This is a genomic window from Diaphorobacter sp. J5-51, from assembly GCF_001023515.1.
Lineage (GTDB): Bacteria > Pseudomonadota > Gammaproteobacteria > Burkholderiales > Burkholderiaceae_C > Diaphorobacter > Diaphorobacter nitroreducens.
In genome coordinates this window covers 1-55244 of record NZ_JSYI01000026.1, presented here as the reverse complement: position 1 = coordinate 55244, position 55244 = coordinate 1, and the positions used below count along the sequence as shown (strand labels likewise).

At 68.0% G+C, this 55244-nt stretch carries 53 protein-coding genes and 7 pseudogenes (1 of these 60 running past the window's edge); 36 read left to right on the top strand and 24 right to left on the bottom strand.

Annotated elements, in window-relative coordinates; translation table 11 throughout:
* The 3 genes from dxs to xseB form a co-directional block, all read right to left on the bottom strand.
* Window positions 1-282 carry the start of a 1-deoxy-D-xylulose-5-phosphate synthase gene (dxs, locus tag OX89_RS03755; protein WP_047349610.1) on the bottom strand. It extends 1608 nt beyond the left edge of the window, so only the first 282 of its 1890 coding nucleotides appear in the window; it begins with the start codon at window positions 280-282; the stop codon falls past the left edge of the window.
* Window positions 283-385: 103 nt separating this feature from the next.
* Window positions 386-1282 carry a polyprenyl synthetase family protein gene (locus tag OX89_RS03750; RefSeq protein ID WP_047349634.1) on the bottom strand — a complete coding sequence of 299 codons (897 nt, stop codon included), beginning with the start codon at window positions 1280-1282 and terminating at the stop codon, window positions 386-388.
* A gap of 8 nt (window positions 1283-1290) precedes the next feature.
* The gene (xseB, locus tag OX89_RS03745; protein ID WP_015912683.1) at window positions 1291-1536 is read right to left on the bottom strand and encodes an exodeoxyribonuclease VII small subunit; all 246 of its coding nucleotides are present in this window, start codon (window positions 1534-1536) and stop codon (window positions 1291-1293) included.
* A gap of 306 nt (window positions 1537-1842) precedes the next feature.
* Here xseB and OX89_RS03740 point away from each other — a divergent pair, with 306 nt between their 5' ends.
* The 10 genes and pseudogenes from OX89_RS03740 to OX89_RS03700 all read left to right on the top strand — a co-directional run bounded on the left by OX89_RS03740 (window position 1843) and on the right by OX89_RS03700 (window position 13009).
* Window positions 1843-2982: an aromatic ring-hydroxylating dioxygenase subunit alpha gene (locus OX89_RS03740; protein ID WP_047349609.1), complete on the top strand. Its 1140-nt coding sequence runs from the start codon at window positions 1843-1845 to the stop codon at window positions 2980-2982.
* Between the two features lie 97 nt (window positions 2983-3079).
* Entirely contained in the window at window positions 3080-3991 is a 912-nt protein-coding gene (locus OX89_RS03735) for a DMT family transporter (RefSeq protein WP_015912681.1), read from the top strand.
* 60 nt (window positions 3992-4051) lie between these two features.
* Window positions 4052-4951 (top strand): sulfurtransferase, encoded by a 900-nt coding sequence (locus tag OX89_RS03730; RefSeq protein ID WP_047349608.1) that lies wholly within the window; start codon window positions 4052-4054, stop codon window positions 4949-4951.
* Between the two features lie 323 nt (window positions 4952-5274).
* On the top strand, window positions 5275-5583 hold the full coding sequence (locus OX89_RS03725; RefSeq protein WP_047349607.1) for a DUF3649 domain-containing protein: 309 nt from the start codon (window positions 5275-5277) through the stop codon (window positions 5581-5583).
* Window positions 5580-6807 (top strand): annotated as a pseudogene (locus OX89_RS03720) (PepSY-associated TM helix domain-containing protein); the annotation flags it as partial. The gene OX89_RS03725 and the pseudogene OX89_RS03720, both read left to right, overlap by 4 nt.
* A 1-nt stretch (window position 6808) precedes the next feature.
* Window positions 6809-7262, top strand: a pseudogene (locus tag OX89_RS18995) (PepSY domain-containing protein); the annotation flags it as partial.
* 1 nt (window position 7263) lies between these two features.
* Window positions 7264-7617 (top strand): DUF3325 domain-containing protein, encoded by a 354-nt coding sequence (locus OX89_RS03715; protein ID WP_047349605.1) that lies wholly within the window; start codon window positions 7264-7266, stop codon window positions 7615-7617.
* A gap of 264 nt (window positions 7618-7881) precedes the next feature.
* Window positions 7882-8607 carry a DUF4198 domain-containing protein gene (locus OX89_RS03710; RefSeq protein ID WP_015912676.1) on the top strand — a complete coding sequence of 242 codons (726 nt, stop codon included), beginning with the start codon at window positions 7882-7884 and terminating at the stop codon, window positions 8605-8607.
* A gap of 32 nt (window positions 8608-8639) precedes the next feature.
* Entirely contained in the window at window positions 8640-10781 is a 2142-nt protein-coding gene (locus tag OX89_RS03705) for a TonB-dependent siderophore receptor (protein WP_047349604.1), read from the top strand.
* Between the two features lie 74 nt (window positions 10782-10855).
* The gene (locus tag OX89_RS03700) at window positions 10856-13009 is read left to right on the top strand and encodes a TonB-dependent siderophore receptor (protein WP_047349603.1); all 2154 of its coding nucleotides are present in this window, start codon (window positions 10856-10858) and stop codon (window positions 13007-13009) included.
* 55 nt (window positions 13010-13064) lie between these two features.
* Here OX89_RS03700 and OX89_RS03695 read toward each other — a convergent pair whose 3' ends face one another.
* Window positions 13065-14501, bottom strand: coding sequence for an NAD-dependent succinate-semialdehyde dehydrogenase (locus tag OX89_RS03695; protein WP_047349602.1), 1437 nt, complete (start codon window positions 14499-14501; stop codon window positions 13065-13067).
* Between the two features lie 135 nt (window positions 14502-14636).
* Window positions 14637-15393 (bottom strand): annotated as a pseudogene (locus tag OX89_RS03690) (TolC family protein); the annotation flags it as partial.
* A gap of 16 nt (window positions 15394-15409) precedes the next feature.
* Between OX89_RS03690 and OX89_RS03685 the strand changes: the two are divergent.
* From OX89_RS03685 to OX89_RS03675, 3 genes are all read left to right on the top strand, one after another.
* Window positions 15410-16345, top strand: coding sequence for a LysR family transcriptional regulator (locus OX89_RS03685; RefSeq protein WP_047349601.1), 936 nt, complete (start codon window positions 15410-15412; stop codon window positions 16343-16345).
* A gap of 88 nt (window positions 16346-16433) precedes the next feature.
* Window positions 16434-16706 (top strand): VF530 family DNA-binding protein, encoded by a 273-nt coding sequence (locus OX89_RS03680; RefSeq protein ID WP_047349633.1) that lies wholly within the window; start codon window positions 16434-16436, stop codon window positions 16704-16706.
* Window positions 16707-16858: 152 nt separating this feature from the next.
* Window positions 16859-17236, top strand: a complete 378-nt coding sequence (locus tag OX89_RS03675; RefSeq protein WP_047349600.1) for a hypothetical protein — start codon at window positions 16859-16861, stop codon at window positions 17234-17236.
* 33 nt (window positions 17237-17269) lie between these two features.
* Here OX89_RS03675 and OX89_RS03670 read toward each other — a convergent pair whose 3' ends face one another.
* The 4 genes from OX89_RS03670 to OX89_RS03655 are packed head-to-tail and all read right to left on the bottom strand — an operon-like array spanning window position 17270 to window position 22610.
* Entirely contained in the window at window positions 17270-18238 is a 969-nt protein-coding gene (locus OX89_RS03670) for an alpha-E domain-containing protein (protein ID WP_047349599.1), read from the bottom strand.
* Window position 18239: 1 nt separating this feature from the next.
* Window positions 18240-19703 carry a circularly permuted type 2 ATP-grasp protein gene (locus OX89_RS03665; RefSeq protein ID WP_047349598.1) on the bottom strand — a complete coding sequence of 488 codons (1464 nt, stop codon included), beginning with the start codon at window positions 19701-19703 and terminating at the stop codon, window positions 18240-18242.
* Window positions 19704-19751: 48 nt separating this feature from the next.
* Window positions 19752-22250 carry a DNA internalization-related competence protein ComEC/Rec2 gene (locus OX89_RS03660; RefSeq protein WP_047349597.1) on the bottom strand — a complete coding sequence of 833 codons (2499 nt, stop codon included), beginning with the start codon at window positions 22248-22250 and terminating at the stop codon, window positions 19752-19754.
* A gap of 33 nt (window positions 22251-22283) precedes the next feature.
* Window positions 22284-22610 carry a helix-turn-helix transcriptional regulator gene (locus OX89_RS03655; RefSeq protein WP_172206470.1) on the bottom strand — a complete coding sequence of 109 codons (327 nt, stop codon included), beginning with the start codon at window positions 22608-22610 and terminating at the stop codon, window positions 22284-22286.
* An 80-nt stretch (window positions 22611-22690) separates the two neighbouring features.
* On the opposite strand from OX89_RS03655, the gene OX89_RS03650 reads away from it, so the two are divergent.
* The 4 genes from OX89_RS03650 (at window position 22691) to OX89_RS03635 (ending at window position 25500) form a co-directional block, all read left to right on the top strand.
* Window positions 22691-24067: an FAD/NAD(P)-binding oxidoreductase gene (locus OX89_RS03650; protein ID WP_047349596.1), complete on the top strand. Its 1377-nt coding sequence runs from the start codon at window positions 22691-22693 to the stop codon at window positions 24065-24067.
* 75 nt (window positions 24068-24142) lie between these two features.
* Window positions 24143-24502: a DUF5368 domain-containing protein gene (locus OX89_RS03645; RefSeq protein WP_047349595.1), complete on the top strand. Its 360-nt coding sequence runs from the start codon at window positions 24143-24145 to the stop codon at window positions 24500-24502.
* Between the two features lie 48 nt (window positions 24503-24550).
* Window positions 24551-24925 (top strand): DsrE family protein, encoded by a 375-nt coding sequence (locus OX89_RS03640; protein ID WP_047349594.1) that lies wholly within the window; start codon window positions 24551-24553, stop codon window positions 24923-24925.
* Between the two features lie 116 nt (window positions 24926-25041).
* On the top strand, window positions 25042-25500 hold the full coding sequence (locus OX89_RS03635) for a RidA family protein (RefSeq protein ID WP_047349593.1): 459 nt from the start codon (window positions 25042-25044) through the stop codon (window positions 25498-25500).
* Window positions 25501-25601: 101 nt separating this feature from the next.
* Here the strand turns inward: OX89_RS03635 and parC are convergent, their stop codons facing one another.
* From parC to OX89_RS18990, 4 genes and pseudogenes are all read right to left on the bottom strand, one after another.
* On the bottom strand, window positions 25602-27956 hold the full coding sequence (parC, locus tag OX89_RS03630) for a DNA topoisomerase IV subunit A (protein WP_047349592.1): 2355 nt from the start codon (window positions 27954-27956) through the stop codon (window positions 25602-25604).
* A complete protein-coding gene (locus OX89_RS03625; protein WP_047349591.1) occupies window positions 27953-28831 on the bottom strand; it encodes a lytic transglycosylase domain-containing protein in 879 nt (292 codons plus the stop codon). Before OX89_RS03625 ends, parC begins: the two co-directional genes overlap by 4 nt.
* 40 nt (window positions 28832-28871) lie before the next feature.
* Window positions 28872-30336: pseudogene (locus OX89_RS03620) on the bottom strand (DNA topoisomerase IV subunit B); the annotation flags it as partial.
* Window position 30337: 1 nt separating this feature from the next.
* Window positions 30338-30833 (bottom strand): ATP-binding protein (locus tag OX89_RS18990; RefSeq protein ID WP_234305495.1); only part of this gene is annotated, 496 nt, incomplete at its 3' end.
* Between the two features lie 116 nt (window positions 30834-30949).
* On the opposite strand from OX89_RS18990, the gene OX89_RS03615 reads away from it, so the two are divergent.
* The 6 genes from OX89_RS03615 to OX89_RS03595 all read left to right on the top strand — a co-directional run bounded on the left by OX89_RS03615 (window position 30950) and on the right by OX89_RS03595 (window position 35804).
* Window positions 30950-32167 (top strand): MFS transporter, encoded by a 1218-nt coding sequence (locus OX89_RS03615; protein WP_011804452.1) that lies wholly within the window; start codon window positions 30950-30952, stop codon window positions 32165-32167.
* A 2-nt stretch (window positions 32168-32169) separates the two neighbouring features.
* Window positions 32170-32298 carry a hypothetical protein gene (locus OX89_RS19265; protein ID WP_255352793.1) on the top strand — a complete coding sequence of 43 codons (129 nt, stop codon included), beginning with the start codon at window positions 32170-32172 and terminating at the stop codon, window positions 32296-32298.
* A gap of 2 nt (window positions 32299-32300) precedes the next feature.
* Complete coding sequence (locus tag OX89_RS03610) at window positions 32301-32885, top strand: bifunctional 2-polyprenyl-6-hydroxyphenol methylase/3-demethylubiquinol 3-O-methyltransferase UbiG (protein WP_047349589.1); 585 nt, start codon at window positions 32301-32303, stop codon at window positions 32883-32885.
* Window positions 32886-32919: 34 nt separating this feature from the next.
* On the top strand, window positions 32920-33816 hold the full coding sequence (dapA, locus tag OX89_RS03605; RefSeq protein ID WP_011804449.1) for a 4-hydroxy-tetrahydrodipicolinate synthase: 897 nt from the start codon (window positions 32920-32922) through the stop codon (window positions 33814-33816).
* A gap of 83 nt (window positions 33817-33899) precedes the next feature.
* A complete protein-coding gene (bamC, locus tag OX89_RS03600) occupies window positions 33900-34988 on the top strand; it encodes an outer membrane protein assembly factor BamC (RefSeq protein ID WP_015912654.1) in 1089 nt (362 codons plus the stop codon).
* A 33-nt stretch (window positions 34989-35021) separates the two neighbouring features.
* Window positions 35022-35804 carry an MBL fold metallo-hydrolase gene (locus tag OX89_RS03595; protein ID WP_047349588.1) on the top strand — a complete coding sequence of 261 codons (783 nt, stop codon included), beginning with the start codon at window positions 35022-35024 and terminating at the stop codon, window positions 35802-35804.
* Window positions 35805-35892: 88 nt separating this feature from the next.
* Here OX89_RS03595 and OX89_RS17950 read toward each other — a convergent pair whose 3' ends face one another.
* The 3 genes from OX89_RS17950 to OX89_RS03580 all read right to left on the bottom strand — a co-directional run bounded on the left by OX89_RS17950 (window position 35893) and on the right by OX89_RS03580 (window position 38012).
* Window positions 35893-36159, bottom strand: coding sequence for a hypothetical protein (locus tag OX89_RS17950; RefSeq protein ID WP_047349587.1), 267 nt, complete (start codon window positions 36157-36159; stop codon window positions 35893-35895).
* A 195-nt stretch (window positions 36160-36354) separates the two neighbouring features.
* Window positions 36355-36867, bottom strand: a complete 513-nt coding sequence (locus OX89_RS03585; protein ID WP_011804445.1) for a hypothetical protein — start codon at window positions 36865-36867, stop codon at window positions 36355-36357.
* Window positions 36868-36890: 23 nt separating this feature from the next.
* Window positions 36891-38012, bottom strand: coding sequence for a cupin domain-containing protein (locus OX89_RS03580; protein ID WP_015912651.1), 1122 nt, complete (start codon window positions 38010-38012; stop codon window positions 36891-36893).
* A 53-nt stretch (window positions 38013-38065) separates the two neighbouring features.
* Between OX89_RS03580 and OX89_RS03575 the strand changes: the two genes are divergently transcribed.
* Window positions 38066-38590, top strand: a complete 525-nt coding sequence (locus tag OX89_RS03575; RefSeq protein WP_015912650.1) for a peptidylprolyl isomerase — start codon at window positions 38066-38068, stop codon at window positions 38588-38590.
* 94 nt (window positions 38591-38684) lie between these two features.
* Here OX89_RS03575 and OX89_RS03570 read toward each other — a convergent pair whose 3' ends face one another.
* From OX89_RS03570 to coaBC, 3 genes are all read right to left on the bottom strand, one after another.
* Window positions 38685-39182 carry a glycine zipper 2TM domain-containing protein gene (locus tag OX89_RS03570; protein WP_015912649.1) on the bottom strand — a complete coding sequence of 166 codons (498 nt, stop codon included), beginning with the start codon at window positions 39180-39182 and terminating at the stop codon, window positions 38685-38687.
* Window positions 39183-39347: 165 nt separating this feature from the next.
* Window positions 39348-39794: a dUTP diphosphatase gene (gene dut / locus OX89_RS03565; protein ID WP_015912648.1), complete on the bottom strand. Its 447-nt coding sequence runs from the start codon at window positions 39792-39794 to the stop codon at window positions 39348-39350.
* A 97-nt stretch (window positions 39795-39891) separates the two neighbouring features.
* Window positions 39892-41112: a bifunctional phosphopantothenoylcysteine decarboxylase/phosphopantothenate--cysteine ligase CoaBC gene (gene coaBC / locus OX89_RS03560; RefSeq protein WP_047349586.1), complete on the bottom strand. Its 1221-nt coding sequence runs from the start codon at window positions 41110-41112 to the stop codon at window positions 39892-39894.
* A 91-nt stretch (window positions 41113-41203) separates the two neighbouring features.
* Between coaBC and OX89_RS03555 the strand changes: the two genes are divergently transcribed.
* The 6 genes from OX89_RS03555 to OX89_RS03530 all read left to right on the top strand — a co-directional run bounded on the left by OX89_RS03555 (window position 41204) and on the right by OX89_RS03530 (window position 46172).
* Window positions 41204-42862, top strand: a complete 1659-nt coding sequence (locus tag OX89_RS03555; protein WP_047349585.1) for a CTP synthase — start codon at window positions 41204-41206, stop codon at window positions 42860-42862.
* A 15-nt stretch (window positions 42863-42877) separates the two neighbouring features.
* Window positions 42878-43735, top strand: coding sequence for a 3-deoxy-8-phosphooctulonate synthase (kdsA, locus tag OX89_RS03550; protein WP_011804438.1), 858 nt, complete (start codon window positions 42878-42880; stop codon window positions 43733-43735).
* 4 nt (window positions 43736-43739) lie between these two features.
* Complete coding sequence (locus tag OX89_RS03545) at window positions 43740-44030, top strand: DUF1330 domain-containing protein (RefSeq protein WP_047349584.1); 291 nt, start codon at window positions 43740-43742, stop codon at window positions 44028-44030.
* Window positions 44031-44113: 83 nt separating this feature from the next.
* Entirely contained in the window at window positions 44114-45400 is a 1287-nt protein-coding gene (gene eno / locus OX89_RS03540; protein ID WP_015912643.1) for a phosphopyruvate hydratase, read from the top strand.
* Window positions 45401-45426: 26 nt separating this feature from the next.
* Window positions 45427-45711, top strand: a complete 285-nt coding sequence (locus tag OX89_RS03535; RefSeq protein ID WP_011804436.1) for a septum formation initiator family protein — start codon at window positions 45427-45429, stop codon at window positions 45709-45711.
* Complete coding sequence (locus tag OX89_RS03530) at window positions 45708-46172, top strand: hypothetical protein (protein ID WP_047349583.1); 465 nt, start codon at window positions 45708-45710, stop codon at window positions 46170-46172. The genes OX89_RS03535 and OX89_RS03530 overlap by 4 nt, the downstream gene beginning before the upstream one ends.
* Window positions 46173-46264: 92 nt before the next feature.
* Here the strand turns inward: OX89_RS03530 and OX89_RS03525 are convergent, their stop codons facing one another.
* On the bottom strand, window positions 46265-47251 hold the full coding sequence (locus OX89_RS03525) for an Hsp33 family molecular chaperone HslO (RefSeq protein ID WP_047349582.1): 987 nt from the start codon (window positions 47249-47251) through the stop codon (window positions 46265-46267).
* Between the two features lie 32 nt (window positions 47252-47283).
* Window positions 47284-47808 (bottom strand): gamma carbonic anhydrase family protein, encoded by a 525-nt coding sequence (locus OX89_RS03520; RefSeq protein ID WP_011804433.1) that lies wholly within the window; start codon window positions 47806-47808, stop codon window positions 47284-47286.
* Window positions 47809-47857: 49 nt separating this feature from the next.
* Here OX89_RS03520 and OX89_RS03515 point away from each other — a divergent pair, with 49 nt between their 5' ends.
* The 5 genes and pseudogenes from OX89_RS03515 to OX89_RS18975 all read left to right on the top strand — a co-directional run.
* Window positions 47858-48664, top strand: coding sequence for a ferritin-like domain-containing protein (locus tag OX89_RS03515; protein WP_047349581.1), 807 nt, complete (start codon window positions 47858-47860; stop codon window positions 48662-48664).
* Between the two features lie 147 nt (window positions 48665-48811).
* Window positions 48812-49267 (top strand): annotated as a pseudogene (locus OX89_RS18985) (EAL domain-containing protein); the annotation flags it as partial.
* Window position 49268: 1 nt separating this feature from the next.
* Window positions 49269-49767, top strand: a 499-nt coding sequence (locus OX89_RS18980; protein ID WP_369799241.1) for an EAL and HDOD domain-containing protein, incomplete at its 5' end; no start/stop codon positions are given.
* A gap of 50 nt (window positions 49768-49817) precedes the next feature.
* A pseudogene (locus OX89_RS03505) lies at window positions 49818-50703 on the top strand (EAL and HDOD domain-containing protein); the annotation flags it as partial.
* 1 nt (window position 50704) lies between these two features.
* A pseudogene (locus OX89_RS18975) lies at window positions 50705-51080 on the top strand (EAL domain-containing protein); the annotation flags it as partial.
* 47 nt (window positions 51081-51127) lie between these two features.
* Here OX89_RS18975 and OX89_RS03500 read toward each other — a convergent pair.
* The 3 genes from OX89_RS03500 to OX89_RS03490 form a co-directional block, all read right to left on the bottom strand.
* Window positions 51128-52105: a tripartite tricarboxylate transporter substrate binding protein gene (locus OX89_RS03500; protein WP_011804429.1), complete on the bottom strand. Its 978-nt coding sequence runs from the start codon at window positions 52103-52105 to the stop codon at window positions 51128-51130.
* Between the two features lie 79 nt (window positions 52106-52184).
* The gene (gene xerD, locus OX89_RS03495) at window positions 52185-53084 is read right to left on the bottom strand and encodes a site-specific tyrosine recombinase XerD (protein WP_047349631.1); all 900 of its coding nucleotides are present in this window, start codon (window positions 53082-53084) and stop codon (window positions 52185-52187) included.
* 68 nt (window positions 53085-53152) lie between these two features.
* The gene (locus OX89_RS03490) at window positions 53153-54115 is read right to left on the bottom strand and encodes a tripartite tricarboxylate transporter substrate binding protein BugE (RefSeq protein ID WP_047349579.1); all 963 of its coding nucleotides are present in this window, start codon (window positions 54113-54115) and stop codon (window positions 53153-53155) included.
* A gap of 152 nt (window positions 54116-54267) precedes the next feature.
* On the opposite strand from OX89_RS03490, the gene OX89_RS03485 reads away from it, so the two are divergent.
* The gene (locus OX89_RS03485; protein ID WP_011804426.1) at window positions 54268-55185 is read left to right on the top strand and encodes an AEC family transporter; all 918 of its coding nucleotides are present in this window, start codon (window positions 54268-54270) and stop codon (window positions 55183-55185) included.
* The last annotated feature ends 59 nt before the right edge of the window (window positions 55186-55244 follow it).

The following is a 55244-nucleotide window of genomic DNA, read 5'->3' as shown; positions in this document are numbered from 1 at the left end:
GGGCATGCGGTCGCGCCGCCCGGTCAGGATCTTGTGCGGGTAGGTCTGGTGGCCCACGTCCCACACCAGCCGGTCGCGCGGCGTGTCGAACACGGCGTGCAGCGCCACGGTCAGCTCCACCGTGCCCAGGTTGGACGACAGATGCCCGCCGGTCTTGGACACGCTCTCCAGCACGAAGGCGCGCAGCTCCGTAGCCAGTGCCTTGAGCTCGGCACGGGGCAGCCGGCGCAGGTCGGCGGGATCGTTCACGCGCTCAAGCAGCGGATAGTTCGTCGTGGACATATGCTATGTTTTTAGTAGCTGTTAGCGCTTGATGAATAAGCGCTAGAGGCCAATTTGATTCATAAAAAGACACCAGCCCCGCCATGCGCAGCCTTGCCCATCATCAATGCGAACGGCGCACCACCATGTCGGCCAACGCCGCCAACGCCCGCGTGTCGGTCAGGCCGCTGGCGGCCAACGCCGCCAGTGCCTGCGCGCGCAGGGCTTCGGCATGCGCGCGCGCGGCCTCCAGCCCCATCAGCGAGACATAGGTCGGCTTGTCGCACGCGGCGTCCTTGCCGGCGGTCTTGCCCAGTGTGGCGGAGTCCTGGGTCACGTCCAGCACGTCGTCCACCACCTGGAAGGCCAGCCCCATGGCTGCGCCGTAGTCGCTCAGCGCGCGCAGCGTGCCCTCCGGGGTCTGGCCGCAGACCGCGCCCATCACCACGCTGGCCTGCAGCAGCGCGCCCGTCTTCAGGCGGTGCATCTGACGCAACTGGTCTTCAGACAACTGCAGGCCCACGCTGGCCAGGTCGATGGCCTGCCCGCCGGCCATGCCGTCGGCGCCTGCGGCGCGGGCCAGCTCACGGCACAGCCGCGCCTGCATGGCCGGCGGTACCCCATCCTCGGGCGTGAGCAGCTCAAATGCCAGCGCCTGCAGTGCGTCGCCCGCCAGCAGTGCACGCGCTTCGCCAAAGCGCACATGCACCGTGGGCTTGCCGCGGCGCATCACATCGTTGTCCATGCAGGGCATGTCGTCATGCACCAGCGAATAGGCGTGGATCAGCTCCACCGCGCAGGCGGCGCGCAGGGCGGCCTGCGCGTTTCCACCGACGGCCTCGCAAGCGGCCAGCACCAGCAGCGGGCGCAGGCGCTTGCCGCCATCCAGCACGGCATAGCGCATGGCCTCGCCCAGGCCTGCGGGCGCATCGGGGCACACCCAGTGGGACAGGGCGTCCTCGACCCGCGCAAGCTGCGCGCGCATCCAGCCATCGAAATCGAACACAGGTACGGCGGACATGGCGGGCGTCACTCCTGCGTCCATGGCTGCAGCGTGCCTTCGTCCAGCACCTTGATCTGGTCCTGCACCGCGTCCAGGCGCGCGCGGCAGAAGTTCAGCAACACCGCGCCCCGCTGGTAGCCCGCCAGCATCTGGTCCAGCGGCAGCTGGCCCGACTCGATGCGGCCCACGAGCTGCTCAAGCTCTTCCAGTGCGGCTTCGTAGCTGACGGGATCGGGCTGGGTGGATGAAGGGGCGGCGGGGGCCTTGGCCATGGAGACGGAGCGCCAAGGGCGCAAGTGGAAACGGCCAATTTTAGGCGCAGGGCCCCGCGCCTACCCGGCGAAGGCCGCGGGGATGCCCCCGCGGCCGGCGGGAGATCGCCGCCCCGGACGCCGCACGCGGCTTGCTAGGCGCGCGCAATACACGTACACCCGCCGCGGAAATAACCCCACCACCTATAATCCCATTCCTTCACCACGAACCGGCTATGGAGTACTTCCCTGGGCCGGTTTCGTTTTTTCTATAGCCCCGTGCGCACGCGCACCCTCCCTGTGGGGAGTCTTTAGGTCAGGTCACCCATGTCTGATTTAAGTCTTCAACTGCAGCAGGCCGCAAGCCAACTACCAGTTTCCAGCTATTTCGACGAAGCGCTGCTGCAGCGCGAACTGGAGACGATCTTCCAGCGAGGGCCCCGCTACGTGGGGCACCAACTCGCCGTCCCCGAGGTGGGCGACTACTTCGCGCTGCCCCAGGAAAAGGAGGGCCGCGCCCTCGTGCGCAATGCCCAGGGGCGGGTGGAGCTGATCTCCAACGTCTGCCGGCACCGCCAGGCAGTGATGCTCAAGGGCCGCGGCAACCTGCAGGCCCAAGGCAAGGGCCATGCGGGCGGCAACATCGTCTGCCCGATTCACCGCTGGACGTATTCCACCAGCGGCGAGCTGTTGGGCGCGCCGCATTTCGCGCACGACCCCTGCCTGAATCTCAACAACTACAAGCTGCGCGAATGGAACGGCCTGCTGTTCGAGGACAACGGTCGCGACATCGCCGCCGACCTGGCCGGCATGGGCACGCAGCGTGAGCTGTCGTTCGAGGGCTATGCGCTCGACCATGTGGAACTGCACGAGTGCAACTACAACTGGAAGACCTTCATCGAGGTCTACCTGGAGGACTACCACGTGGGTCCGTTCCATCCGGGCCTGGGCAACTTCGTCACCTGTGACGATCTGAAGTGGGAGTTCCAGAAGGAATACTCCGTGCAAACCGTGGGGGTGGCTTCCACGTTCGGCAAGCCGGGCTCCGACGTGTACAAGAAGTGGCACGAGGTGCTGCTGAAGTATCGCGAAGGCAAGATGCCCGAGCGCGGCGCGATCTGGCTGACCTACTACCCGCACATCATGGTGGAGTGGTATCCGCACGTGCTCACCGTCAGCACGCTGCACCCGATCGGTGTGGACAAGACGCTGAACATGGTGGAGTTCTACTACCCCGAGGAAATCGTCGCCTTCGAGCGCGAGTTCGTCGAGGCGCAGCGTGCGGCCTACATGGAAACCTGCATCGAGGATGACGAGATCGCCGAGCGCATGGACGCGGGCCGCAAGGCCCTGATGGAACGCGGCGACAACGAGGTCGGCCCCTACCAGAGCCCCATGGAGGACGGCATGCAGCACTTCCACGAGTGGTACCGCGGTCGCATGGGTGCCGCCGTGTCCCGCGGCTAAGGCCCCACACCGCCGCCCCACGCTACCATTACAATAGCTGCCAGCGCTTGATACACAAGCGCTGGCAGCTATTTTTATTCATACCCATAGGTTTTCCATGCAAGCGCTCTGGATGGTGTTGGCGGCGTTCCTGTTCGCAAGCATGGGGGTCTGCGTGAAGATGGCCTCCGCCTACTTCAACGCGGCCGAACTGGTCTGCTACCGCGGCTTCATCGGCATGGCCATCCTCTGGGCGCTGGCACGCTCGCAAAAGGTGGCGCTGGCCACACGCTACCCCGGCATGCACGCCTGGCGCAGCCTGATTGGCGTGACATCGCTGGGCGCGTGGTTCTACGCGATCGCCTACCTGCCCCTGCCCACGGCGATGACGCTCAACTACATGAGCAGCGTGTGGATCGCCGCCTTCCTGATCGGCGGCGCGTTGCTCGCCTGGCGCCCCTCCAGCGCGCAGCCGCGCCCGCCGTTGCAAGTGACCTTGGTGCTGACCGTGCTGGTCGGGTTCGCGGGCGTGGTCATGATGCTGCGCCCCAGCATCGACGACAACCAGGCCTTCGCGGGCCTGGTGGGCCTGTGCTCGGGCCTGACCGCCGCGTTCGCCTACATGCAGGTGGTGGCGCTGTCGCGCCTGGGCGAGCCCGAGACGCGCACCGTGTTCTATTTCGCCGTGGGCTCGGCCGTAGCCGGCGGCGCGGCTATGCTGGTCACGGGTATGTCCGACTGGCCCGGGTGGCCCGCGCTGTGGCTGCTGCCGCTGGGCCTGCTGGCCGCGGGCGGGCAGTTGTGCATGACGCGTGCCTACTCGCGCGCCCTCACCGCCCGCGGCACGCTGGTGGTGGCCAACCTGCAGTACTCGGGCATCGTCTTCGCCAGCATCTACGGCGTGGCGCTGTTCGGCGACCAGTTGCCACTCATCGGCTGGGCGGGCATGGCGCTCATCGTGGGCAGCGGCATCACGGCCACCGTACTGCGCGCCCGGGCCGCGCCGGACACGCCTGCCGAAGAACACTGACGCGCTGGCGCGCCCAACGCCGCGACAATGGGGCCTGATCGATACGCACAGAGCCCGACCATGCCCTACACCACGCTGATCTCCGTTCCTGAACTGCAGTCCCTCCTGCACAGCGGCCAGCCGCTGATGGTTTTCGACTGCAGCTTCGACCTCACCCAACCCACCCTGGGCGCCAGCCAATACCGCGAGGCGCACATCCCCGGCGCCTTCCACGCCGACCTGGACAAGCACCTGAGCGCCCGCCATGGCGCCCCCGGCGCGGGCGGCACGGTCGTGGCCTCGGCGGCGGACGATCCCGCATCGGGCGGGCGCCACCCGCTGCCCAACCGCGAGCGATTTGCGACCTGGCTCTCGGACATCGGCTTTGCCAATGACATGCAGGCCGTGGTGTACGACCGCAACGGCGCCAACTACTGCGGCCGCCTGTGGTGGATGCTCAAGTGGGCGGGACATGATGCCGTGGCCGTGCTCGACGGCGGGCTGCAGGCCTGGCAGGCCGCCGGCGGCGCGCTGGCCAGCGGGGATGAAGCCACGCATTTCGCGTCCCACTTCGTCTTGCGCGAGCCGCTGCGCCGCTTGGTCAGCGTGCAGCAGGTGCATGACGCCCTGGGCCACAGCGCGCAGACTCTCATCGACGCACGCGGCGCACCGCGCTACCGCGGCGAGGTGGAGCCGCTGGATCCCGTGGCGGGCCACATCCCCGGCGCACTCAACCGCCCCTTCGGCCTGAACCTGGGAACGGACGGCCACTTCAAGAGCCCGGAGCAGCTGCGTGCCGAGTTCACCACCCTGCTGGAGGGCCGCGACCCCGCCACCGTCGTCCATCAATGCGGCAGCGGCGTGAGCGCCCTGCCCAACCTGCTGGCCATGGAAATCGCGGGCCTGGGTCCCACGGCCCTGTTTGCCGGCAGCTGGAGCGAGTGGTGCAGCGACCCCGGCCGGCCGGTTGAGCGCGGCTGACGCTCACGCGGACGCTTTCGCAACGTTACAGCCCGTTTTGCGGTGCACGACCAAGCCGGCGCCGTGCATGGGCCTGCCTGTGGTGCCGGCGCAGCGGCACCTGTCGCGCGCACGCATCGCAACGGCGGACGGCCTTCACGTACGCAGGCATTCCTCACCTATACTTAAATGCGAATCGTTCTCATGACATATCTTAAGTAACCCGTGGCCCGCGCCTGCTCCGCCTTGACGTTGCGCCTCGACGCCGCCCCGCCCCTGTTCAACGGCGAGGCCTCGACCGCCGTGCGGCCGTCCCGCTCCCTCGCGGCACAGGAGGGAGTCCGATGAGGCCCACGCAACCGTTGTGGCGCTACCGGCTCGCCGTGGCCTCGCGCACACTGGCCGCGGTGGCGGGAGGCTATGCGCTCACGGCGGCCTTCACGGCTGCGGCCGCGCTGGCCCTGGCACAACGCAGCACCCGCGTGGACGCCGTGCTGGCCGCCACCTTGCTGGCGTGGCTGGTCTATGCGTTGGCCATCGCCTGGGTTTTCTTTGCGCGCACGGCCTGGCAGGCCTGGTGCGGCGTGCTGGGCCCTGCGATGCTGCTGGGGCTGGCCGCCCAGGTGCCGCAATGGCTGGCGGGTGCCGCATGAGCCCGCCCGCCGACGCATCCCGCGCTCCCGCACGCGAGGGCTTTCGCCAGGCCATGGCCTGGCTGCACACCTGGGCGGGGCTGCTGCTGGGCTGGCTGCTGTTTGCCATCTTCGTGACGGGCACGCTGTCGTATTTCAAGCCCGAGTTCAACCACTGGATGCGCCCCGAACTCCAGGCCCTGCCGCCCGCCAAGGCAGATGACGCGGCAGCCGTCGCCGAGCGCGCCCTGGCCGCCCTGCGGCAGCACGCACCGCATGCCACCCAGTGGATCATGCGCCTGCCCGACGAGCGCCAGCCCGAGTTGTCGCTGCTGTGGCACGCAGGGCCGCGCGAGCGCTTCCAGACCCTGCTGGTGCACCCCGCCACCGGCGACATCCTCACGCCACGGGCCACGGCAGGAGGAGACTTCTTCTACCGCTTCCATTTCGAGTTGCGCACCGCGCACCAGGGCCGATGGGTGCTGCAAGGGCGCTGGATCGTGGGCGTGGCCACGCTGCTGATGTTCGTGGCGCTGCTCACCGGCGTGGTCACGCACCGGCGCATCTTCAAGGACTTCTTCACCTTTCGCCCCGCCAAGGGCGGCCAGCGTGCATGGCTGGATGCGCACAACGTCAGCGGCGTGCTGGCGCTGCCGTTCTACCTGGTGATCACCTTCAGCGGACTCATGATCTTTCACTCGCTGTACCTGCCGGCGGGCATTGCCGCCGTGTATCCCGGCGCACGCGGCACCGACACGGCCAGCTACTTCGCAGAACTGCAGGGGGACGCCCCGCGCAGCGCGGGCACCGCCCAGGCCGGTCCGCCCGCGCCCCTGCCACCGCTGGCCGTGGCCGCTGCCATGCAGCAGGCCCAGGCCCACTGGCAGGGAGGGCGCGTGCAGCGCCTGCGCGCGCAGCGCGACCCCGGCGGCGATGTGCGCCTGGAGGTCACGCGCCATGACGGCGACCGCCTGCAGTACGGTCCCGAACGCCTGTGGTTCGATGGCGCCAGTGGCCAGTTGCTGCACGAAGCCGCCCCCGCCGGCGCGGCACGGCAGACCTATGGCGTGCTCTACGGCCTGCACCTTGCACGGTTCGCAGGTCCCGGCCTGCGCTGGGCCCTGTTCGGCTTCGGCGTGCTGGGCAGCCTGATGATCGCCACCGGCCTGGTGCTGTGGACTGTCAAGCGCCAAGCGCAGGCACGGCGTCCCCATGCCGGGCAGCCCCAGCGCCTGCCCTTCGGCGNGCGGCTGGTGGCCAGCCTCAACCTGGCGGCGCTGGCCGGCCTGCCGCTGGCTTTGGCGGTCTACCTCGCTGCCAACCGGCTGCTGCCGCTGCACTGGGCGGCGCGGGCCGATGCGGAGCTGGCCTGTTTCTTCAGCGCATGGGCGCTAGCGCTGCTGCTCGCGGCCGCCTCGCCGGGCCGGCGCGGCTGGTGCGCCCTGCTGGCACTGGCCGGGGCGCTCTGGGCGCTGATGCCGCTGTTGAACGCAGCCACCACGCACGCGCACCTGGGCGTCAGCCTGCCAGCCCGCGACTGGGTTTTGGCAGGCATGGACCTGGCATTCCTCGCCACCGGCGCGTTGCTGCTGGCGCTGGCCTACCGGCTGCGGCCGCTGCGGGCGCCCGCCAGCGCAAGGCCCCCAGCGGCCGTGCCGGCACACCTAACGGCCGCGCGCGGCCACCGCGCGGGAGCCTGAGATGACAGAACTGTTGTTGTGCCTGGCCGGCTGGTGCGCCATGGCCCTGGGCATGGATCGGCACCACGAGGACGCGCTGCGCCGATCCGCCACCGCCCCCACGCTGCAGCGCCTGCGTGGCGTGGGCTGGGTACTGCTGGCAGCGGCCCTGGCCCATGCCGTGGGACGGCCGGCCCCGACCGTGCCCATGGGCCTGGTGTGGTGGAGCGTAGCCCTCTCGCTGGCAGCGCTGGCCGCCACGGCGCTGGCCACCTGGCGGCCACGCTGGCTGCCCACCGCCGGCGTGGCGGCCTTGCTGGCCGCGCTGTTCGTAGGGGCCGCGGCCACGGGCTGCGCCGGCGCCGGGCCGGGCTGAGCCCGCATGGCCCGCATCGCGGGCCGGTGTGCCGACGCACACGCACTTCTTTCAGAGCCACCCACGCCAGCCGCCCGGCTGGCGCAGGCAGCCAGCGTTATCCACAAGGCGCCCTGGAGCGCCCTTGCGAGAGCCTTCATGCGCCTGCCTGATCTTCGCATCAAAACCGGCCACAGCGCTTATCTGTAAAGCGCTGACAGCTATTCATTCAATAGCAAACGCCATTCCTCGCATACATCCATCCATTCACAGGAGAACACGCCCATGTCCCTCATCCCTCGACACCCCCTCGCGCGGCTGGCCGGTGCGCTGCTGCTGGCCGGCGGCGCTGCGCAGGCCCACCAGGTCTGGCTGGAGCAGGCACCGAACGAGACGCGCCTGCACTTCGGTGAATACGCCGATAACCTGCGCGAGACCTCGCCGGGCCTGTTGGATAAATTCACCGCAGTGCCTGTGCTACGCCAGGCCGGAGCGCGGTCGACCGAAGGCCGCCGCACGCCCACGGCCTTCGTCTATGCGCCGCAAAGCGCTGCGGACACGCTCTGGGCGGAAGCCCCGTACCCGCTCATCGACCGCAGCAAGACGCAGCGTCCGCCGCTGCTGTGGCGCCCCGCGGCGCGCTGGGTGTCCAGCCTGGCGCAGCCGGTGGACGCCGCCGCGCCCCTGGACCTCGTGCCCACGGGGCAGGACGGCACGCTGCGCGTGGTGTTCCAGGGCGCCCCGCTGCCCAAGGCCAAGGTGACGCTGGTGGCGCCCTCCGGCTGGTCGCGCGAGGCCACCACCGGCGAAGACGGCACGGTGCGCTTTGCCCTGCCATGGCAGGGCCAGTACGTGGCCGAGGTCCAGCACACCGACAAGACCCCCGGCGAGCACCTGGGCCAGCCCTATGGCGAAGCGAGCTACGTGACCACGCTGAGCTTCGTGCAGACGCACGGCGCCATATCGCCCGCCCTGCCCGCCCTGCCCGCACCGACCGCCAAGGCGCGCTGAGCGGTGTCCCGCCCCTTGCATCCCCTACCGCCATGAAACCTCCCCTTGTTCCCCGGCCGCGGCGCACGGCCGTGGCCCTGGCCGCGCAAGCCGCGCTGTGGCTGCTGTGCGGCAGCGCGATCGCGCAGACCGCCGAGGCCCCGCAAGGCGCGCCGGCGGCAACCGCCACCCTGCGCCAGGTAGACGTGGTCGACTCCACGGCGGGCGCCGCCGCCACGCCCGCGCGCCGCGCGCAAAGCAGCTCGCGCCTGGGCCTGCCAGTGCTGGAGACGCCGCGCGCCGTGAGCGTGATCGACAGCGCGCTGCTGGAGCAGCAGTTGGCCACCACGGAGCGCGACGTGCTGCGCAACGCGGCCGGCGTGTCCTCGCGCAGCGAGTACGCAGGCTCGTACTCGCAGTTCGCGATCCGCGGGTTGTGGGCCAACAACACCTACAACTACCTGCGCGACGGTGCCAAGTTCGTGCACCTGCTCGACCCACCGCTGTTCAACATCGAACGCGTCGAGGTCATCAAGGGCCCGGCCGCGCTGGAGTTCGGCCAGGTGGCGCCGGGCGGCCTCGTCAACTACGTGAGCAAGCGGCCCCAGGCCGATCCGCTGCGCAGCGTGAAGATCGGCGCGGGCAGCCACGGCTGGCGCAATGCCGAATTCGACCTCACCGGCCCCCTGAATGCCGACGGCACGCTGCGCTACCGGCTGGACGGCGGCGCGAGCCGCGGCGGCAGCTTCGTGGACGGCAACACGCCGCGCAAGCAGGGCCTGGCCGGCAGCCTGGAATGGCAGCTCACGCCGGACACGCGCTGGCGCGCACAGGCCGAGTACCAAAGCCTGGAAGGCGTATCCACCGTGGGGCTGGCGGTGCCCGACCCGCAGAACCCGCGCAGCGCGGACGTGCTCCCGGTGGGCACCTTCTATGACGAGCCCTGGCTGCGCACCGACGGGCACCTGCGCTTTTATTCCACCGAGCTGCAGCACCGCTTCACCGACAGCCTTGAAGGGCGGGTGCACCTGTCGCGCAACGAGACCTTTCGCAACGTGAACATGGTCTATCCCATCGGCCCGGTGACGGGCGGCCAGGTGGCGCGCAGCTACTGGCTGGCACCGGGGCAGAACTACACGTCGGACACCGCGCTGGCCGAACTGCGCGCACAAGTGCGGACGGGTCCCATGCGCCACACGCTGCTCGCCGGGCTGGATTGGCGTGCCATCGAGGGCGTGTACGGTGCGCGTGGCACGGGCAACCTGGGTGCGGTGGACCTGTACCAGCCCGTGACGGGCCTGGTGCCGCCCGCGGCTTCCGGCGGCAGGGCCGCCGTGGCCTCGGACACGCGCAACACGGGCCTGTTCGTGCAGGACCGGCTCGCCCTGGGCGACTTCAGCCTGCTGCTGGGCCTGCGCCGCGACCGGCTCAAGGACGCTTACACCAAGCCCGCCACGGATCTGAGCAAGACCCAACCCAGCGCCGCGCTGAGCTGGCAGCCCCTGCCCGCCAGCATGTTCTATGTGAGCCATGCGCGCTCGTTCCAGGCGAACTCGGGCACGCTGCTGTGGGGCGACCGCGCGGCACCGCCTTCCGAGGGCAAGCAGCTGGAGGTGGGCTGGAAGCAGGAATGGCTGGGCCAGCGCCTGCTCACCACCGTGTCGGCCTTCGCGCTGGAACTGACCAACGCACCGGCCAACGACCCCGAGCACCCCGGCTACTCTGTGCTGACAGGCCGCCAGCGCATCAAGGGGCTGGAAGTGGAGGCCCAAGGCCGCATCACCCCGGGCTGGAGCGTTACCGCGCAGGCCACCTTCCTCGACCCCAAGGTGCTGGCCGACACCGTGCCCGGCGCCAACGTGGGCCACCGCGTCGCGCTCGCCCCGCGGCGCACCGCCTCGCTGTGGACCCAGTACCGCCTGCCCCGGGTGCCCGGCCTGTGGGTCGGCGGCGGGCTGGTCCACCAGGGCGACAAGTTCACCGCCAACGACAACCGGTGGCGCCTGCCCGGCTACACCGTGGTGGACCTCGCGCTGGGCTACCAGTTCGGCGGCGGCGTGCGACTGCAAGCCAACCTGAAGAACGCCGCCAACCGGCGCTACTACGTGGACGCATCCACCACGGCTGCGGGCTTTGCAGCCGTCACACCGGGCGAGCCGCGCTCGCTCTACGTCACGCTGGACTACACGTTCTGAGCACCTCAATTTCTATCAAAACACGCTGCAGCGTCCGTCCATCTTGCGCAACCAGCTTCACTATTCATAGCACCATGATCTTTCGCACTTTCCCCGCCACGCGCACTGCCGCCGCACAGGCCGCCGTGGCGCTGCTGTGCGGCGCCGCCGCGCATGCCCAGACCACCGAAGCCGCCCTGCCCGCGGTCACCATCAGCGCCGACCCGGCGCAGCAAAGCGCCACCGAACCGGTACGGGGCTTCGTGGCCCGCCGCGCGCTGTCGGCCACCAAGACCGACACGCCGCTCATCGAGACACCCCAGGCCATCAGCGTGGTCACGCGCGACCAGATGGAAGCCCAGGGAGTACAGACGCTGCGCGAGACCACGCGCTACAGCGCGGGCATCGTGTCGAGCTACTTCGACAGCCGCGTGGACAGCTTCAAGGCGCGCGGCGGCGATGTGACGCAGTACCTGGACGGCCTGCTGCGCACCTATGGCACGTACAACAATGTCAAGGCAGAGCCCTACACGCTGGAGCGCTTGGAATTCCTGCGCGGCCCCTCCTCGGTGCTCTACGGCCAGGGCAGCGTGGGCGGCGTGCTCAACCTCACGTCCAAGCGTCCGCTGGCCGAGCGCCAGCGCGAGGTGCAGGTGCAGATAGGCAGCCATGCGCGCAAGCAGATCGCCGCCGACCTGACCGGCCCGCTGGATGCCGAGGGCCGGTGGCTCTACCGCCTGGTGGCCGTGGGCCGCGACAGCGGCACGCAGCTGGACCACGTGGACGATGACCGCGTGGTGTTCGCGCCATCGCTCACCTGGCGGCCGAGTGCGGACACCTCGCTTACGCTGCAGGCGCACTACCAGAAGGACCAAAGCGGCTCGCTGATCGGCTTCTTCCCCTGGCAGGGCACGCGGCTGCCGAGTGCCTACGGGCGTATTCCCACCAACACCTTCATCAGCGAGCCGGGCTGGGACGCCTACGACACCGAGAACGCCTCCTGGGGCTACCTCTTCAGCCACCGCCTGAACGGCGACTGGACGCTGCGCCAGAACCTGCGCCGCACCGTGAGCGACGTGGACTACCGCACGCTCTACACCAGCTTCACTGCCAATGCCGCCAGCGGCCGACCCGCGCGTCCGGTGTTCGACGCCAATGGTCGCACCGTGCTGCGCGACGCCGCCTGGCAACGCAACGCCAGCCGCCTGCTGCTCATCGACACGCAGCTGGAAGGCCACCTGCGCGCGGGCGCGGTAGAGCACACGCTGCTGGTCGGCGTGGATGGTCAGCGCAACCACACCAGCCAGTCCAGTTGGCGCGCCGTGGCGCCCGCCATCGACGTGTATGCACCGGTGTACGGCAACTTCACCCCGCCCAGCAGCGCCGCCCTGACGGCCCTGCCCGACGTGACGCAGCGCCAGTTGGGCCTGTACCTGCAGGACCAGATGCGCTGGGGTGCGTGGACCGCCACGCTGGGCCTGCGCCATGACCGCGCCAAGACCGACACCGAAGGCCGCCCCGCCGCGGCGGTGGACGACAAGGCCTGGACCAAGCGCCTGGGCCTGACCTACCAGGCCGGCGGGGGCTGGGCACCGTATGTCGGTTATTCAGAGTCGTTCCAACCGCTGGGCGGCGTCAACGTGTACGGCACGGCCTACAAACCCCAGCGCGGCCAGCAGTGGGAGGCCGGCGTGAAGTGGATGCCCGAAGGGCGCGGCATCTCGGCCTTTGCGGCGCTCTACCACCTGCGCGAGAAGAACCGCAAGACCACCGACCCGAGCAACCCGCTCAACAGCCTGCAGATCGGCGAGGTCACCATCAAGGGTCTCGAAGCCGAGATGACCGCCAGCCTGGCGCGCCATTGGGACTGGACGCTGGGCTATGCCTATGCCGACGCCACCATCAGCCGCAGCAACGCGGGCGACCAGGGCCAGCGCGTGGCGGGCGTGCCGCGGCACACGGCGTCCAGCTGGCTCATGCACCGCTTCGCGGCCCAGGGCCGGGGCGGCTGGACGGTGGGCGCCGGCGTGCGCTACACCGGATCGCAGTGGACCGGCACACCGGCCATCGATACCCCGTCGGTGCTGCTGGCCGATGCCATGGTGGCCTACGACGCGGGCGATTGGCGCCTGGCGCTGAACATCAACAACCTGACGGACAAGGTCAACATCACCCAGTGCCTGGCGCGCGGCGACTGCTTCTACGGCGAGCGCCGCAACGTGCTGCTGACGGGCACCTACCGCTTCTGAGCGCGGTGTAAAAAAAGCCCCGGCAGGCCGGGGCTGGTGGTGCTGAAGGGCGGCGTCAGACGTGGGTGATGGAGATCGCGCGCGTGTTCAGGCAAGCCTCCAGCGCCTCGGGGCCGCCCTCGGAACCGTAGCCCGAATCCTTGATGCCGCCAAACGGCAGCTCGGCCGAGGGCGTCGCAGGCTGGTTGATCCACAGCATGCCCACCTCGACGCGCTGGCTCAGCAGGTGGGCATTCTTGAGCGAGCGCGTGAACGCGTAGCCCGCCAGGCCGTAGGCGAGGCGGTTGGCCTCGGCGATGGCCGCTTCGAGCTGCGTGAAACCCTGCACGGCCGCGACGGGTCCGAAGGGTTCCTCGTTGAAGATGCGTGCATGGGTCGGCACGTTGTCGAGCACCGTGGGCGCAAAGAAGTTGCCCACCTCGCCCAGCCGCTCGCCACCCGTGCGCACCGTGGCGCCCTGCTGCACGGCATCGGCCAGCAGGTCGACCATAGCCGCCACGCGGCGCGGGTTGGCCAGCGGGCCCATCTGCGTGCCCTCGGCCAGGCCGTCACCCACCTTCAGGCCTTGGGCATGGCGCGTGAGCGCGGCCACGAAGTCGGCGCGCACGCTCTCGTGCACCAAAAAGCGCGTGGGCGAGATGCATACCTGCCCCGCGTTGCGGAACTTGGCGCCGCCCGAGGCCTTGACCGCCAGTTCGATATCCGCGTCCTCGCAGACGATCACAGGGGCGTGGCCGCCCAACTCCATGGTCACACGTTTCATGTGCTGGCCCGCCAGCCCCGCCAGTTGCTTGCCCACGGGGGTGGAGCCGGTGAACGTGACTTTGCGCACGATGGGGTGCGGGATCAGGTAGTTGGAGATCTCGGCCGGGTTGCCGTACACCAGGCCCACCGCACCGGCGGGCACGCCGGCATCGGCAAACGCACGGATCAACTCGGCCGGGCTGGCGGGCGTCTCCTCCGGCGCCTTGACCAGCACCGCGCAGCCCGCGGCCAGCGCCGCGCCCAGTTTGCGCACCACCTGGTTGATGGGGAAGTTCCAGGGCGTGAACGCGGCCACCACCCCCACCGGGTCCTTCACCACCATCTGGCGCACGGCCAGGTTGCGCGACGGCACGATGCGGCCGTACACGCGCATGCCCTCATCGGCAAACCACTCGATGATGTCGGCCGCGGCCATGGCCTCGACACGCGCCTCGGCCCGGGGCTTGCCCTGCTCCTGCGTGAGGATGGCTGCAATGGCATCGGCGCGCTCGCGCATCAGCGCGGCCGCCCGGCGCATGGTCTTGGCGCGCTCGATGGCGGGCGTGTCGCGCCACACCTCGAAGCCCTTTTGCGCAGCCTCCAGCGCACGGTCCAGGTCGGCAATGCCCGCATGCGCCACCCGCCCGATTTCCTGGCCCGTGGCCGGGTTGTGCACGGCGATGGTCTTGCCGCTCTCGGCGTCCTGCCATTGGCCGGCGATGAAAAGGCGCGTGTCGGGATAGGTCATGCAATGGGCTCCTGGGTGTCATGTCAAGAAAAATCGGGCGCCAGGCGCAGGGGCAAGACCCGCGCCGGCCGCAACCGGTCACTATAGAGTGCAACGCCCCGCGGCGCAGTCGCGTGGGCGCGAATCCCTACGCGCTCAGCTGGTGATATCCCAACCCCCGCCCAGCGCGCGCACCAACCCCACCGTGGCCATGTACTGCGCTGTGCGCACCTGCAGCGCCTGGCGGCGGTTGCGCAGCTCGCGCGGCGGACTGCACGGCGCGGTCCTGTGCCTGCGCCTGGTCGGCCAGCAGACGCAGCGCGCTGAGCTGGTCTTCCACCTCGCGAAAGGCCGTGAGCACCTGGCCGCGGTGGGCGGCGAGCGCCCCTTCCAGCCGGGCGCGCGCACCCTCCTCCTGGGCGGCGCGCTGGCCGCCATCGAAGAGCGGCAGCGACAGCAGCATGCCAATGCCCCAGGAACGCGCCGACCACTTGAACAGATCGCCCAGCTCGGGCGATGCAAAGCCCGCACTGCCCGTGAGTGCCAGCGCAGGAAACCACGCCGCCTGCGCCACGCCCACGCGTGCCTGCGCCGCCAGCACCGCGGCCTGGGCCGCAGACACATCGGGCCTGCGCGCCAGGACCGTGCTGGGCACGCCGGGCGGAATCACCGGCAGCGCGGCCTCGACCGCCGCCGGTGTCAGCGAGAAGCCCGTGGCCACGTCGCCCACCAGCACGGCCAATGCATGCCGCAGCTGCGCCTGCTGGCGCTCCAGCGCCAGTGCTTCGGACTCGGTGGCCGCCACCTCCGTCTGCACGCGCGCCACGTCCAGTTTCGCCACGTCGCCCGCCTGGTAGCGGCGCTGCGTGAGGTACAGCGTGCCGCGGTAGGCCTCCAGACTCTCATCCACCAGCGAGAAGGAGAGGCACATGGACCAGATACAGGCCATGCGCATATTCGCGCGGGTGGTCGAAGCTGGCACCTTCACGCGCGCCGCCGATTCACTGCAGCTGCCCAAGGGCACCGTGACCAAGCACGTCCAGGCGCTGGAGGAGCGCCTGCGCGTGAAGCTGCTCAACCGCACCACGCGCCGCGTCACCGTGACGGCCGACGGCGCCGCGTTCTACGACCGCACCGTGCGCCTGTTGGCCGACTTCGACGACATCGAAGCCAGCATGAGCCAGGCGCGCGCCAACCCGCGCGGGCGTCTGCGCGTGGACGTGGGATCGTCGGTGGCGCGGCTGCTCATCGTGCCAAACCTGGCGCAGTTCCAGGAGCGCTACCCCGACATCCAGATCGACCTGGGCGTGAGCGACCGCACCGTGGACCTCATCGGCGACAACGTCGACTGTGTGATCCGCGGCGGCGAGCTGGCCGACCAGTCCCTGGTGGCGCGGCGCATCGGAAACCTGGAATTCATCACCGTGGCCGCGCCCGCCTACCTGGAGCGCTTTGGCGTGCCCGCGCACCCTCTGGACCTGGAGCGCAGCCACCGCACCGTGATCTACTTCTCGCCCGTCTCGGCGCGCCGCTACCCGCTGGAGTTTCACAAGGACGGCGAGGTGATCGAAACCTCGGGCCCCTCTCACCTGGCCGTGAACGAGAGCAACGCCTATCTGAACGCCCTCGTCGCCGGCCAGGGCGTGGGGCAGATCACTACCTTCCAGGCCCAGCAGCACTTTGAGCGCGGCGAACTCGTGCGCGTGCTGCCCGACTGGTCCCACCCCCTGCTGCCCGTGTACGTGGTGTATCCGCCCAACCGCCATCTGAGCGCCAAGGTACGCGCCTTCGTCGACTGGGCTGCGGAGCTGTTTGCCAACGAGCCGCTGCTGCAACACCAGCAGAGGCAATTGCTATATTTTTAATAGCTGTTGGCGCTTACCAAATAAGCGCTATAGGGCAATTTCCTTCAAATCAGCGTTCGTGGGCGGCAAGCGCGTATGCTCGCCGTCCATGACCGACCAACCTGCAGCGCCCGCCCCACAACCACCCGCACAGCCCCGCAACCCGCTGCACGGCATCACGCTGGAGGCGATGGTCGTGGCGCTGCAGCAGTATTTCGGCTGGGAGGGTCTGGCCAGCCGCATTCCCGTGCGCTGCTTCCAGAGCGACCCCAGCGTCGTCTCCAGCCTCAAGTTCCTGCGCAAGACGCCATGGGCGCGCGAAAAGGTCGAGGGCCTGTACCTGTTCATGCTGCGCGAGCAGCGGCGCAACGCATCGCGTTGACCGCGGGGACGGCCGCACTGGCGAACGTGCACGGCAGCTGGCGCACGCCGGCGCGCGGTTCGTCGCAATGCGCTGGAACGCCGACGGGCGGGCCGGCACAGTGGCTCCACGGACGGCATGGTGCCGCCGGCAGTGTCCCCACAGGAGCCCTCATGAACGCCTTGCATACGCTGACCTCGCAGGTCCCTTCCACGCGCCGCCCCTTGCTGCGCGGCGCCATCGCCAGTGCCGTACTGGCGCTGGCCGGCACCGCCACCACGGGCGCGCTGGCCCAGGTGCCGCAGCACGCCCCTGCGCCCTCGGCGGCACAGACGCAGGTGGCCGCCATGCCCCATTCCACCCACGACCGTACCAACACTGTCGGCCGCACACGCGCTGAAGTGATTGCCGAACTGCAATGCGCGCGCGAGTCGGGCGAGTTGGAGGCCAGCGTGCTGGCCCAGTACGGCCTGGTGCCCCCTGCCCGCCAAGGCGCGCGCGCGAACTGCGCGCACGATGCCCAGAGCCGCCAGATGGCACAGGGCCAATAAACACCCCCCGGAGCCCGGGCCCGGAAGTGCCGGTCAGTCCGCCGCGGGCGCGAGAAAGTCCCTGCTGATGCAGCCGCCGAGTTCGTTCACGCGGTCCAGGAACTGCGTAAGGTAGGCATGCAGGCCGGTGGCCAGGATTTCGTCGATGCGGCCGTAACGCAGATCGGACAGCAGGCGCCCGGCCCGCCGCTCGGTCTCCCCCGAATGCTCATGCGCGACGGCAGCCAGGTTGTCCACCACCTCGTGCATGCTGGCATGCAGCGAACGCGGCATGTCCCGCCGCAGCATGAGCAGGTCGGCCACGCGCTCGGGCGTGATCACGTCGCGGTACACCTTGCGGTAGACCTCAAACGCCGAAACGCTGCGCAGGATGGCGCTCCAGTGGTAGAAGTCGGCCTCGGGCGTGGAACGGCGGGCATCACCCGCCAACCCGTGGAAATCGCTCTGCACCGCATGGAACTTCACGTCCAGCAGCCGCGCCGTGTTGTCGGCGCGCTCCAGGAAGGTGCCCAGGCGCAGGAAGTGAAACGCCTCGTCCTGCAGCATGGTGCCCAGCGTGACCCCGCGCGACAGGTGCGAGCGGTACTTCACCCATTCGAAGAACTGCCCAGGGTCGCGCTCGAAGGCCCCCTCGCGCAGCTGGCGTGACAGCTCCAGCCAAGTCTGGTTCAGCGTCTCCCACACCTCCGTGGTGAGGGCACCGCGCACGGCGCGCGCGTTCTCGCGCGCCGCGCGCAGGCACGCGGCGATGGACGACGGGTTGCCCTCGTCGCACACCATGAACCGCAGCACACCCGTGGCCGTGATCGCACCCTGCCGCGCGGTGTAGGCGGGAATCAGCTCACTGATCGACAGCAGCCCGCGCCAGCCCTCCTGCGCCTGCGCATCGGACTGCGGCAGCAGGGAGGTCTCGTAACTGTCGTTGAGCATGCGGGCGGTGTTTTCTGCCCGCTCGGTGTAACGGGACATCCAGAACAGGTGATCGGCAGTGCGGCTCAGCATCTCATTGACCTCCATCCTCATCCCCCAGCACCCAGGTGTCCTTGGTGCCGCCGCCCTGCGACGAGTTGACGACGAGCGAGCCTTCCTTGAGCGCCACGCGCGTGAGCCCGCCGGCCACCATTTGCACTTTCTGTCCACTGAGTACGAAGGGTCGCAGATCGATGTGGCGCGGCGCGATGCCCGCATCCACGTAGGTGGGACAGGTCGAGAGCGAGAGCGTGGGCTGGGCGATGTAGCCCGCGGGATTGGCGATGAGCGCGGCGCGGAAGGCCTCGATCTCGGCGCGCGTGGCCGCGGGTCCGATGAGCATTCCGTAGCCGCCCGCGCCATGCACCTCCTTGACCACCAGCTCCGGCAGATGCCCCAGCACGTACTGCAGGTCTTCAGGGCGGCGGCACATCCAGGTGGGCACGTTGGCCAGGATGGGCTGCTCGCCCAGGTAAAAGCGGATCATCTCGGGCACGTACGGGTACACCGACTTGTCGTCCGCAATGCCCGTACCCACGGCGTTGCAGATGGCCACGTTGCCCGCGCGGTAGGCCTGCATGAGCCCCGCGCAGCCCAGTGTGGAGGTGGGCCGGAACACCTGTGGGTCGAGGAAGTCGTCGTCCACGCGCCGGTAGATGACATGCACGCGCTGCAGGCCGCGCGTGGTGCGCATGTAGACGACGTTGTCCTTGACGACCAGGTCCTGGCCCTCGACCAGCTCCACGCCCATCTGCTGCGCGAGGAAGGCGTGCTCGAAATAGGCGCTGTTGTGCATGCCGGGCGTGAGCACCACCACGGTGGGGTCGGCGCTGCTCCAGGCCGGCGCGCTGGCACGCAGCGTGTCCAGCAGCAGGTCGGGATAGTGCGCCACGGGGGCCACCTTGTGCAGCGCAAACAGCTCGGGAAACAGCCGCATCATCATCTTGCGGTTTTCCAGCATGTATGACACGCCGGACGGCACGCGCAGGTTGTCCTCCAGCACGTAGTGGATGCCCTCGCCATCCGCGCCCGGCGCGCGCACGAGGTCGATGCCCGCGATGTGCGCGTACACGTCCTGCGGGACGTCCAGGCCCACCATCTCGGGACGGAACTGCGCATTGGCCAGGATCAGGTCGGCAGGCACGATGCCTGCGCGCAGGATGTCCTGGCCGTGGTAGATGTCGTGGATGAAACGGTTGAGCGCCGTGACACGCTGCACCAGGCCGCGCCGCATGCGGCGCCATTCCTGCGCGGGGATGATGCGCGGAATCAGGTCGAAGGGGATCAGCCGCTCGGTCCCGGCGCCCTCCTCGTCCTTGTCGCCATACACGGCGAAGGTGATGCCCACGCGGCGGAAGATCACCTCGGCCTGCGCGCGGCGGGCCTGCATGGCATCGGCCGGCTGCTGCGCCAGCCACTGGCCGTAATGCCGGTAGTGCGCCCGCACGTCGCTGCCCCCGAAGGGCAGCACGGTGTACATCTCGTCGAACTGCTGCATGCGGCGTGCCTCCTGACCCCAGGATAGCAAGTTGCAGGCCCGGCAACGCTACGGCTGCGGCAAAAGTGACGCCTCGGGCACGCGGTGGTGCCAGTAGCGCCGCGTGGCCTCTCGTTCACAGTGCACGGCCAGCGGCGCATCGGATACCCAACGCGCCGCGCCGCAGGGCGGCGACTGCACGAGCAAGACGCCGCGCTGCCGGTAGCGCGCCGCCACGTCGGGCGCGGGGTGGCCGAAGCGGTTGCGGTAGCCGGCCTGCACCAGCGCGGTGCGCGGCTGCACGGCATCCAGGAATGGCGCGCTGGACGAGCTCTTGCTGCCATGGTGCGGCACCAGCAGCAGGTCTGCCGCCAGCGCTGCACCGCCATCTACCAGCGCCTGTTCCTGCGCGCGCTCGATGTCGCCCACCAGCAGGGCCACCGCACCGCCGGTCTTGTCACTGGTCCCCGCGGCTGCGATGCGCAGCACACAGCTCGTGGCATTGGACTTCGGCGCACGGGCGCCCGGCCCATCGCCCGCATCGCGCGGCGGGTGCAGCACTTCGAAAAGCACGCCGTCCCAGTTCCAGTGCTGGCCCGCCAGGCAAGGCTCGGCGGGCCGCAGGGCCTGCAGTGCATGGTCGGCCTCAATCGACCCCAGCAGGCGTGCCTGCGGCTGTTGCGCCAGCACTGCCGCGGCGCCGCCGGTGTGGTCGGTATCGCGGTGGCTCAACACCAGCAGGTCCAGCCGTTCGCCCAGCGCGCGCAGCAGGGGCACCAGCACGCGCTCGCCCGCGTCGCTGTCCTGGTGGTAGCGCGGGCCGGCGTCGTACAGCAGCGCATGGCGCGCCGTGCGCACCAGCACGGCCTGGCCCTGGCCCACGTCGGCGGCCAGCAGCTCGAACTGCCCCGGCTGCGGGCGCGCGGGCTGCCACCACAGCGCCGGCAGCAGCAGCGCAAGGCCCAGGGCACGTACGCCCCACGGCAGGCGCAGCGCCAGCAATACGCCGCCGGTCACGGCTGCCGCGCCGGCCCACAGCGGGGCCATGGGCAAAGCGACCTGCGCCCAGGGCCAGGCTGCCAGCCACTGCAGCAACACCGACAACGCCTGCACGCACCACGCCGCCGCCTGCCACAGCGGCGCCCACAGCACCCCCAGCAGCGCCAGCGGCGTGACCACCAGCGTGGTCCACGGAATCGCCACCAGATTGGCCAGCAGCCCCACCAGCGCAACCTGCCCGAACAGCAATAGCGTGAGGGGCGTGAGCGCCAGCGTCACCACCCACTGTTCTCGAAGCAATGCATAAAAACGGCCTGCAACGCCTACGGGATAAGCGCTAGCAGCTCCCAAATCGGTAGCAAACAGCACAGCCACGGCCACAAAGCTCAGCCAGAAGCCCGGCTGCAGTAGCGCCCACGGATCGACCGCCAGCACCACCGCGCAGGCCAGCAGCCACACCTGCGGCCAGGGCCAGCGCCGCCCCGACAGGCGCAGCAGCGCCACCGTGGCCAACATGCACACCGTGCGCTGCGCGGGCACGCCCCATCCGCTGAAGAGCGCATAGGCAGCGGCCAGCAGCACACCGCCCACCAACGCCGCCGTGGGCGCGGGCACGGCCAGGCACAGGCGTTGCGAGCGGCGCCAGGCCCGGTCCAGCAGTGCGGCCGCAAGCCAGGCAAACAGCGTGATGTGCAGCCCCGAGATGCTCATGAGGTGGGCCACGCCCGTGGCGCGGAACACGTCCCAGTCGGCCCGGTCAATGGCGCGCTGGTCGCCGGTGACCAGCGCCGTCACCACGCCGGCGGCGCGCTGGCGGGCAGCATCCGGGGCGGCATCCCCGGCAGGGTCGGCCAGCGTGCGGGCAATCGCATCGCGCACGCGCTGGCGCAGCTGCTCGACGGGGTAGCGCCAGGTGGCGGCCAGCCGCTGCGGCGGGCCGTGCAGCGCATCCAGCCGCGCGCTGGTGCGCACGTAGCCGGTGGCCTGCACCCCTTGCTCCCACAGCCACAGCTCGTAATCGAAGCCGTGCGGATTGCGCCCGCCGTGCGGCGCCTTCAGGCGCACGGTCAGGCGCCAGCGCTCGCCCGCGCGCACGGCGGGGGGCGGCGCCAGTTCGCCGTCATGCTGGCCTTGCGCGTACCAGGTCAGGTCGATCAGCGCCGGCACCTGCACGGGGGCGCCGTGCAGCAGTGCGGACTCCACCTGCAGCCGCAGGCGCAAGCTGGTGTCGCGCTCTTGCGGCATGGCGGCCACCAGGCCGGTCACGCGCAAGTCCTGCCCCTCCAGCTGCGGTGCCAGCGCCGCCGCCAGAAAGACACTTGCGCGCAAGCCGCAGGCGCTCCAGGCCAGCAGCGCGGCAATCAGCCAGCCAAGCCAACGCCATTGGGGCAGTCGCCACGCCAGACCTCCCACGGCAAGCGCCAATGCCAGCGTGCCCCCATAAGCGGGCCACGGCCACAGCGCGCCCTGCTGCAACTGCAGCGCCGTGCCCAGCAGCCAGCCGGCCAGCACAGCGGGCAGGCGCCAGGCCGTGCGCGGCAGGGTGGACGCGGGCGCCGGGGCAGTCATGTGATGGGCTGCGGCAGTCGGGACGGTGGGGTTTCAGGGGCAAAAAATGTCGCGCAGCGCGGCAATCAGTTTGATGACGCCGGGGTCGTCAATGCGGTAGTACAGCGTCTGCGCCTCGCGGCGGTAGGTCACCAGACCTTCTTCGCGCATCCTGGCCAGGTGCTGCGACAGGGCCGAGGGGCTCAGGCCGACCACCTCATTGAGTGCGCCGACAGTCATCTCGCCGTGTTCGATCAGCAGGCACAGCACCAGCAACCGGCTGGGGTTGCCCACGGCCTGCAGCAGCTCGGCGGCCTGTGCGGCGCTTTGCTGCAGTTGCTGCAGCGCGGACAAGGGCTGGGTCAAGGTTTCAGCAGTCATGGTGTTTACGCGTTTCGCTATTCATTCAATTTAGGCTAATCTAAACAACAAGGGGACAACTGACAAAGGGGATCAACGCCATGCCTATCACGCCCGAGCAACGCAGACTTGTCGATTCTTGGCTACAGGCGCCCAGCCAGCGGCGCGCCTTCTTGCTGGCCGCGCTGGGCGGCATGGCAGCAGCAGCACACGCGCAGACGCCGGCGCCAGCGCCAGCGGCCACGCCCGCCAAAGTCAAAACCCAGGCGCGCATTGTGATTGCAGGCGCTGGCGCTGCGGGCCTGACGGCTGCCGCGCGCCTGTCGGCAGCGCTGGATGGCGCGCGCATCACGCTGATCGATGCCCGCCGTGACCACTACTACCAGCCCGGCTTCACCCTGGTGGGCGCGGGCATCAAGCCCGCAACCTATGTGGTCTCCAGCACGGCCGACTATGTGCCCGCAGGTGTGGAGCTGGTGCCCGAGCGCGTGGCCGAGTTCGACGTGGAGGGCAACCAGGTGGTCACCGAAAGCGGCGCGCGCCACGCCTATGACTTTCTGATCGTCGCCACCGGCCTGCAGCTGGAATATTCTCTGATCGAAGGCATGGACCCGCGGCTGATCGGCAAGGACGGCATCGGCAGCATCTACGCCGGGCCACAAGCCGCCGAAGACACCTGGCAGGCCATGTCGGCGTTTGCCGACAAAGGCGGGCGCGGTGTGTTTTTGCGCCCCGCCACCGAGATGAAATGCGCGGGCGCCCCGCTCAAATACACCTTTTTGACCGACGACTACCTGACGCGCCGCGGCACGCGCAGCAAGTCCGAGGTGATCTACAACAGCAACAACAAGGTGCTGTTCAGCGTGCCCATCGTGCACGAAAAGGTGCGCATGCTGTACCAGGAGCGAGGCATTGCGGTGAACTACGAGCGCGTGCTGCGCGCCATCGACCCCGGCAAGCGCATTGCCACCTTTGCCACGCCGGACGGCACAGAAGAGCAGCCCTACGACTTCATCCACGTCATTCCGCCCATGCGCGCGCCCGAGGCCGTCAGAAACAGCCCCCTGCCCTGGCCCGCCGACAAAAACAAGGCCTGGGCCGCAGAAGGCTGGATGGAGGTGGACAAGGGCACGCTGCGCCATGTGCGCTATCCCAACGTTTTTGGTCTGGGCGACATTGCCGGCGTGCCCAAGGGCAAGACCGCCGCCAGCGTCAAATGGCAGGTGCCGGTGGCCGTGGACCATCTGGTGGCGCAGATCGCGGGCCGCACATCGTCCGCGCTGTACGCGGGCTACACATCGTGCCCGCTGATCACGCGGCTGGGCCGGGCCATGCTGATCGAGTTTGACTACCAGAACAACCTGACGCCCTCGTTCCCGGGCGTGATCGCGCCGCTGGAGGAGTTGTGGGTCAGCTGGGTGATGAAAACCATGGCGCTCAAGCCCACCTACATCAGCATGCTGCGCGGCGTGGCTTGATGCATCAAAAATGCCTTTAGCGCTTTTGCATCAAACATCAGCAGCTACTTAACCTATAGCAAACGGAGACTTCTCATGAAAGAACTCGACCCCCTCATCCTGCTGGCCGTGTTCCAGGAAATGCTGGGCGCCTGGCTGTGGCCGCTGATCGCCGTGGCGGTGCTGGGCACGCTGGCCTTTGTGCTGCTGCTGGTGCGCGACCGCGGGCTGCGCGCGCGGCGGCTGGTGGGCGCGCAGGCGCTGGCCCTGCCCGGCGGCGCGCTGGCGCTGTGGATCATGGCCAGCGTGTCGTCGTCCGGCTTTACCGACGCCGCCGGCCCGGCCGACTGGATACTGATCACCCTGGTCTTCATGCTGGGTGCCGTGGGCGCCACCATCGTGGCCTACACCCTGGCAGGCTGGCTGGGCCTGGGCGCCCGCGCCCGCCACACCTGAACCTACCCACCGCCCCACACGGGCCCCTATTGCAAAGGAAGCAAACCCATGCCAGCCACCGCCGACTTCGTCTCCACCCTCTACCACGGCAAGGGCAACCCCGACAAAGCCACCGTCGCCCTGACCATGGCGCTGGCCGCGCGGCGCAAAGGCCACACGGTCTGCCTGATTTTGATGGCCGAGGGCGTCACGCTGGGTGTGCCCGGCACGGCGGACGGCATCAACATCGGCACGCCTTTCGAGCCCGCCGCCGACCTGCTGCGCAACTTTCTGCAAGAAGGCGGGCGCGTGGCGGTGTGCAAATCCTGCATGGTGCACAACGGCCTGGACGCATCGCAGATGGACCCGCGCGCCGAGATCATCACCGCGCCCGATGTGATCGACCTGCTGATGGGCGCCAAGGGCTCGCTGCAGGTGGCTTGATCAAAAAGCCCTGCCAAGGGCCCCGCCCGGCTGCCTGCGACTGGGGTAGCCAGTTGTGCAACACTCAGCAGGGCCATGCGACGCGCGCGTGGCCTTTATTGTTTTCAAGGACTGCCATGAGCGTTTACGACAAGCTGAAGGAACTCAACATCTCCCTGCCCCCCGTGGCCGTGCCTGCCGCGGCCTATGTGCCCTATGTGCAGACCGGCAACCTGGTGTTCTTGAGCGGCCACATCGCCCGCAAGGACGGCAAGCCCTGGGCCGCGCAATTGGGCCGCGACATGACCACCGCAGAAGGCCAGACAGCCGCCCGCGCCGTGGCCATCGACCTTCTGGGCACGCTGCAGGCAGCCTGCAGCGGCGACCTGAACCGCGTGCAGCGCATCGTGAAAGTGATGAGCCTGGTCAACTCCACCGGCGACTTCATCGAGCAGCACCTGGTCACCAACGGCGCCAGCGAGCTGCTGGGCCAGGTATTTGGCGACAAGGGCCGCCACGCGCGCAGCGCCTTCGGCGTGGCGCAAATCCCAATGGGCGCCTGCGTGGAGATCGAGCTGATCGCCGAGATCAGCTAAGCCCCTGCAGCTGCCAGTGCATCGCTTGGCGATTGGGCATGTTTTATGCCTCCAGCCCAATCGCTAAAAGCGCTGGCAGCTATCTTTTTTTATATCGCCCGTCACTCCACCCGCAGCACGTCGGCCGGCTTGAAGCCCAGGTCGGCAGCCTTGCCCTTGCGCCCGCGCAGGGCGCGCGCGTTGTTCAGGCTGCGGATTTCCAGCGTTTCATCGCGTGGCTTGCCGCCGCGGCCCAGGCCGGTAAAGCGCACGCTGCGCGTGTAGGCGGCCGCGCCGGCCAGCTCGTCCTTGGGTTCCAGGTCGATCAGCATCAGGCCGCGCCCGCCCTTTTCCATCAGCTTGAGCTCGGTGATCTCGAAGGTCAGCACGCGCCCGCCCACGGATGCGCAGCACACATGCGTGGCTGGCGCCAGCGCCTGGCTGCCACTGGTGCCCGCCGCGTGCGACGGGCGGCACAGACGCTCGCCCTCGGCCAGCGTGACAAACGCCTTGCCGCCGCGGTTGCGGCCGGTCATGTGCTCCACGGTGGACAAAAAGCCGTAGCCGCCCGAGCCCGCCAGCAGCAGCGTTGCGCCTGCAGGGCCGGCAAAGTAATGCACCGGCTGCGTGCCGGCCTCCAGCTCGATCAGCGTGGTAATGGGCTGGCCGTCGCCGCGCCCGCCCGGCAGGCTGGACACGGCCACCGAATACACCCGCCCGTTGCTGCCGAAGACGATGAGCGTGTCCACCGTGCGGCACTCAAAGGTGCCGTACAGGCCGTCGCCCGACTTGAAGGCGAAGCTGCCCGCCTCGTGCCCGTGGCCCTGGCGCGCACGCACCCAGCCCTTTTCGGACACCACCACGGTGACGGGTTCGTCCAGCACCTTGACCTCGGCCACGGCCTTCTTTTCGGCCTGGATCAGCGTGCGGCGCGCATCACCGAACAGCTTGGCATCTGCCTCGATCTCCTTGACCATCAGGCGGCGCAGCGAGGCGGGGTTGGCGAGGATGTCCTCCAGCTTCCCCTGCTCGTCGCGCAACTCTTTCAGCTCCTGCTCGATCTTGATGGCTTCCAGCCGCGCCAGTTGGCGCAGGCGGATTTCCAGAATGTCCTCGGCCTGGCGGTCCGACAGGTGAAAGCGCGCGATCAGCGCCGCCTTCGGCTCGTCGGCCTGGCGGATGATGGCGATCACCTCGTCGATGTTCAGCAGCACCAGCTGCCGCCCCTCCAGGATGTGGATGCGGTCCAACACCTTGTCCAGCCGGTGCTGGCTGCGCCGCGTGATGGTGGTCTGGCGGAAGTCGATCCACTCCTGCAGCATCTCGCGCAGCGACTTCTGCACGGGCCTGCCGTCCAGCCCCACCATGGTCAGGTTGATGGGCGCGGAAGTCTCCAGGCTGGTGTGCGCCAGCAGCGCGGTGATGAGATCCTGCTGCGGCACCTTGCCGGTCTTGGGTTCGATGACCAGGCGCACCGGTGCGTCCTTGCTGGACTCGTCGCGCACGCCGTCCAGCAGCGCCAGCAAGGCAGCCTTGAGCTGCGTCTGCTCCTGCGTGAGCGCCTTCTTGCCGGTCTTGACCTTGGGGTTGGTGAGTTCCTCGATCTCCTCCAGCACCTTCTGCGCGGAAACGCCGGGCGGCAGCTCGGTCACCACCATCTGCCACTGGCCGCGCGCCAGGTCCTCGATCTTCCAGCGCGCGCGCACCTTGAGGCTGCCGCGGCCCGTGCGGTAGGCGTCCTGGATGTCAGCATCAGTGCTGATGATCTGGCCGCCGCCCGGGTAGTCAGGGCCGGGGACCAGCGCGAACAGTTCCTCGTCGCTCAACTGCGGCTTCTTGACCAAGGCCACGCAGGCGTCGGCCACCTCGCGCAGGTTGTGGCTGGGGATCTCGGTGGCCAGGCCCACGGCGATGCCGCTGGCGCCGTTGAGCAGCGCGAACGGCAACCGCGCGGGCAGCTGACGCGGCTCCTGCGTGCTGCCGTCGTAGTTGGGCACGAAGTCCACCGTGCCCATGTCGATCTCGTCCAGCAGCAGGCCGGCGATGCGGGTCAGGCGCGCCTCGGTGTAGCGCATGGCCGCCGCGCCGTCGCCATCGCGGCTGCCGAAGTTGCCCTGGCCGTCGATCAGCGGGTAGCGCTGGTTGAAGTCCTGCGCCAAGCGCACCAGTGCGTCGTAGGCCGACTGGTCGCCGTGCGGGTGAAAGCGGCCCAGCACGTCGCCCACCACGCGGGCGCTTTTGACGGGCTTGGCCGCCACGTTGCGGTTTGGCCCGCTGTAGCCCAGGCCCATGCGGTCCATGGCGTAGAGGATGCGCCGCTGCACGGGCTTGAGGCCGTCGCACACGTCGGGCAGCGCGCGGCCCTTGACGACCGAGAGGGCGTATTCCAAATAGGCGCGCTGGGCATAGCCGGCCAGTTCCAGGCTGTCGCCGTGGTCGGCGGGCGCGGAGAAGTCGAGAGTGGGTTGGTCGCTCATTCAGTGAAGACAGACTCGGTCGATGACTGCCGGGCCAGGCGCGTGGGCGCAGGCGTGGACATGCGCTGCGCGTCGCCGCGCTCACCGGCATCGGATAGGGAATGGGGCGTGGCGGGCAGTTCCATGCGCACGCGCCCCGGGTTCGCGCGCTGATTGCGCGTCGGTAGCGGCGGCTTGAGCAGCGCATACAGGCCCATCACGCTCTGCACGTAGTTGCGCGTCTCGCGGTAGGCGGGGACGCGGTTGCCGGCGCGCTGCACGGCGCCCTCGCCCGCGTTGTAGGCCGCCAGCGCCAAGTCCAGGCGGCCCTCGAAAAGATCCATGAGGTAGCGCAGGTAGCGCGTGCCCGCGGCCACGTTGGTGGCGGGGTCCACCAGCTTTTGCTCCACCGAGCGCCTGGTGTCGCCGCTCACGCCGAAGCGGCTGGCGGTGGCGGGCATGAGCTGCATCAGCCCCACGGCGCCGCGCGGCGAAACCGCGCGGGTGTTGAAACCCGACTCGGTGGCGATCACCGCCTGCAGCAGCGCGTAGTCCACGCCATGGCGCGCCGACGCCGAGCGCAGGTGCTGGCGCACGAGCTTGTAGTCGTGCGACACCTCGAAGAAGGCCAGCAGCCGCGCCCCCGAGGGACTGGCCGGCCCGGTGGAGACATCGGCCGCACCCTGACGTCCGGTGTTGGAGCCGTCGCGCTCGGAGTCGAAGTCGTTGCCGCGAAAGAACAGCGCGTAACGCTCGTCCAGCTGCTGCGCGGCGAAGTGCGTCACGCCGCGCTCGTCCACGAAGGCCCACAGGTCCGCATGCGCGGTTTGCTGCAAAAACAGGAGCGCGCAGCACATGCCAGCCGTGCGCAAAAGCCCCAAAAGGCTGTTACGCATGCGGTATCCCGGGCGCGCAGTCATGGCGAGGGTGCCTTCGTCAGATGTCCACATCCACCAGGTCGCCGTGCAGTTCCATGAGCTCGCGGCGCGCGGCGGCCTCGCCCTTGCCCATGAGCTTGGTGATCAGGCCCTCGGTGGCGGAGAAGTCGAACGTGCCCAACTGCACCGGCAGCAGGCGGCGCGTGTCGGGGTTGAGCGTGGTCTCCCACAGCTGCTCGGCGTTCATTTCGCCCAGGCCCTTGAAGCGGCTGATCTGGCACTTCTCGCGCGGCACGCCGTCCTTGGCGCACTTGTCGAGGATGCTTTCCAGCTCGGATTCATCCAGCGCATACACCTTGGCCGCGGGCTTCTTGCCGCGCGCCGGCACGTCCACGCGGAACAGCGGTGGCCGGGCGACAAAGATATGGCCAGCCTCGATGAGCTTGGGAAAGTGGCGAAAGAACAGCGTCAGCAGCAGCACCTGGATGTGCGAGCCGTCCACATCGGCATCGCTCAGAATGCAAATCTTGCCGTAGCGCAGGCCGGACAGGTCAGGGGTGTCGCTCGGGCCGTGCGGGTCCACGCCGATGGCTACCGAGATGTCATGCACCTCGGTGTTGGCAAACAGGCGGTCGCGGTCGACCTCCCAGGTGTTGAGCACCTTGCCGCGCAGCGGCAGGATGGCCTGGCTTTCCTTGTCGCGGCCCATCTTGGCGCTGCCGCCGGCCGAGTCGCCCTCGACCAGGAAGACCTCGTTGTAGGCCAGGTCACGGCTTTCGCAGTCGGTGAGCTTGCCGGGCAGCACGGCCACGCCCGAGCCCTTGCGCTTTTCGACCTTCTGGCCGGCCTTTTGCCGTGTCTGCGCGGCCTTGATGGCCAGTTCGGCCAGCTTCTTGCCGTATTCCACGTGCTGGTTCAGCCACAGCTCCAGCGCCGGGCGCACGAAGCTGGACACCAGCCGCACGGCGTCGCGCGAGTTCAGCCGCTCCTTGATCTGCCCCTGGAACTGCGGGTCCAGCACCTTGGCCGCCAGCACATAGCTGGCGCGCGCAAACACGTCCTCGGGCAGTAGCTTCACGCCCTTGGGCAGAAGCGAGTGCAGCTCGATGAAGCTCTTGACCGCGTTGAACAGGCCGTCGCGCAGGCCGCTTTCATGGGTGCCGCCGGCGCTGGTGGGGATCAGGTTCACGTAGCTCTCGCGCACCGGCTGGCCTTCCTCGGTGAAGGCCACACACCATGCGGCGCCCTCGCCCTCGGCAAAGCTCTCGTTGTGGCGGTCGGCGAAGCCCTCGCCCTCGAACAGCGGGATCACCGGGTCAGCGCTCAGCGTCTGCGCCAGGTAGTCGCGCAGGCCGCCCTTGTACTGCCAGGTCTGGGTGTCGCGCGTCTTTTCATTGACCAGCTGCACCGTGACGCCGGGCATGAGCACCGCCTTGCTGCGCAGCAGGTGCGTCAGCTCGCCCATCGGAAGGTTGCTGGACTCAAAGTATTTGGCGTCGGGCCAGACGCGCACGGTGGTGCCCNGCGGGCGCGCCGCCAGCGGCTCGGTCACGTCGCCGCCCGCAAACACCAGGCGCGCTACCTGGCCCTCGCGGTGGGTGGCCACCTCCAGCCGGGTGGCCAGGGCGTTGGTGACGCTTACGCCCACACCATGCAGGCCGCCCGAGAAGCTGTAGGCCCCGCCCTTGCCCTTGTCGAACTTGCCGCCCGCGTGCAGGCGGGTGAACACCAGCTCCACCACCGGTGCGTTCTCCTCGGGATGCAGGCCGAACGGAATGCCCCGGCCGTCGTCCTCCACGCTCACCGAGCCGTCGGTGTGCAAGGTCACCTTGATCTTCTTGCCAAAGCCCGCCAGCGCCTCGTCGGCCGCGTTGTCCAGCACCTCCTGGATGATGTGCAGGGGGTTGTCGGTGCGGGTGTACATGCCCGGCCGCTGCTTGACGGGCTCCAGTCCCTTGAGGACGCGGATCGAGCCTTCGGAGTAGTCGCTGGCGGAGGTGGATGCGGGTTTGACTGCCATGGCGGCGGATTGTAGTGCTGGATATAAAACCAGGATGGTGACGCTTTCTTGCCCCGCCAGCGTGCTGCACAGGGGGGCGCCGAGCAGGCGACACGGGTTTTCGCTACATTCGCCGGATGCACGACGCAACCCGAAAACTGTCCATGGCCCAGGTGCTGATCTGCGGCGCCGCCATCGTCACTTTGTCCATGGGCATCCGGCACGGCTTCGGCCTGTGGCTGCAGCCCATCACCCAGGACATGGGCTGGACACGCCAGACCTTTGCCCTGGCCATGGCCATTCAGAACCTGTCCTGGGGTCTGTTCGGCATCTTTGGCGGCATGCTGGCCGACCGCCTGGGCGCCTTCCGCGTGCTGATCGGCGGCGCAGCGCTCTACGCCATGGGCCTGGCCGGCATGGCGCTGTCTCCCACGCCGCTGCTGTTTTCGCTGACCACGGGCGTGCTGATCGGCGCTGCACAGGCGGGCACCACCTACGCCATCATCTACGGGGTGCTGGGCCGGCAGATCCCGGCCGACAAGCGCTCCTGGGCCATGGGCGTGGCCGCTGCGGCGGGCTCGTTCGGCCAGTTCCTCATGGTGCCGCTGGAGGGGCAACTGATCCTGCGCCTGGGCTGGCAAGAGGCCCTGCTGGTGCTCTCGGCCATGGTGATCCTGATCGTTCCGCTGGCCTTCGGCCTGCGCGAGCCGGGCTTTCATGGCAGCGCCCCCGTCAAACGTACCCAGTCCGTGGGCGAGGCCTTTGCCGAGGCGCTGCGCTACCGCAGCTTCCTGCTGCTCACCGCCGGCTACTTCGTGTGCGGCTTCCAGGTGGTGTTCATCGGTGTGCACATGCCCAGCTATCTGCGCGACCAGGGCCTCACGCCCCAGGTGGCCAGCTATGCGCTGGCGCTGATCGGGCTGTTCAACGTGTTCGGCACCTATATCGCGGGCTCGCTGGGCCAACGGATCCCGAAGCGCCACATCCTGGCGTTCATCTATTTCGCCCGTGCCGTGGCCATCACCATCTTCCTGCTGGTGCCGCTGTCGCCGCTGTCGGTCTACGTGTTCTCGGCCGTGATCGGCGCACTGTGGCTGTCCACGGTGCCCCCCACCAATGCCACCGTTGCGCAGATCTTCGGGGTGCAGCACCTGTCCATGCTCAGCGGCTTCGTGTTCTTCAGCCACCAGATCGGCAGCTTCCTGGGCGTGTGGCTGGGCGGCTATCTGTATGACCGCACGGGCAGCTACGACATCGTGTGGTACCTGGCGATTGTGTTGGGCATCCTCGCGGGCTTGGTGAACCTGCCCGTACGCGAGGGCGCCATCGTGCGCGCCACCCCTCAGGCGGCCTGACCATGCGCACCCTGTACAAGCGGTCGATCGTCGCAGTTGCGCTGCTCGCGGTGCTGCTGGGGGTGTTCGCGCTGTACCTGCAGCCCGACTTCATGCTGACGCTGGCGGACCAGATCTGGGCCTGCTTCTGACGATGGCCCCGCACGGCACCGCCCATGCGCCGCTGCCTGCGGCCTCGGAATGGATACAGGGCTGGTCCCACCTGGTGCCTGCGGGCGGCAGTGTGCTGGACGTGGCTTGCGGTCACGGCCGTCACATGCGCTGGTTCTATGAAAGAAAACACCCGGTAACGGGCATAGACAAAGCGCCAGAAGCTATCGAAAGCATAGCACCATGGGGCGCGACGATCGTTGCGGATATCGAGGCTGGCCCCTGGCCCCTGCCCGGGCAGCGCTTTGCCGGCGTGGTGGTCACCAATTACCTGTGGCGTCCTTTGCTGCCCACCATCGTGGACAGCGTGGCGCCCGGTGGCGTGCTGCTCTATGAGACCTTCGCCGTGGGCAACGAAACTGTCGGCCGGCCCGCGCGGGCCGAATTCCTGCTGAAGCCGGGCGAACTGCTGCAGGCCTGCCGGGACCTGCGCATCGTGGCTTATGAGGAAGGCTTCCTCGACGCGCCCGCGCGCTTCGTGCAGCGCATCGCCGCCGTGCGGCCTGCGCCGTCCATGGACGGGCCGCTGCGCGCGCCGCTGCGCACGCCGCTGCAGGGCCCCGTCTAGTTAGAATGTGTTTTTACCGTTTTTGAACGCGGACATGACTTCTCCCAGCGCCCCCCTGACCGGCAGCATCGTCGCCCTCGTCACGCCCATGCATGACGACGGCAGTGTGGACTACCCCGCGCTGCGCAAACTCATCGACTGGCACATCGCAGAAGGCACCGACTGCATCGGCGTGGTGGGCACGACCGGCGAATCGCCCACGGTGAACGTGGAGGAGCACTGCGAAATCATTCGCGTGTCCGTGGAACAAGCCGCCAAGCGCGTGCCCATCATGGCGGGCTGCGGCGCCAATTCCACGGCCGAGGCCATCGAGCTGGCCAGGTTCGCCAAGAAGGTCGGCGCCGACAGCCAGTTGCAGGTCGTGCCCTATTACAACAAGCCCACACAGGAAGGCCAGTACCGCCACTTCAAGGCGATCGCCGAGGCCGTGGGCGACCTGCCGATGGTGCTGTACAACGTGCCCGGCCGGTCGGTGGCGGACATGCAGCACGAAACGGTGTTGCGCCTCACGCAGGTGCCCGGCATCGTGGGCATCAAGGAAGCCACAGGCAACATCGAACGCGCGCAATGGCTCATCCGCGACGTGCCCAAGGGCTTTGCCGTGTATTCCGGCGATGACCCCACGGCCGTGGCGCTCATGCTGTGCGGCGGCCAGGGCAACATCAGCGTGACGGCCAACGTGGCGCCTCGCCTGATGCACGAGCTGTGCGTGGCCGCGCTGGCCGGTGACACCCGCCGCGCCATGGAGATCCAGTTCCGCCTGATGCCCGTGCACAAGCAACTGTTCGTAGAGGCCAACCCCATCCCCGTGAAGTGGGCTGTGCAGCGCATGGGCCTGTGCGGCGGCGCTCTGCGCCTGCCCATGACGCCCCTGAGCCAGGGCAACGAAGCCGTGGTCGAGGCCGCCCTGCGCGCCGCGGGGCTGCTCTAAGCTCTAATTTCACCCAGCCTGTTGCCAGCTTGCAGCGTATTTGGAACGCTCCCGGCCGAATCTGGATCAATGAGGATTTTCGCGTGAACGCTACCACCCGTTTGGGCCTGCTGGGCCTTGCCGTGACCCTGTCTGCTTGCTCCGTGCTGGAGAACGACAAGATCGATTACAAAAGCGCCACCAAGGGGGCAACGCTGGAGGTGCCTCCGGACCTGACGCAGCTCTCGCGCGACACACGCTACACGGTGCCTGGCGGGGTCGTGTCTGCTGCCGCTTTCGAAGCCGGCCAGGCGCAACAGCCCCGCGGCGCGGCGAGCGCAGCCCCGAAGTCCATTGGAGACGTACGCATCGAGCGCGACGGCAACCAACGATGGCTGGTGGTGGACCGCCCTGCCGACCAACTGTGGGACCCGGTGCGTGACTTCTGGATCGAAAACGGCTTCGTGTACGTGCTGGAACAACCCAAGCTCGGCCTGCTGGAGACCGACTGGGCCGAAAACCGCGCCAAGCTGCCGCAGGACATCATCCGCTCCACGATCGGCAAGGTCTTCGATTCGCTGTATTCCACGGGCGAACGCGACAAGTTCCGGACCCGCCTGGAGCGCAACGCCAGCGGCGGCACGGAGATCTACATCAGCCACCGCGGCATGGTGGAGGTCTACACCAACACCCAGAAGGACAACACCGTCTGGCAGCCCCGCCCGGCCGATCCGGAACTGGAAACCGAATTCCTGCGCCGGCTGATGGTCAAGCTGGGCGTGAGCGAGGAGCAATCCAAGGCCGCCGCCGCAGCGCCCGTACCCTCCGCCCCGTCCGCGCGTATGGCCACGGTGGACAACGTGCCGGTGGTGCAGCTTGATGAAGGCTTCGACCGCGCTTGGCGCCGCGTAGGCGTGTCGCTGGACCGCACCGGCTTCACCGTGGAGGACCGAGACCGCAGCCAGGGCGTGTACTTCGTCCGCTACGTCGCCCCGACCGAGAAGAAGGAGCAAGGCTTCTTCAGCAAGCTGTTCAGCCGCTCGCCCGACGCGGTGCCGCCGCTGAAGTACCGCATCGTGGTGCGCAGCGAGGGCAACCGAAGCACGGTGTCGGTGCTCAACGCCGCAGGCGCGCCCGAGACCTCCGCCAATGCACAGCGCATCGTGCGCGTGCTCGCGGATGATCTGAAGTAAAAGGGGCGGCGCCGCGCCGCTTGCGCCTACACGATGCTGCGCTTTCGCAATCTGGCCAGCGGCAGCACCGGCAACGCCACGCTGGTTGAAGGGCGCAGCGGCGCGCATACCCGGCGCCTGCTCGTGGATTGCGGGCTGGGCATCCGGCAACTGCAATGGCGCCTGCAGGCTGCCGGTACGGCCCCGGCGCAGTTGGATGCCGTCTTTATCACACATGAGCATTCCGATCATGTGGGCTGCGTGCTGAAGCTCGTCCTGCGCGAACGCATCCCCGTTTGGATGAGCGAGGGCACCTACGATGCCCTAGGGTCACCCGACCTTGACGGCCTGCTGCATGTGGCGTGCGATGGCGTACCCGTCGATATGGGCAGCTTTTGCGCACATCCTTTCAGCGTGCCGCATGACGCACGTGAACCATTGCACTTGCGCTGCAGCGATGGCGCGACGCACATCGGCCTACTGACCGACCTGGGCCATGCGGCAGAAACGGTGGTGGAACGGCTACAGGGCTGTCACGCGCTGCTGCTCGAAGCCAACCACGACGCCGACCTTCTGGCGTCGGGCGACTATCCCGTGTTCCTGAAACGGCGCATCGCAGGTCCGCGTGGGCACCTTCCCAACCATGTCAGCGCGGACATCCTGCACGCCGTACATCACCCGAATCTGCGACACGTGGTGGCTGCACACCTGAGCGCACGCAACAACCGACCGGAACTCGCGCAATCCGCTCTGGCGCAAGCTGTGGGGTGGCATGCAAGTGACATCGTAGTGGCCGATCCGCGCGAGGGCACTCCCTGGATCGAGGCCAGCTACTGAGCCATTGCCCAAAAAAGAAAACCCCGACCTTGCGGTACGGGGTTTGCAGCAAGCCCGACCCTTGGAGGGGCCGGGCATCAGAGTGTTCTTACTTGGCTTCGGAAGCGGCAGCGCCGGTAGCGGCGGCAGCAGCAGCATCAGCAGCTGCCTTGGCGGCATCGGAAGCTGCGTCGGTAGCGGCAGCAGCAGGTGCCTCGACAGACGCTGCGGCCGCGGGAGCAGGTGCGGGCTCAACAGCCGGTGCGGGAGCAGGAGCTTCCACAGGAGCGGGAGCAGGTGCGGGCTCTTCCTTCTTGCCGCAAGCGGCGAGAGCGGCAGCAGCGATCAAAGCAGCCAGAACGACGGAGTTCTTCATTTGGTGTCCTATCAAGCGGAACGATTGTTATCAAACAGCCCAACGCCGCCATCCACGCGGCTAGTCAGGCAGTGGCGCTACGCTTTGCGAAGCAAACGCCGGGGGGGCAAAACCAGTTCGGAATTATAGAAAGATTTCGTCAATAGTAGATAACACGAATAACTGGCTACCCTTGTTACAAAGAGGGTGAATCCGTCACAGGCCAAGTACGGATGCAGGGAATCCAGGAGTGCTCTTGCGGTCTACCCACTCCTGCAGCGATTCGCGCAGGATGATGCGGCGCTCCGGCTCGGCGCCGGCGACGCCGTTGCACCGCACCGGGTCGTGCCGCTGCAGCGCCCACAGCGGCGACCACAGTGCACTGGGCACATCCTGCGGATCTGCGACGGACGCCTTGCGGCAGACAATGATGTGGTCCCAGCGCACGCGCCACTGCACAAAGCGCGCGTGCCGCCGCACGATTTCATTGAACCCCGCCGCCACCAGCACGAAGCGCCGCCCCGCCCGCGCCCAGTCCTGCAGGGAATCGGCCACGGAGCGCTCCCCCAACGGCCAATCGTGGAAGCTGGCGTCCGACAGGATGAGCTCGGGCCAACCTTCGCGCGCAGCGCATGCCAGGGCATCGCGCACCAGTTGCTGAAATGCCACCCGCCCTTCAAACCGGCCAGCGGGCAGCGATGACTGTGCGTGCGAGATGGCGTCTTCCATGGTTTGTCTCCGGCGGCGACACGTCAGGCCTGCGCGCCCGCATGGGCCCAGCCTGCCTCGCACCAAGCGGACAGCAGCTCCAATGCTTCATCGCTCGCCCGCGCGAGGTCCCGCGAGTCCAGGAGACGCTCGTCGGCCAAGCGACGCATCAGTACCGCATCGCGACCGGCCGCGCGATAGCTTTCGCCGTTGATGAACACATGCCTGTCGTCATACATCATGCGCGTGCGCCGGTCCAGCACCACGCTCTCCAGCATGCCCGCCGGAGACGGCTCGAACCACACGTTGGGCTTGGGTTCGGTCAGAGCCTCGCCCAGCGCGCACTCCAGCGCCTGAGGCTGCTGCAACGCGCGCTGCACCGCCTTGCGTGCGAAGTCTTGCAACGCGGCCGGGATGGCTCCCGGGTTCGCAACAGCGGACTGCTGTGCGTCACGGTAGATGGCCCCCTCCTCGTCGGCCGCCGCCTCCGCCATGCGCTGCAGCACCTCATGCGCCAACTGGGCACCATTGGGCGAGCGAAAGCCGATGGAATAGGTCATGCATTCCCCCTCGGCAATGCCATCGTGGGCCCAGCCCGGGGGCAGGTAGAGCATGTCGCCGGGCTCGAGCACATGCTCTTCTTCGGGCTCGAAAGCCGCGAGGATCTTCAGCGGCAAGCCGGGGCGCAGCGTCTTGTCCTTTTGCCGGCCAATGCGCCAGCGCCGCCGCCCATGGGCCTGCAGCAGGAAGACGTCGTAGTTGTCGAAATGCGGCCCCACGCCTCCGCCGTCGGTGGCATAGCTGATCATCAGGTCATCAAGCCGCGCCTCGGGCACGAAACGGAACTGCTGCAGCAGCGCGTGCACGGCATCGTTGTGCAGATCCACACCTTGCACCAGCGCGGTCCAGCGCGGCGTGGCCAGGGACGGCAGGGAGCGGCGTGCCAACGGCCCGTGGCGCAGCACCCATTGGCCGGCCTTATCCTGGATGAAGCGCGACTCCACACCGTCCTGCCCCGCCAGCTCCAGCAGTTCGGCGCGGCTCAGCAGCGGCTTGAAGCCGGGGATGGCCTGGCGCACCAGCAGCGGCTTCTTGTGCCAGTGGCGGCGCATGAACTGCGCCGGGCTCAGCCCCCCGAGCAGGGCCAGCGGTTGTTGAACGTCCATGGAATCGAAATGGCCGCGCGCGCGGCAGGGCAGTGAACTGCGACAATTCTCCTATGGAAATTACCGAACAATGTGTGGTCGCCTTGACCTGGGTCCTGAAAGACACGCTGGGCGAGGAACTGGATGTGCTCGACGATCCCGTGGAATTCCTCGTGGGGGGCGACGACCTGCTGGGCCGCATCGACCAGGCCCTGCAGGGCCATGGCGTCGGCGCCGAACTCTCGCTGCACCTGGAGCCCGAGGAAGCTTTTGGGGACTACCAGGACAAGCTGCTCTTCCTGGAGCCCCGCCAACTGTTTCCCGCGGATATCGAAGAAGGCATGACGTTCGAGGGAACGGCTTTGCCCCAAGGCGTCAACCCCGATGCACCGCGCGACGCGCTGTACACCGTGGCGCAGATCTACCCTGAGCACGTGGTGCTGGACGGCAACCATCCGCTGGCAGGCATCGCACTGCGGCTGCAGCTCAAGGTGCACGCGGTGCGCGAAGCCACGGAGGAAGAAATCGGCCGTGGCACAGCGGGTACGGGGTTCTTCCGCATTCAGCCGCAGGCGCCGGGCAGCGACCTGATCCACTGAACCACGCACCTTTCGGCACACAGCCCCAAAAAAACGGGCTCCCCTCGGGAGCCCGTTGTGTGTGCGCGGCGCCGCCATCGGCGCGTCAATCGTCTTACATGCGTGATATCTGTCCGCCATACAGCCGCACGCGGTCTCCGGTGCGCAAATCGCCTGGCGACGGCACTTCGTACACCCGCTGGCCGCCCCGGTCCAGGTTCACCGTGATGCGATAGGCCTCGTAATCGCCGGTGTTATTGCGGCCTTCGATGGCGTTGCCCGCCACCGCGCCACCCACGGCCCCGATGGCGGTAGCCGCCGTGCGGCCGGAGCCCGAGCCAATTTGATTGCCCAGCACGCCGCCCACGACGGCACCCAGGATCGCGCCAGCGCCGGACGTGCGGTTGCGCGCCTGCAGTCCCTCGATGTAGGCCACGGTGCCGTACTCGGTACCTTGCTGGTTAGGGTAGGTGGTGTATCCCGGCGCCGGTTGGCTGGTGTAACCGGGCGTCGGATGGTAGTCAGAATAGCGCGGCTGTTCGGCGCAGGCGACCAGTGCGCCAGCCACCAGCGCGGAGCCGGCCAAGGCGATGAAGCGGGAATGAGGACGCATGGAAATCTCCTTGGTTCAACAATGCAAGCATGGCTACATGAAAGCGGCCACCCATTGGGAGATTGAAGCACCGCAGCATCCTGCACACTGCCGGCCATGCCCGGCGGGCCTCGTAGTGAAGTGCGCACCCGCCATGTAGGCAGGGGCCGACAGCGGCGCTGGCGCTCAGTGCTTGCCCGTGGAGCCGTAGCCGCCCTCACCGCGCTCGCTGGCCGGAAACTCCTGCACCACGTTGAACTGGGCTTGCACCACCGGCACGATGACCAACTGCGCCAGGCGCTCCATGGGTTGCAGGGTGAAGGCCTGGGGGCTGCGGTTCCACGCGCTGACCATGAGTTGCCCCTGGTAGTCGCTGTCGATCAGGCCCACCAGGTTGCCCAGCACGATGCCGTGCTTGTGGCCCAGCCCCGAGCGCGGCAGGATCAGCGCGGCATAGCCCGGGTCCTGAAGGTAGATGGCGATGCCCGTGGGCACCAATTGCCAGGCGTTGGGCTCCAGCGTGAGCGGCGCGTCCAGGCACGCGCGCAGGTCCAGCCCCGCGCTGCCGGGCGTGGCATACGTTGGCAATTGATCCGCCATGCGGGGGTCGAGAATCTTGACGTCGATTTTCATGGGAGCAGAGGTTCAAAGGAATGGTCGAGCGGCGTCACGCCGGCAGCACCGCGAGCCGAGCCCGCGATCATCGCCCAACCGGTGCACCCCTACCCGCTCAAACGGCGGCAAGGCGCCGCGCGATCTCCGCCACGAGCTGATGGCCCAGCGCCTCCTTGGAAGCACGGGGCAGTTCACGATGGCCCTGCGCGTCCACCAGCAGCAGCGCATTGTCGTCCTGCCCGAACGTGGCCGGGCCGATATTGCCCACCAGCAACGGCACGCCCTTGCGCTCGCGCTTGGCGCTGGCATGCTCCAGCAGGTTCTCGCTCTCGGCGGCAAACCCCACACAGTACAGACGGCCAGCGCGCGCGCGCTCGGTGCGCGCCACCGTGGCCAGGATGTCGGGGTTCTCCACAAACTCCAGCGCCGGCACGTCGCCCGTGCCGTCCTTCTTGATCTTGTGCAGCGCAGCAGTGGCGGGACGCCAGTCCGCCACCGCGGCCGTAGCTATGAAAATAGTAGCTTCTCGCGCTTGCTCCTCAACGATTGCAAGCATGTTTTGTGCTGAACGCACGTCGATGCGCCGCACGCCCCGCGGGGTGGGCAGATGCACCGGCCCGGCGACCAATGTGACCTGTGCGCCAGCGGCACGCGCCGCGCGGGCAATCGCAAAGCCCATCTTGCCGCTGGACAGGTTGGTGATGCCGCGCACCGGGTCAATGGCCTCGAAGGTGGGGCCAGCGGTAATCAGCACGTGCTGGCCCGTAAGCAACTGGGGGGTGAAGAAGGCCTCCAGTTCCTCCAGAATCTCCGCGGCCTCTAGCATGCGGCCGTCGCCCGTCTCGCCACAGGCCTGGTCACCAAAGCCCACGCCCAGCACCGTCGCGCCGTCGCGCGCCACCTGGGCCAGGTTGCGCTGAGTGGCCGGGTGGCCCCACATCTCGCGGTTCATGGCGGGGGCCAGCAGCAACGGCACCCGATCCCGGGGCCGTGCCAGACACAGCAGGCTCAATAACTCGTCGGCCCGCCCCTGCACCAGCCGCGCGATGAAGTCCGCGCTGCACGGCGCAATGAGGATCGCGTCCGCCTCGCGGCTCAGGTTGATATGGGGCATGTTGTTCGCCTCGCGCGCGTCCCACTGCGAGGTGTAGACGCTGCGTCCCGACAGCGCCTGCATGGTCACGGGCGTGATGAACTGCGCAGCCGCCTCGGTCATGACCACCTGCACCGTGGCGCCGGCCTTCACCAGCAGCCGGCACAGTTCCGCCGATTTGTAGCAGGCCACGCCGCCGCTCAAGCCCAGGACAATGTGTTTGCCAGCCAACTGTTCGTTCATGGGGGCGCAATTTAGCAGAGGGCATGGCCCCTGCCACTGCATCCCTGCAGTGGGCTGATTACAATCCCAATTTCCCACCACCATCAAAGACATGACCAAATTCGTCTTCGTCACCGGCGGTGTGGTGTCTTCCCTGGGCAAGGGAATCGCCTCAGCCTCCCTTGCCGCGATCCTCGAATCGCGGGGTCTCAAAGTCACCCTCATCAAGCTCGACCCGTACATCAACGTGGACCCGGGCACCATGTCACCGTTCCAGCATGGTGAGGTCTTCGTGACCGACGACGGCGCCGAAACCGACTTGGACCTCGGCCACTACGAGCGCTTCATCGAAACGCGCATGAAGCAGGCCAACAACTTCACCACCGGCCGCATCTACCAAAGTGTGCTGGAGAAGGAGCGCCGCGGCGACTACCTTGGCAAGACCGTGCAGGTGATCCCGCACGTGACCAATGAAATCCAGGAGTTCATCAAGCGCGGCGCCGGCATCGGCACGCCAGACGCCGTGGACGTGGCCATCTGCGAGGTGGGCGGCACGGTGGGCGACATCGAGTCGCTGCCCTTCCTGGAGGCCGTGCGCCAGCTGTCGCTCAAGCTGGGGCCGAACAACTCGGCTTTCGTGCACCTGACCTACCTGCCCTGGATCGCCACGGCCGGCGAGCTCAAGACCAAGCCCACGCAGCACACGGTGCAGAAGCTGCGCGAGATCGGCATCCAGCCCGACGCCCTCCTGTGCCGCGCCCAGCAGGCCGTGCCCGACGAGGAGCGCGAGAAGATCTCCCTGTTCACCAACGTGCCCGAGTGGGGCGTGATCAGCATGTGGGACGTGGACACCATCTACAAGGTGCCACGCATGCTGCACGAGCAGGGCCTGGACGGCCTGATCTGCGACAAGCTGCGCCTGAACACGCCGCCCGCCAACCTCAAGCGCTGGGACGCGCTGGTGCACGAGACCGAGCACCCGCAGGGCGAGGTGAAGATCGCCATGGTGGGCAAGTACGTGGAGCTGTCGGACGCGTACAAGTCCGTCAACGAGGCGCTCAAGCACGCCGGCATGCAAAGCCATGTGCGCGTGAAGATCGACCACCTGGACTCGGAAGACATCACCGACGCGAACGCTCGCGAGCGGCTCGGTGCCTACGACGCCATCCTCGTGCCCGGGGGCTTCGGCAGCCGCGGCGTGGAGGGCAAGATCTCCACGGCGCGCTACGCGCGCGAGCACCAGGTGCCCTACCTGGGCATCTGCCTGGGGATGCAGGTGGCCACCATCGAATACGCGCGCCACGTGGCGGGCCTGCAGGGCGCCAATTCCACCGAGTTCGACCCCGCCACGCCGCATCCGGTCATCGCCCTGATCACCGAATGGAAGGACGAGGACGGCACCATCAAGACGCGCTCCGAGAATTCCGACCTGGGCGGCACCATGCGCCTGGGCGCGCAGTCCTCCGACGTGCAGCCGGGCACGCTGGCCCACAGCATCTACGGCGACGTGGTGACCGAGCGCCACCGCCACCGCTACGAGGCCAACGTGCAGTACCTGGACAAGCTGCGCACCGCCGGCTTGGTGATCTCGGCGCTCACGCAACGTGAGCACCTGACCGAGATCGTCGAGCTGCCCAAGAGCGTTCACCCCTGGTACATCGGCGTGCAGTTCCACCCCGAGTTCAAGTCCACGCCCTGGAGCGGCCACCCGCTGTTCAACGCCTTCATCAAGGCGGCCGTGGAACACCAGAAGCCAGCGGCGAAAGCCTGATTGGAAGGAAAGCCCATGCAGCTGTGCGGATTCGACGTCGGCCTGGACCAACGCTTCTTCCTGATCGCGGGCACCTGCTCCATTGAAGGCCTGGAGATGTCGCTCGACGTGGCCGGCCAACTCAAGGAGGCCTGCGCGCCGCTGGGCATCCCGCTGATCTACAAGGGCTCGTTCGACAAGGCCAACCGCTCGTCCGGCACCAGCAAGCGCGGTGTCGGCCTGGATGCCGGTTTGAAGATCCTTGACGAAGTGCGCCGCCAGTTGCAGCTGCCCATCCTGACCGATGTGCACGACACCTCGCACGTGGCCGAAGTGGCCAGCGTGGTCGACGTACTGCAGACCCCGGCCTTCCTGTGCCGCCAGACGGATTTCATCCGCGCCGTGGCGCAAAGCGGCAAGCCGGTGAACATCAAGAAGGGCCAGTTCCTTGCGCCCTGGGACATGAAGAACGTCATCGACAAGGCCCGCGCCGCCGCGCGCGAGGTGGGCCTGTCGGAAGACCGCTTCCTGGCCTGCGAGCGCGGCGTGAGCTTTGGCTACAACAACCTCGTGGCCGACATGACCAGCCTGGCCGAGATGCGCAACTCCGGCGCGCCCGTGGTGTTCGACGTGACCCACTCGGTACAGAAGCCCGGCGGCCTGGGCGCCGTGAGCGGCGGCGCGCGCGACATGGTGCCCGTGCTGGCCCGTGCCGGCGTGGCCGTCGGCGTGGCGGGCCTGTTCATGGAAACGCACCCCAAGCCGGCCGAGGCATGGTCGGACGGCCCCAACGCCGTGCCGCTCAAGCACATGCGCGCGTTGCTTGAAACGCTGGTGGCGCTCGACGACGTGACCAAGAAGAACGGTTTTCTCGAAAACAACTTTGGAGCCTGACACCATGCCCAGCGGCAACATCATCGCCAACGTCCGCGTGACCAACCCCGCGCAGTACGAGGAATACAAGAAGTGGTCCACCGCCGCCTTCGCGGCGCACAACGCCGAGATCTGCGTGCGTGGCGGCCAGGTGGAGGTGATGGAGGGCGACTGGCAGCCCGAGCGTGTGGTGATCGCCAAGTTCCCCAGCTTCGAGGCGGCCAAGGCGTTCTACGATTCGCCCGAATACGGCAAGGCCCGTGCGGCGCGCGAGGGCGCAGCCATCATGCGGCTGGTGTGCGTCGAAGGCCTTTGATGCTACCCATTTGATAGCTGCCAGCGCTTGATGGAAAAGCGCTAGCGGCCAATTTGATTAAAAACTCCCGCAAAAGGAAACCCATGAGTGCCATCGTTGACATCGTAGGCCGCGAAGTGCTGGACAGCCGCGGCAATCCCACCGTCGAATGCGACGTGCTGCTGGAATCGGGCGTGATGGGCCGCGCGGCCGTGCCCTCGGGCGCGTCCACCGGCTCGCGCGAAGCCATCGAGCTGCGCGACGGCGACAAGGCCCGCTACCTGGGCAAGGGCGTGCTCAAGGCCGTGGAGCACATCAACACCGAGATCAGCGAGGCCGTACTGGGCCTGGACGCCTCCGAGCAGGCCTTCCTGGACAAGACCCTGATCGACCTGGACGGCACCGACAACAAGAGCCGCCTGGGCGCCAACGCCATGCTGGCCGTCTCCATGGCCGTGGCCCGCGCCGCCGCCGAAGAGTCCGGCCTGCCCCTGTACCGCTACCTCGGCGGCATGGGCGGCATGCAGCTGCCCGTGCCGATGATGAACGTCATCAACGGCGGCGCGCACGCCAACAACAGCCTGGACCTGCAGGAGTTCATGATCATCCCCGTGGGCGCACCGAGCTTCCGCGAGGCCGTGCGCTGGGGCGCCGAGGTGTTCCACGCGCTCAAGAAGATCATCCACGACAAGGGCATGAGCACCGCCGTGGGCGACGAAGGCGGTTTTGCGCCTTCCGTGGAAAACCACGAAGCCGCCATCCAGCTGATCCTGCAGGCGATTGAGGCCGCCGGCTACACCGCGGGCGAGCAGATCGCCCTGGGCCTGGACTGCGCCGCCAGCGAGTTCTACAAGGACGGCCAGTACGTGCTGGAAGGCGAAGGCGGCCTGCGCCTGACCGCCCAGCAGTGGACCGACATGCTCGCCACCTGGTGCGACAAGTACCCCATCATCTCCATCGAAGACGGCATGGCCGAAGGCGACTGGGACGGCTGGAAGACCCTGACCGAGCGCCTGGGCCAGAACGTGCAGTTGGTAGGCGACGACCTGTTCGTGACCAACACCAAGATCCTGAAGGAAGGCATCGACAAGCGCATCGCCAACTCGATCCTCATCAAGATCAACCAGATCGGCACGTTGACCGAGACCTTCGCCGCCATCGAGATGGCCAAGCGCGCCGGCTACACCGCCGTGATCAGCCACCGCTCGGGCGAGACCGAGGACTCGACGATCGCCGACATCGCCGTGGGCACCAACGCCGGCCAGATCAAGACCGGCTCGCTCTCGCGCTCCGACCGCATCGCCAAGTACAACCAGCTGTTGCGCATCGAAGAAGACCTGGGCGACATCGCCTTCTATCCCGGCCGCGCCGCGTTCTACAACCTGCGCTAAGCCCACCCGCGCCGCTGCGCCCCGCCATGGGCACACGCATCGTTCCGCTCGCCCTGCTGCTGCTCCTCGTGGGGATCCACGCGCAGCTGTGGACCGGGCGCGGCAGTGTCGGCCATGTAGAGGACATGCGCCGGCAGATCGCCGCCCAGCAGGCGGCGAATGCGCAGGCGCGCCAGGCCAATGAGCGCCTGGCCGCCGAAGTGCAGGACCTGAAGGACGGCCTGGAGATGGTCGAGGAAAAGGCGCGCAGCGAACTGGGAATGGTCAAGCCTGGCGAGATCTACGTGCACGTCACGCCGGCCCGCAAGTGAGCCCCTCGCCCGGCCCCGTGCCCGGCGCTGCGGCGGTGCGCATCGCCATCCTGGGCGCGCACGCGCCCGCCTGCACCGCCTTGCGCGACGGCATCGCACAGCACTATCCCGCGCTCGCAGTCGCGGCGGCCGGCCCCGATCTGCCAGCCCTGCCGGCGGACCTCACGCTGCTGTGCGCACTGGACCTTCCCGATGCACATGAGCTGCTACTGCGCGCCGCGCTGGCCCAGGCCGGCACGGCCTATCAGGTGCTGTACGGGCCGCCAGCGGCGCAACTTCGCAACGCACTAAACGCTATTGATTTAATAGCTGCTCGCGCTTGCCCATCAAGCGCAGAAGCCGAATTGGAGTCGGAACCCAGCCGTCCTCGGCTGCGCGCTTGGGGTTGCGAAGAATGCGTGGAGCCCCAGTGCGAGCACCGGCTGTTCACCGCGCTGCGCGGCCTGGGTGCGGGGGCGTGAGGCGGACGCTTCACGCTCGTTGAAGCGCGACCGCCTGCAGCGCCACGGCGCGCAGGCTGGCTCGCAGAAGCCGCCCAGAGCGGCCGCCTGGATCACTGCATGCGCGACGGCGCGGGCGGCTGCTTGTGCGGATCGGTGAACAGCTGCGCGGCATCCACCGGGTCGAAGTGGTACTGCTGGCCGCAGTATTCGCAGCCCACCTCGATGTTGCCACGCTCCTCCAGGATGCTCTCGACCTCTTCCGTGCCCAGGCTGCGCAGCATGTTGCCCACACGCTCGCGGCTGCAGGAGCACGCGAAGCGCGGGCCGCTATCGCCCTGCTGAGGCGCAAAGCGCAGCAGTTTTTCCTCCCAGAACAGGCGGCGCAGGATGGTGTCCACGTCCAGCGTGAGCAGCTCCTCGCGCGTGAGGCTGCTCGCCAGGGTGGCGATACGGTTGTAGTCCTCGTTGCGGCCGATCTGGTCCTCATCCTCGCGCCCATGGCCGCCGGCCAGGTTGGCTTCGCCCTTCAGGGGCATGCGCTGGATCAGCAGGCCCGCCGCCACCTGGTCGTTGGCAGCCAGCACCAGCGTGGTATCGAGCTGCTCGGACTGCAGCATGTAGTGCTGCAGCACGTCGCTGAGCTTGTGCAGCTTTTCCTGGTGGTCGCCATACAGCGGCACCACACCCTGGTAGGGCTGCTGGCCTGGCAGACGGTCCTTGGGGTCCAGCGTGATGGCGCAGCGCCCGCCGCCGCCCACGTTCACCATGTCCGGCAGGCCCGCGTTCGCGGGCAGTTCGCCCGACACCGACGCGGTGGCGCGCAGGCTCAGGTCGGACTGCACCTCGGCCACGGCCAGCTTGACGGGGCCGTCACCAAAGACCTGCAGCACCAGCGCACCGTTGAACTTGATGTTCGACTGCATCAGCACGCCGGCGGCGGCCATCTCACCCAGCAGTTCGCTCACGGGCGCGGGGTATGGCCCCGTTTCGGTGTTGGCCGCGCGGCGGCGCAGCAGCTCTGTCCAGGCGTCGGTCAGGCGCACGATCATGCCGCGCACGGGCAGGCCATCAAACAAAAACTTGTGCAGTTCGGACACGCAGTATTTCCAGTCAATCAATGGCCGGGCTATTACCCCAGCTTGCGCAGACCCGCCTTGAAGCGGCGCGCGTTTTCCATGTAATGCCGCGCACTCTGGCGCAGCCCTTCGATCTGCTCGGGCGTGAGCTGGCGCACCACCTTGGCCGGACTGCCCAGGATCATCGATCCGTCGGGAAACTCCTTGCCCTCGGTGACCAGCGAGCCGGCGCCCACCAGGCAGTTGCGGCCTATCTTCGCGCCGTTGAGCACGATGGCGCCAATGCCGATCAGTGATTCATCCCCGACGGTGCAGCCATGCAGCATGACCTGGTGGCCCACGGTGACGCGCTCACCGATCACCAGCGGCTGGCCGATGTCGGCGTGCAGCACGCTCGCGTCCTGCACGTTGGTGCCCGCGCCGATGGTGATGCGCGCCGTGTCGCCACGCACCACGGTGCCGAACCATACGCTGGCGTCCTCGCCCAGCACCACGTCGCCCATCACCTGGCCACTGTCGGCCACCCAGGCCGATGCGGCCACCTGCGGCGCCACGCCGTCGAGTTCATAGATCGCCATCGCTTGTCTGTCTCCGTTGTTTGTGTAGGGGGAACCTAGAATTGTAGGGATGGAGCTTCGCCAACGTGCCCTGGAGGTCTTGCGCCTCTGCGACCCTGAAGAAAAATCGGCCGCAGCGCTGGATATGTATGCGCAAGCAGCTCGCATTTCAATAGCGACGGAAATGCGTCTCACCGCCCCGCCCGCCGACACCCTGCCCGGCCGCCCCGCGCGGCCGCAGCTGCTGCACCACACCGCCGTGGCACGCCGCTCGCCCGCCACGCCCGAGGGGCGCGCGGTGCTGATCCACGCCATCGCCCATATCGAGTTCAACGCCATCAACCTCGCGCTGGACGCCATCTGGCGCTTTGCCGGCATGCCCGAGACGTTCTACCGCGACTGGCTGCGCGTGGCGGCCGAGGAGGCGAAGCATTTTTTCCTGCTGCGTGACCACCTGCGCCGGCAACTGCACCATGACTATGGCGACTTTCCCGCGCACCAGGGCCTGTGGAGCATGTGCGAGAAGACGGCCGACGACATCGTGGCGCGCATGGCCCTGGTGCCGCGCACCCTGGAGGCGCGCGGACTGGATGCCACGCCGCTGATCCAGCACAAGCTGCGCCAGGTCGGTACACCGGACGCGCTGGCCGCCGTGGCGATCCTGGACACCATCCTGCGCGAGGAAGTGGGCCACGTGGCCATCGGCAACCACTGGTACGGCTGGCTGTGCACGCGCGACGGACTGGACCCCGTGGCGCACTACGCCGCGCTGGTCCAGCGTTACGAAGCCCCCCGCCCGAAGCCGCCGCTGAACGAGGCGGCACGCCGCGCCGCCGGTTTCAGCGAGGCGGAGATGCGCTGGCTGCAGCACGGCTGAATCGCCTCCAGCCGCACTGCCATCCCCGAGCCATCGGGGGTTCTTCCCTACAATGCCAGCAGCGATACGCCACGCCGCTGCCGCCAGCCCTCGCGCCTGCGGCGGGCATCCGCATCGCCCGGTATCCCGCACACGCCCAGGCATTCCATGACGAACTCCACACCTCCCGCTTCTCCCTCGGCGGCCGGCGCCTCCCAGGCTGGCAGCACCGGCTCCATGATCGCCCGGCAGGCCATCATGAACGGCCAGCAGGCGGTCGTCGGCTACGAACTCTTCAACCGCTCGCGCTCCACCGTCGGCCACACGGCCGCCAGCGACGTGATCCTGGTCTTCACCGCGCTGTCGCATGCGGGCACCGAAGAGCTGATGGGCAAGATGCTGATTTTCGTGAACTGCACCCACGAAAGCCTGACGGGCGGGCACCTGGAACTGGTGAACCCCGACAAGGTGGTGCTGGAGATCCCTCCGCTGGGCCACGTGGCCGCGACCGAGGTGCATGCGCGGCTTCCCATCCTGCAGGCGCTGCGCAGCCGCGGCTTTCACCTCGCCTTCAACCACACGGTGCTGGAGTCCACCTACGCGCCCTGGCTGCCGCTGGCCGACNCCTGATCAACTCCGCGGGGCTGGGCATGACGCGCGAGATCACCTCCTTTCGCCAGGCGGTGCTGCTGCTGGGACTCAAGAAGCTGTTCCGCTGGGCCGCCCTGCTGCTCACGGCGGTGCGCAGCGGCGGCACGCCCCCGGCCGTGGGGCAGACGGCCGTGGTGCGCGGCCGCCTCATGGAACTGCTGGCCCAGGAATTTCTGCCCGCCGAAGAAGCCGACCAGGCGTTCGTGATCGGCATCTTCTCCATGCTGGACCAGATGCTCGGCATGCCGCTGGCCTCCGCCGTGGGGCTGCTCAACCTGCCCGAAGAGCTGTCCACTGCCCTGCTACAACGCAGCAACGTGTACGGCCAGCTGCTGACACTGGCCGAAGCCTGCGAGACCAGCGACGACCACACCTTCGACCAGATCGCCCAATCGCTCCACCTGACGAACCAGCAGATCAACTGGGCCCACTTGCAAGCCCTGGCCTGGGCGGACCAGATGGCGCCCGCCTGAGCCACTGCCGCGCCGACCTCCTAGAATCCAACGAACTTCCCACGCCATCCATGTCGAGCCTTCCAGACACCGCCGCACAGCTCCCCGCCGATTCCGCCCAGCCATCACCCGAGGCCACCGAGGCGCAGAACCAGGTCGTCATCGCACGACAGGCCATCCTGGACGAACAGCGCACCGTCTTTGGCTACGAACTGTTCGACCGGTCCACCGCCGCGGACGCGCACACCGCCGCCAGCGATGCCGCGCTGCTGTTCAACGCGCTGTCGTATGCGGGCTCCGAGGCGCTGGTGGGCAAGAAAACCGTCTTCATCAATTGCACGCATGACAGCCTGGCCGGCGGACACCTGGAGTTGATCCACCCCGAGAAAGTGGTGCTGGAAGTACCCACGCTCGGCACCCAGGCCACGGCCGAGCAGATCGAGCAGTACATCCCCACGCTGCAAGCGGTGCGCGCGCGCGGCTTTCGGCTGGCCTTCAACCAGGACGTGCTGCGGCGCGCCTACAGCAGCTGGGTGCCTCTGGCCTCGTTCATCAAGCTGGACATGCAGGCCTTCAAGCCGGAGCTCGCCGAGCCGCTCGTGAAGTTCGCCCAGGCCCACTCGCAGGCCACGCTGGTGGCCGAGAAGGTAGAAACGGCCGAACAGTACCAGCGCATGGCTTCGCTGGGCGTGAAGCTGTTCCAGGGCTACTGGTTCGCGCAGCCCTCGCTGGTCAAGGCGCAAACCATCCGCCCCTCGCAGGCAACCATCATCCAGCTCATCAACCTGGTGCGCCAGCAGGCCAGCACCGGAGAGATCGAGGAGCTGCTCAAGAAGGACCCCACGCTGTCCTTCAACCTGCTGCGTTTCATCAATTCCTCGGGCTTCGGCCTGTCGTGCGAGGTGACCTCGTTCCGTCACGCGGTGATGATCCTGGGCCTGAAGAAGCTGTTCCGCTNCGGCTCGCCGCCCGCCGTGGGCCAGACGGCCGTGGTGCGCGGCCGCCTGATGGAACTGCTGGCCGCCGAGCTGCTGCTCCCCGAGGAATGCGACAACGCCTTCGTGGTGGGTGTCTTCTCGCTACTGGACGCGATGCTGGGCGTGCCGCTGGAGCGCGCCCTGGAAACGGTGGCCCTGCCCCAGCCGGTGCTTGACGCACTGCTGCACAACAAGGGTGTGTTCGCCCCCTTCCTCGAACTCACCAAGGCCTGCGAAAGCGGTGACGACGAGGCTTTCGCGCGCACGGCCGAAGCGCTGCACCTGTCCAACCGCCAGGTCAACTGGGCCCACCTGCAGGCACTGGCCTGGGCCGAGAGCCTGACGGCCGACGAATAAACCCGATGCCCCCTGCGCGCGGGCCGGCCGGCGCGCCCAGGGCCGCTTCAGTTCAGGCGGATGTTGGCGGCGCGGATGATGCGCGCGTTGCTCTGCGACTCCGCCGCGATCTGCCGGCGAAATGCCTCGGCGCTGCCGCCCGTGGGCACGTTGTCCGAAGCCTCCAGGCGCGCCTGGATGTCGGGCAGCGCCAGCGCACGGTTGATCTCGGCATTCAAGCGCTCCAGCACCGCGGCCGGCACGCCCGCTGGCGCGAACATGCCGAACACCGAATTCAGGTTGGCCGCGGGCAGGCCCAGTTCGCCCAGCGTGGGCACGTTCGGCAGGGTGGTCAGCCGCGCGGGCGCACCCACGGCCAGCGGGTGCAGCTTGCCCGCCTTGATCTGCTGCATCACGGCCGGGCCGGCGTTGGTGGACAGCACCTCGAACTGACCCGAAAGCGCATCGTTCAGTTGTTGCCCGCCGCCCTTGTAGGGCACGTGCGTGATCTGCACGCCGCTGCCCTGCATGATGTGTTCCAGCATGATGTGGCCCAGCGACGCCAGCCCCGATGTGGCCCATCGCACCTGGCCCGGCTGCGCCTTGGCGGTCGCCAGCAGGCTGCGGAAGTCACGCTCCTTGGCGGCCTGCGTGCCCAACAACAGCACGGGCGAGTACATCACGCTGGCCACGGGCACGATGTCGCGCGTTGCGTCGTACGGCGGCGTGCCCAGGTGCGGGTTGAGCACCAGCGGGCTGATCGCCGAGAAGCCCAGCGTGTAGCCATCGGGCGCCGCCTTAGCCACCGCGTCCATGCCGATGGTGCCGCCCGCGCCGGCCTTGTTCTCCACCACCACGGGCGTGCCCAGGCGTTCGGACAGTTTGTCGCCCAACGCGCGGGCGACCACGTCGCTGACGCCGCCCGCGGGATAGGCCACGACGATGCGGATGGGCTTGGCGGGCCAAGTCTGGGCCTGCGCGCCCAGGGGCAGCGCGGCAGCCAGCGCGAGGGAGGCCAGCACGCGACGGCGCACGGAATCTGTCATTGCAACTCCAGAGTTTCAAGAAAGAGCGCGATTTTTCACCCGTTTGCCGCTGTCCGCCGGCACTCCGCGCCATGCCCCTTCAACCGCGCGGATGGTGCTGCGCATGCAACGCCTTCAGCCGCTCGCGCGCCACGTGGGTGTAGATGGTGGTGGTGGAAATGTCGGCGTGGCCCAGCAGCAGTTGCACCACGCGCAGGTCCGCACCGTGGTTCAACAGGTGCGTGGCAAAGGCATGGCGCAGCGTGTGGGGCGACAGCGGCGCGGTGATGCCTGCAGCCTGCGCGCATTTCTTGACGATGACCCAGAACATCACGCGCGACATGGCCGCGCCGCGCTGCGTGACGAACAGGTCATCCGTTTGCTGCCCGCCCAGGATGGCGCCACGCCCCTCGGCCAGGTAGCGCTGCAGCCAGCGGTGCGCCTCCTCGCCAAAGGGCACCAGCCGCTCCTTGCCGCCCTTGCCTATGACGCGCAGCACGCCTTCAGCCAGCCCCAGGTGGAAGGTTTTCAGCGTGACCAGCTCGCTTACGCGCAGGCCGCTCGCGTACATCAGCTCCAACATGGTGCGGTCGCGCAGGCCCAGCGGCGTGGCATCGTCCGGCGCATGCAGCAGGGCCTCCACCTGCGCCTGCGTCAGCGTCTTGGGCACGCGCAGCGGCTGGCGCGCGGCCTGCAGGCGCACTGTGGGATCGGCTGCAATGCGCCGCTCGCGCAATGCCCAGTGGAAGTAGCGCCGCAGCACGGTGAGGCGGCGGTTGGCCGACGTGGCGCGCGTTTGCGCGTGGCGGGCAGCGAAGTAGCCCTGCAGGTGGTGCTCGGCCGTGGCATCCAGCGCCAGCGGAGGGTTCTGCTGCGCCAGCCATTGGGCATACAGCGTGAGGTCCCGGCGGTAGGCGGCCAGCGTGTTGCGCGACAGGCCGTCCTCCAGCCACAGGGCGTCGATGAAGGGGTCTATGGCGTTCTGGCTGTCGGGCAACATGGCGAAAACCATAGCACCAAAAAAACGCCCGCGGTAGGCGGGCGTTTTTCAGAGGGCTGGGGACGCGCTTATTCCAGCGTGAGCTTCTGCTTTTGCACCACCTGCTTGTACACGCCGAACTCGGCCTTGATCTGCTCGGCGAACTGCTCGGGCGTGTTGGCGACGATGATCGAGTCGGTGTCCTCGATGCGCTTGCGCACGGCGGCATCTTCCAGCGCCTTCTTCACGCCGCCGTTGATCTTGTCCACCACCTCCTTGGGCAGGTTCTTGGGACCCAGAATGCCGTAGTAGGCCATGCGGTTCACCGGCTCCAGACCCACTTCCTTGAAGGTGGGCACATTGGGCAGTGCCGCCACGCGCTGCGGCGCGGACACCACGATGGGCACGAGCTTGCCGCTCTTGATGAAAGGCAACGCTGAGGGCAGGTTGTCGAAGATGATGGGCACCTGACCCGCCACGGTGTCGTTGAGTGCCGGACCCGCGCCGCGGTAGGGGATGTGCGTGACGAAGCTGTTGGTGAGGCTCTTGTACAGCTCCATCAGCAGGTGGCCGATGCCGCCTGTGCCCGAGGACGCGTACGAGTACTTGCCGGGGTTCTTCTGGATCTCCGCCAGGAAGGACTTGTAGTCCTTGGCCGGGAAGCTGGGATGCACCGCGATGATGTTGGGCGTGGCCGCGATGTTGATGATGGGCGTGAAGTCCGTGATCGGGTTGTACGGGATCTTGGAGTTGATGGCCGGATTGGCCGCCGTGGTGGACACGGTGGCCACGCCCAGGTTGTACCCATCGGGTGCTGCGCGCGCCGTTTCCTGCGCGCCAATCACGCCGCCGCCGCCGCCCCGGTTCTCCACCACCACCGACTGGCCGAGCGCGCGCGACAGTGGGTCGGCGATCACGCGGGCGATGATGTCGGTGGTGCCGCCGGGCGCGAAGGGCACCAGCAGCTTGACGGGCTTGTTGGGGTAGCCCTGGGCGAAGGCGGTGCCCGCGGTGGCCGCCAGCGCCAAAGCCAGCAGGTTGCGACGTTGCATGCGAAATCTCCTCATCAAATTGTGTTTGGTGGAAAAAACAGGGGGTAGGCGGCGATCCTACGGTGCCATGCCGCTTTGACCACCGCGGGCGCCGCGCTGATTTGTTGGGAGTTTCCCCAATCATTCGCGCCGCCGGCCTACAGCGCCACGGTATGCTGCGCGCCGTGAGTTACGTGCAGCTTCTTCTCCCGGATTTCTCGCTGATCCTGTTCGGCTACCTGCTGTGCCGCTACACGCCCCTCAACCGCTCCGTCTGGCAGCCGGTGGAAAGCCTGGTGTATTACCTGCTGTTCCCGGTGCTGCTGTTCCAGTCCATCGTCAAGAGCCCCATCAACGTGGGCGAGGCCACCGGCCTGGTGGTGGCCGGCGTGGGCACGGGCCTGTGCGGCGTGGTGCTGGCCTACAGCCTGCCGCACCTGCCCTGGCTGGGCAGGCACATCGACCGGCGCGACCACGCGGCGGCGGCGCAGGTGGCCTTCCGCTTCAACTCCTTCATCGTGCTGGCCCTGGCCGAGCGCCTGGCGGGTGCGCAGGGCCTGCTCATGGTGGCGGTGCTGATTGGCGTGTGCGTACCGCTGCTGAACGTGGCCGCCGTGTGGCCCATGGCGCGCGGCGGCCAGCAGGGCTTCGTGCGCGAACTGCTGCGCAACCCGCTGATCATCGCCACGGCGACGGGGCTGGCGGCCAACCTGCTGGGCTTTCGCATCCCGCCGTGGCTGGAGCCCACGGTGGGTCGCATCAGCGCCGCGTCGCTGGCGCTGGGGCTCATGGCGGCGGGCGCGGGCATGCAGTTCGGCCTGCTCACGCGCAGCAAGCTGCTGTCCGTGTCGGTGCTGACCATTCGCCACCTCGCGCAGCCGCTGATCGCCTGGGGGTTCGCGCATCTGCTGGGGCTGGACGCCATACAGACCTCGGTGCTGATGGCGTTCTGCGCCGTGTCCACCGCATCCACCTGCTATGTACTCGCCGCACGCATGGGCTACAACGGCGCGTATGTCGCAGGCCTGGTCACGCTGTCCACCGTGCTGGGGGTGGTGAGCCTGCCCTTCGCGCTGGGCTTGTTGCGTTGATGCTATTTAATTAGGCGCTGTTCGCGTTACGTATTGATTTCGTCCATACTGTTGTCCAG

Bases quoted from the DNA above. Each gene is read 5' to 3' on its own strand.
- OX89_RS03750 (WP_047349634.1), bottom strand. From the start codon at position 1,282: ATGTCCGCCGTACCTGTGTTCGATTTCGATGGCTGGATGCGCGCGCAG.
- xseB (WP_015912683.1), bottom strand. From the start codon at position 1,536: ATGGCCAAGGCCCCCGCCGCCCCTTCATCCACCCAGCCCGATCCCGTC.
- OX89_RS03740 (WP_047349609.1), top strand. From the start codon at position 1,843: ATGTCTGATTTAAGTCTTCAACTGCAGCAGGCCGCAAGCCAACTACCA.
- OX89_RS03735 (WP_015912681.1), top strand. From the start codon at position 3,080: ATGCAAGCGCTCTGGATGGTGTTGGCGGCGTTCCTGTTCGCAAGCATG.
- OX89_RS03730 (WP_047349608.1), top strand. From the start codon at position 4,052: ATGCCCTACACCACGCTGATCTCCGTTCCTGAACTGCAGTCCCTCCTG.
- OX89_RS03725 (WP_047349607.1), top strand. From the start codon at position 5,275: ATGAGGCCCACGCAACCGTTGTGGCGCTACCGGCTCGCCGTGGCCTCG.
- OX89_RS03715 (WP_047349605.1), top strand. From the start codon at position 7,264: ATGACAGAACTGTTGTTGTGCCTGGCCGGCTGGTGCGCCATGGCCCTG.
- OX89_RS03710 (WP_015912676.1), top strand. From the start codon at position 7,882: ATGTCCCTCATCCCTCGACACCCCCTCGCGCGGCTGGCCGGTGCGCTG.
- OX89_RS03705 (WP_047349604.1), top strand. From the start codon at position 8,640: ATGAAACCTCCCCTTGTTCCCCGGCCGCGGCGCACGGCCGTGGCCCTG.
- OX89_RS03700 (WP_047349603.1), top strand. From the start codon at position 10,856: ATGATCTTTCGCACTTTCCCCGCCACGCGCACTGCCGCCGCACAGGCC.
- OX89_RS03695 (WP_047349602.1), bottom strand. From the start codon at position 14,501: ATGACCTATCCCGACACGCGCCTTTTCATCGCCGGCCAATGGCAGGAC.
- OX89_RS03685 (WP_047349601.1), top strand. From the start codon at position 15,410: ATGGACCAGATACAGGCCATGCGCATATTCGCGCGGGTGGTCGAAGCT.
- OX89_RS03680 (WP_047349633.1), top strand. From the start codon at position 16,434: ATGACCGACCAACCTGCAGCGCCCGCCCCACAACCACCCGCACAGCCC.
- OX89_RS03675 (WP_047349600.1), top strand. From the start codon at position 16,859: ATGAACGCCTTGCATACGCTGACCTCGCAGGTCCCTTCCACGCGCCGC.
- OX89_RS03670 (WP_047349599.1), bottom strand. From the start codon at position 18,238: ATGCTGAGCCGCACTGCCGATCACCTGTTCTGGATGTCCCGTTACACC.
- OX89_RS03665 (WP_047349598.1), bottom strand. From the start codon at position 19,703: ATGCAGCAGTTCGACGAGATGTACACCGTGCTGCCCTTCGGGGGCAGC.
- OX89_RS03660 (WP_047349597.1), bottom strand. From the start codon at position 22,250: ATGACTGCCCCGGCGCCCGCGTCCACCCTGCCGCGCACGGCCTGGCGC.
- OX89_RS03655 (WP_172206470.1), bottom strand. From the start codon at position 22,610: ATGACTGCTGAAACCTTGACCCAGCCCTTGTCCGCGCTGCAGCAACTG.
- OX89_RS03650 (WP_047349596.1), top strand. From the start codon at position 22,691: ATGCCTATCACGCCCGAGCAACGCAGACTTGTCGATTCTTGGCTACAG.
- OX89_RS03645 (WP_047349595.1), top strand. From the start codon at position 24,143: ATGAAAGAACTCGACCCCCTCATCCTGCTGGCCGTGTTCCAGGAAATG.
- OX89_RS03640 (WP_047349594.1), top strand. From the start codon at position 24,551: ATGCCAGCCACCGCCGACTTCGTCTCCACCCTCTACCACGGCAAGGGC.
- OX89_RS03635 (WP_047349593.1), top strand. From the start codon at position 25,042: ATGAGCGTTTACGACAAGCTGAAGGAACTCAACATCTCCCTGCCCCCC.
- parC (WP_047349592.1), bottom strand. From the start codon at position 27,956: ATGAGCGACCAACCCACTCTCGACTTCTCCGCGCCCGCCGACCACGGC.
- OX89_RS03625 (WP_047349591.1), bottom strand. From the start codon at position 28,831: ATGCGTAACAGCCTTTTGGGGCTTTTGCGCACGGCTGGCATGTGCTGC.
- OX89_RS03615 (WP_011804452.1), top strand. From the start codon at position 30,950: ATGCACGACGCAACCCGAAAACTGTCCATGGCCCAGGTGCTGATCTGC.
- OX89_RS19265 (WP_255352793.1), top strand. From the start codon at position 32,170: ATGCGCACCCTGTACAAGCGGTCGATCGTCGCAGTTGCGCTGCTCGCG.
- OX89_RS03610 (WP_047349589.1), top strand. From the start codon at position 32,301: ATGGCCCCGCACGGCACCGCCCATGCGCCGCTGCCTGCGGCCTCGGAA.
- dapA (WP_011804449.1), top strand. From the start codon at position 32,920: ATGACTTCTCCCAGCGCCCCCCTGACCGGCAGCATCGTCGCCCTCGTC.
- OX89_RS03595 (WP_047349588.1), top strand. From the start codon at position 35,022: ATGCTGCGCTTTCGCAATCTGGCCAGCGGCAGCACCGGCAACGCCACG.
- OX89_RS17950 (WP_047349587.1), bottom strand. From the start codon at position 36,159: ATGAAGAACTCCGTCGTTCTGGCTGCTTTGATCGCTGCTGCCGCTCTC.
- OX89_RS03585 (WP_011804445.1), bottom strand. From the start codon at position 36,867: ATGGAAGACGCCATCTCGCACGCACAGTCATCGCTGCCCGCTGGCCGG.
- OX89_RS03580 (WP_015912651.1), bottom strand. From the start codon at position 38,012: ATGGACGTTCAACAACCGCTGGCCCTGCTCGGGGGGCTGAGCCCGGCG.
- OX89_RS03575 (WP_015912650.1), top strand. From the start codon at position 38,066: ATGGAAATTACCGAACAATGTGTGGTCGCCTTGACCTGGGTCCTGAAA.
- OX89_RS03570 (WP_015912649.1), bottom strand. From the start codon at position 39,182: ATGCGTCCTCATTCCCGCTTCATCGCCTTGGCCGGCTCCGCGCTGGTG.
- dut (WP_015912648.1), bottom strand. From the start codon at position 39,794: ATGAAAATCGACGTCAAGATTCTCGACCCCCGCATGGCGGATCAATTG.
- coaBC (WP_047349586.1), bottom strand. From the start codon at position 41,112: ATGAACGAACAGTTGGCTGGCAAACACATTGTCCTGGGCTTGAGCGGC.
- OX89_RS03555 (WP_047349585.1), top strand. From the start codon at position 41,204: ATGACCAAATTCGTCTTCGTCACCGGCGGTGTGGTGTCTTCCCTGGGC.
- kdsA (WP_011804438.1), top strand. From the start codon at position 42,878: ATGCAGCTGTGCGGATTCGACGTCGGCCTGGACCAACGCTTCTTCCTG.
- OX89_RS03545 (WP_047349584.1), top strand. From the start codon at position 43,740: ATGCCCAGCGGCAACATCATCGCCAACGTCCGCGTGACCAACCCCGCG.
- eno (WP_015912643.1), top strand. From the start codon at position 44,114: ATGAGTGCCATCGTTGACATCGTAGGCCGCGAAGTGCTGGACAGCCGC.
- OX89_RS03535 (WP_011804436.1), top strand. From the start codon at position 45,427: ATGGGCACACGCATCGTTCCGCTCGCCCTGCTGCTGCTCCTCGTGGGG.
- OX89_RS03520 (WP_011804433.1), bottom strand. From the start codon at position 47,808: ATGGCGATCTATGAACTCGACGGCGTGGCGCCGCAGGTGGCCGCATCG.
- OX89_RS03515 (WP_047349581.1), top strand. From the start codon at position 47,858: ATGGAGCTTCGCCAACGTGCCCTGGAGGTCTTGCGCCTCTGCGACCCT.
- OX89_RS03500 (WP_011804429.1), bottom strand. From the start codon at position 52,105: ATGACAGATTCCGTGCGCCGTCGCGTGCTGGCCTCCCTCGCGCTGGCT.
- xerD (WP_047349631.1), bottom strand. From the start codon at position 53,084: ATGTTGCCCGACAGCCAGAACGCCATAGACCCCTTCATCGACGCCCTG.
- OX89_RS03490 (WP_047349579.1), bottom strand. From the start codon at position 54,115: ATGCAACGTCGCAACCTGCTGGCTTTGGCGCTGGCGGCCACCGCGGGC.
- OX89_RS03485 (WP_011804426.1), top strand. From the start codon at position 54,268: ATGCTGCGCGCCGTGAGTTACGTGCAGCTTCTTCTCCCGGATTTCTCG.